The 54,725-nt window shown below is 62.4% G+C and carries 60 protein-coding genes (2 of these 60 only partly in view); 26 read left to right on the top strand and 34 right to left on the bottom strand.

Annotated features, from left to right (window positions below):
* The 5 genes from PFEN_RS24730 to PFEN_RS24710 all read right to left on the bottom strand — a co-directional run.
* Positions 1–399 carry the start of a GGDEF domain-containing protein gene (locus PFEN_RS24730; RefSeq protein WP_191489253.1) on the bottom strand. The gene continues 1,803 nt to the left of window position 1, outside the view, so the window shows 399 of its 2,202 coding nt (coding positions 1–399); its start codon is at positions 397–399; its stop codon lies off the left edge, out of view.
* A gap of 18 nt (positions 400–417) precedes the next feature.
* Entirely contained in the window at positions 418–1,275 is an 858-nt protein-coding gene (locus PFEN_RS24725) for an endonuclease/exonuclease/phosphatase family protein (RefSeq protein ID WP_412071490.1), read from the bottom strand.
* Between the two features lie 13 nt (positions 1,276–1,288).
* Positions 1,289–1,939, bottom strand: coding sequence for a thiol:disulfide interchange protein DsbA (gene dsbA / locus PFEN_RS24720; RefSeq protein ID WP_191489251.1), 651 nt, complete (start codon positions 1,937–1,939; stop codon positions 1,289–1,291).
* A gap of 209 nt (positions 1,940–2,148) precedes the next feature.
* On the bottom strand, positions 2,149–2,754 hold the full coding sequence (locus PFEN_RS24715) for a c-type cytochrome (RefSeq protein ID WP_191489250.1): 606 nt from the start codon (positions 2,752–2,754) through the stop codon (positions 2,149–2,151).
* Between the two features lie 45 nt (positions 2,755–2,799).
* A complete protein-coding gene (locus PFEN_RS24710) occupies positions 2,800–3,057 on the bottom strand; it encodes a c-type cytochrome (RefSeq protein WP_224771092.1) in 258 nt (85 codons plus the stop codon).
* Positions 3,058–3,279: 222 nt separating this feature from the next.
* On the opposite strand from PFEN_RS24710, the gene yihA reads away from it, so the two are divergent.
* On the top strand, positions 3,280–3,924 hold the full coding sequence (yihA, locus tag PFEN_RS24705) for a ribosome biogenesis GTP-binding protein YihA/YsxC (protein WP_191489249.1): 645 nt from the start codon (positions 3,280–3,282) through the stop codon (positions 3,922–3,924).
* A 548-nt stretch (positions 3,925–4,472) separates the two neighbouring features.
* Here the strand turns inward: yihA and polA are convergent.
* The gene (polA, locus tag PFEN_RS24700; protein ID WP_191489248.1) at positions 4,473–7,298 is read right to left on the bottom strand and encodes a DNA polymerase I; all 2,826 of its coding nucleotides are present in this window, start codon (positions 7,296–7,298) and stop codon (positions 4,473–4,475) included.
* A gap of 74 nt (positions 7,299–7,372) precedes the next feature.
* On the opposite strand from polA, the gene PFEN_RS24695 reads away from it, so the two are divergent.
* Both PFEN_RS24695 and PFEN_RS24690 read left to right on the top strand, forming a co-directional pair.
* Positions 7,373–7,663: a DUF2782 domain-containing protein gene (locus PFEN_RS24695; protein WP_191489247.1), complete on the top strand. Its 291-nt coding sequence runs from the start codon at positions 7,373–7,375 to the stop codon at positions 7,661–7,663.
* A gap of 58 nt (positions 7,664–7,721) precedes the next feature.
* Complete coding sequence (locus PFEN_RS24690; protein WP_191489246.1) at positions 7,722–8,672, top strand: homoserine kinase; 951 nt, start codon at positions 7,722–7,724, stop codon at positions 8,670–8,672.
* A 230-nt stretch (positions 8,673–8,902) separates the two neighbouring features.
* Here the strand turns inward: PFEN_RS24690 and PFEN_RS24685 are convergent, their stop codons facing one another.
* The gene (locus PFEN_RS24685) at positions 8,903–9,823 is read right to left on the bottom strand and encodes a zinc ABC transporter substrate-binding protein (protein WP_191489245.1); all 921 of its coding nucleotides are present in this window, start codon (positions 9,821–9,823) and stop codon (positions 8,903–8,905) included.
* A gap of 66 nt (positions 9,824–9,889) precedes the next feature.
* On the opposite strand from PFEN_RS24685, the gene zur reads away from it, so the two are divergent.
* From zur to PFEN_RS24650, 7 genes are all read left to right on the top strand, one after another.
* Positions 9,890–10,372 (top strand): zinc uptake transcriptional repressor Zur, encoded by a 483-nt coding sequence (gene zur, locus PFEN_RS24680; protein WP_191489244.1) that lies wholly within the window; start codon positions 9,890–9,892, stop codon positions 10,370–10,372.
* Positions 10,372–11,160, top strand: a complete 789-nt coding sequence (gene znuC, locus PFEN_RS24675; protein ID WP_191489243.1) for a zinc ABC transporter ATP-binding protein ZnuC — start codon at positions 10,372–10,374, stop codon at positions 11,158–11,160. The genes zur and znuC overlap by 1 nt, the downstream gene beginning before the upstream one ends.
* Positions 11,153–11,941, top strand: a complete 789-nt coding sequence (gene znuB, locus PFEN_RS24670) for a zinc ABC transporter permease subunit ZnuB (RefSeq protein WP_191489242.1) — start codon at positions 11,153–11,155, stop codon at positions 11,939–11,941. Before znuC ends, znuB begins: the two co-directional genes overlap by 8 nt.
* A 37-nt stretch (positions 11,942–11,978) precedes the next feature.
* Entirely contained in the window at positions 11,979–12,692 is a 714-nt protein-coding gene (locus PFEN_RS24665; protein ID WP_191489241.1) for a PA5502 family lipoprotein, read from the top strand.
* Between the two features lie 256 nt (positions 12,693–12,948).
* The gene (locus tag PFEN_RS24660) at positions 12,949–13,956 is read left to right on the top strand and encodes a methionine ABC transporter ATP-binding protein (RefSeq protein ID WP_191489240.1); all 1,008 of its coding nucleotides are present in this window, start codon (positions 12,949–12,951) and stop codon (positions 13,954–13,956) included.
* Positions 13,956–14,630: a methionine ABC transporter permease gene (locus tag PFEN_RS24655; protein ID WP_191489239.1), complete on the top strand. Its 675-nt coding sequence runs from the start codon at positions 13,956–13,958 to the stop codon at positions 14,628–14,630. Before PFEN_RS24660 ends, PFEN_RS24655 begins: the two co-directional genes overlap by 1 nt.
* A gap of 78 nt (positions 14,631–14,708) precedes the next feature.
* Positions 14,709–15,482 (top strand): MetQ/NlpA family ABC transporter substrate-binding protein, encoded by a 774-nt coding sequence (locus PFEN_RS24650; protein ID WP_191489238.1) that lies wholly within the window; start codon positions 14,709–14,711, stop codon positions 15,480–15,482.
* 265 nt (positions 15,483–15,747) lie between these two features.
* Here the strand turns inward: PFEN_RS24650 and PFEN_RS24645 are convergent, their stop codons facing one another.
* Positions 15,748–16,608, bottom strand: coding sequence for a LysR family transcriptional regulator (locus PFEN_RS24645; RefSeq protein ID WP_191489237.1), 861 nt, complete (start codon positions 16,606–16,608; stop codon positions 15,748–15,750).
* A gap of 107 nt (positions 16,609–16,715) precedes the next feature.
* Between PFEN_RS24645 and PFEN_RS24640 the strand changes: the two genes are divergently transcribed.
* Complete coding sequence (locus PFEN_RS24640; RefSeq protein WP_191489236.1) at positions 16,716–17,141, top strand: VOC family protein; 426 nt, start codon at positions 16,716–16,718, stop codon at positions 17,139–17,141.
* A 226-nt stretch (positions 17,142–17,367) separates the two neighbouring features.
* On the opposite strand, the gene PFEN_RS24635 is transcribed toward PFEN_RS24640, so the two are convergent.
* From PFEN_RS24635 to PFEN_RS24615, 5 genes are read right to left on the bottom strand one after another with little or no spacing between them, the layout of a single operon-like run.
* Complete coding sequence (locus tag PFEN_RS24635) at positions 17,368–18,003, bottom strand: SCO family protein (RefSeq protein WP_191489235.1); 636 nt, start codon at positions 18,001–18,003, stop codon at positions 17,368–17,370.
* A complete protein-coding gene (gene cyoE, locus PFEN_RS24630) occupies positions 18,000–18,899 on the bottom strand; it encodes a heme o synthase (RefSeq protein WP_191489234.1) in 900 nt (299 codons plus the stop codon). The genes PFEN_RS24635 and cyoE overlap by 4 nt, the downstream gene beginning before the upstream one ends.
* Positions 18,887–19,966, bottom strand: coding sequence for a COX15/CtaA family protein (locus PFEN_RS24625; protein WP_191489233.1), 1,080 nt, complete (start codon positions 19,964–19,966; stop codon positions 18,887–18,889). The genes cyoE and PFEN_RS24625 overlap by 13 nt, the downstream gene beginning before the upstream one ends.
* Positions 19,967–19,976: 10 nt before the next feature.
* Positions 19,977–20,570 (bottom strand): hypothetical protein, encoded by a 594-nt coding sequence (locus PFEN_RS24620; RefSeq protein WP_191489232.1) that lies wholly within the window; start codon positions 20,568–20,570, stop codon positions 19,977–19,979.
* Positions 20,536–21,282, bottom strand: coding sequence for an SURF1 family protein (locus PFEN_RS24615; protein WP_191489231.1), 747 nt, complete (start codon positions 21,280–21,282; stop codon positions 20,536–20,538). Before PFEN_RS24615 ends, PFEN_RS24620 begins: the two co-directional genes overlap by 35 nt.
* Positions 21,283–21,353: 71 nt before the next feature.
* On the opposite strand from PFEN_RS24615, the gene PFEN_RS24610 reads away from it, so the two are divergent.
* Positions 21,354–21,557 carry a twin transmembrane helix small protein gene (locus PFEN_RS24610; RefSeq protein WP_191489230.1) on the top strand — a complete coding sequence of 68 codons (204 nt, stop codon included), beginning with the start codon at positions 21,354–21,356 and terminating at the stop codon, positions 21,555–21,557.
* Positions 21,558–21,577: 20 nt separating this feature from the next.
* Here the strand turns inward: PFEN_RS24610 and PFEN_RS24605 are convergent, their stop codons facing one another.
* The 4 genes from PFEN_RS24605 to coxB form a co-directional block, all read right to left on the bottom strand.
* Entirely contained in the window at positions 21,578–22,471 is an 894-nt protein-coding gene (locus tag PFEN_RS24605) for a cytochrome c oxidase subunit 3 (RefSeq protein ID WP_191489229.1), read from the bottom strand.
* A gap of 33 nt (positions 22,472–22,504) precedes the next feature.
* Positions 22,505–23,053, bottom strand: a complete 549-nt coding sequence (locus PFEN_RS24600; RefSeq protein ID WP_191489228.1) for a cytochrome c oxidase assembly protein — start codon at positions 23,051–23,053, stop codon at positions 22,505–22,507.
* 3 nt (positions 23,054–23,056) lie between these two features.
* The gene (ctaD, locus tag PFEN_RS24595; protein WP_191489227.1) at positions 23,057–24,652 is read right to left on the bottom strand and encodes a cytochrome c oxidase subunit I; all 1,596 of its coding nucleotides are present in this window, start codon (positions 24,650–24,652) and stop codon (positions 23,057–23,059) included.
* Between the two features lie 97 nt (positions 24,653–24,749).
* Positions 24,750–25,877: a cytochrome c oxidase subunit II gene (gene coxB / locus PFEN_RS24590; RefSeq protein WP_191489226.1), complete on the bottom strand. Its 1,128-nt coding sequence runs from the start codon at positions 25,875–25,877 to the stop codon at positions 24,750–24,752.
* 372 nt (positions 25,878–26,249) lie between these two features.
* On the opposite strand from coxB, the gene PFEN_RS24585 reads away from it, so the two are divergent.
* On the top strand, positions 26,250–26,900 hold the full coding sequence (locus PFEN_RS24585) for a hypothetical protein (protein WP_191489225.1): 651 nt from the start codon (positions 26,250–26,252) through the stop codon (positions 26,898–26,900).
* 197 nt (positions 26,901–27,097) lie between these two features.
* On the opposite strand, the gene PFEN_RS24580 is transcribed toward PFEN_RS24585, so the two are convergent.
* The 6 genes from PFEN_RS24580 to PFEN_RS24555 all read right to left on the bottom strand — a co-directional run bounded on the left by PFEN_RS24580 (position 27,098) and on the right by PFEN_RS24555 (position 34,722).
* A complete protein-coding gene (locus tag PFEN_RS24580) occupies positions 27,098–28,633 on the bottom strand; it encodes a SulP family inorganic anion transporter (RefSeq protein ID WP_191489224.1) in 1,536 nt (511 codons plus the stop codon).
* A gap of 95 nt (positions 28,634–28,728) precedes the next feature.
* Entirely contained in the window at positions 28,729–29,460 is a 732-nt protein-coding gene (locus PFEN_RS24575; protein ID WP_191489223.1) for a carbonic anhydrase, read from the bottom strand.
* A gap of 257 nt (positions 29,461–29,717) precedes the next feature.
* On the bottom strand, positions 29,718–30,776 hold the full coding sequence (locus PFEN_RS24570; protein ID WP_191489222.1) for a PA0069 family radical SAM protein: 1,059 nt from the start codon (positions 30,774–30,776) through the stop codon (positions 29,718–29,720).
* Between the two features lie 131 nt (positions 30,777–30,907).
* Positions 30,908–32,182, bottom strand: a complete 1,275-nt coding sequence (locus tag PFEN_RS24565) for a cytochrome c (protein ID WP_191489221.1) — start codon at positions 32,180–32,182, stop codon at positions 30,908–30,910.
* Positions 32,183–32,194: 12 nt separating this feature from the next.
* Positions 32,195–33,979, bottom strand: a complete 1,785-nt coding sequence (locus PFEN_RS24560; RefSeq protein WP_191489220.1) for a GMC family oxidoreductase — start codon at positions 33,977–33,979, stop codon at positions 32,195–32,197.
* Positions 33,980–33,981: 2 nt separating this feature from the next.
* Positions 33,982–34,722, bottom strand: coding sequence for a gluconate 2-dehydrogenase subunit 3 family protein (locus PFEN_RS24555; protein WP_191489219.1), 741 nt, complete (start codon positions 34,720–34,722; stop codon positions 33,982–33,984).
* 302 nt (positions 34,723–35,024) lie between these two features.
* Between PFEN_RS24555 and PFEN_RS24550 the strand changes: the two genes are divergently transcribed.
* Positions 35,025–35,669, top strand: a complete 645-nt coding sequence (locus PFEN_RS24550; protein WP_191489218.1) for a dual specificity protein phosphatase family protein — start codon at positions 35,025–35,027, stop codon at positions 35,667–35,669.
* 54 nt (positions 35,670–35,723) lie between these two features.
* On the opposite strand, the gene PFEN_RS24545 is transcribed toward PFEN_RS24550, so the two are convergent.
* On the bottom strand, positions 35,724–36,011 hold the full coding sequence (locus PFEN_RS24545) for a YheV family putative zinc ribbon protein (RefSeq protein WP_191489217.1): 288 nt from the start codon (positions 36,009–36,011) through the stop codon (positions 35,724–35,726).
* Positions 36,008–38,086, bottom strand: coding sequence for an oligopeptidase A (gene prlC, locus PFEN_RS24540; protein WP_191489216.1), 2,079 nt, complete (start codon positions 38,084–38,086; stop codon positions 36,008–36,010). The genes PFEN_RS24545 and prlC overlap by 4 nt, the downstream gene beginning before the upstream one ends.
* A 63-nt stretch (positions 38,087–38,149) precedes the next feature.
* Here prlC and PFEN_RS24535 point away from each other — a divergent pair, with 63 nt between their 5' ends.
* Both PFEN_RS24535 and PFEN_RS24530 read left to right on the top strand, forming a co-directional pair.
* A complete protein-coding gene (locus PFEN_RS24535) occupies positions 38,150–38,698 on the top strand; it encodes a gamma carbonic anhydrase family protein (protein ID WP_191489215.1) in 549 nt (182 codons plus the stop codon).
* A 28-nt stretch (positions 38,699–38,726) separates the two neighbouring features.
* Positions 38,727–39,371 (top strand): HAD family hydrolase, encoded by a 645-nt coding sequence (locus tag PFEN_RS24530; protein WP_191489214.1) that lies wholly within the window; start codon positions 38,727–38,729, stop codon positions 39,369–39,371.
* 165 nt (positions 39,372–39,536) lie between these two features.
* Here the strand turns inward: PFEN_RS24530 and PFEN_RS24525 are convergent, their stop codons facing one another.
* The gene (locus PFEN_RS24525) at positions 39,537–40,586 is read right to left on the bottom strand and encodes an aminopeptidase (protein WP_191489213.1); all 1,050 of its coding nucleotides are present in this window, start codon (positions 40,584–40,586) and stop codon (positions 39,537–39,539) included.
* A gap of 182 nt (positions 40,587–40,768) precedes the next feature.
* Between PFEN_RS24525 and PFEN_RS24520 the strand changes: the two genes are divergently transcribed.
* The gene (locus PFEN_RS24520; protein ID WP_191489212.1) at positions 40,769–41,182 is read left to right on the top strand and encodes a hypothetical protein; all 414 of its coding nucleotides are present in this window, start codon (positions 40,769–40,771) and stop codon (positions 41,180–41,182) included.
* 7 nt (positions 41,183–41,189) lie between these two features.
* On the opposite strand, the gene PFEN_RS24515 is transcribed toward PFEN_RS24520, so the two are convergent.
* Together PFEN_RS24515 and PFEN_RS24510 are read right to left on the bottom strand one after the other, a co-directional pair.
* Positions 41,190–41,423, bottom strand: coding sequence for a DUF1161 domain-containing protein (locus PFEN_RS24515; RefSeq protein ID WP_191489211.1), 234 nt, complete (start codon positions 41,421–41,423; stop codon positions 41,190–41,192).
* A 128-nt stretch (positions 41,424–41,551) separates the two neighbouring features.
* Positions 41,552–41,983, bottom strand: a complete 432-nt coding sequence (locus PFEN_RS24510) for an OsmC family protein (protein WP_191489210.1) — start codon at positions 41,981–41,983, stop codon at positions 41,552–41,554.
* A 221-nt stretch (positions 41,984–42,204) separates the two neighbouring features.
* Here PFEN_RS24510 and PFEN_RS24505 point away from each other — a divergent pair, with 221 nt between their 5' ends.
* The gene (locus tag PFEN_RS24505) at positions 42,205–43,206 is read left to right on the top strand and encodes an LLM class flavin-dependent oxidoreductase (protein WP_191489209.1); all 1,002 of its coding nucleotides are present in this window, start codon (positions 42,205–42,207) and stop codon (positions 43,204–43,206) included.
* A 122-nt stretch (positions 43,207–43,328) separates the two neighbouring features.
* Here PFEN_RS24505 and PFEN_RS24500 read toward each other — a convergent pair whose 3' ends face one another.
* Positions 43,329–43,559, bottom strand: a complete 231-nt coding sequence (locus PFEN_RS24500; RefSeq protein ID WP_191489208.1) for a DUF1161 domain-containing protein — start codon at positions 43,557–43,559, stop codon at positions 43,329–43,331.
* Positions 43,560–43,694: 135 nt separating this feature from the next.
* Positions 43,695–43,910, bottom strand: a complete 216-nt coding sequence (locus PFEN_RS24495; RefSeq protein WP_100939968.1) for a dodecin — start codon at positions 43,908–43,910, stop codon at positions 43,695–43,697.
* 161 nt (positions 43,911–44,071) lie between these two features.
* Between PFEN_RS24495 and PFEN_RS24490 the strand changes: the two genes are divergently transcribed.
* A complete protein-coding gene (locus PFEN_RS24490) occupies positions 44,072–44,398 on the top strand; it encodes a DUF883 family protein (protein WP_191489207.1) in 327 nt (108 codons plus the stop codon).
* Between the two features lie 146 nt (positions 44,399–44,544).
* Here the strand turns inward: PFEN_RS24490 and PFEN_RS24485 are convergent, their stop codons facing one another.
* Positions 44,545–45,441, bottom strand: coding sequence for a LysR family transcriptional regulator (locus tag PFEN_RS24485; protein WP_191489206.1), 897 nt, complete (start codon positions 45,439–45,441; stop codon positions 44,545–44,547).
* 111 nt (positions 45,442–45,552) lie between these two features.
* On the opposite strand from PFEN_RS24485, the gene trpB reads away from it, so the two are divergent.
* From trpB to PFEN_RS24465, 4 genes are all read left to right on the top strand, one after another.
* Positions 45,553–46,773, top strand: coding sequence for a tryptophan synthase subunit beta (gene trpB / locus PFEN_RS24480; protein ID WP_191489205.1), 1,221 nt, complete (start codon positions 45,553–45,555; stop codon positions 46,771–46,773).
* Positions 46,773–47,579, top strand: coding sequence for a tryptophan synthase subunit alpha (gene trpA, locus PFEN_RS24475; RefSeq protein WP_191489204.1), 807 nt, complete (start codon positions 46,773–46,775; stop codon positions 47,577–47,579). The genes trpB and trpA overlap by 1 nt, the downstream gene beginning before the upstream one ends.
* A gap of 257 nt (positions 47,580–47,836) precedes the next feature.
* Positions 47,837–48,124, top strand: coding sequence for a hypothetical protein (locus PFEN_RS24470; RefSeq protein WP_191489203.1), 288 nt, complete (start codon positions 47,837–47,839; stop codon positions 48,122–48,124).
* Between the two features lie 142 nt (positions 48,125–48,266).
* On the top strand, positions 48,267–48,713 hold the full coding sequence (locus PFEN_RS24465; RefSeq protein ID WP_191489202.1) for an anti-virulence regulator CigR family protein: 447 nt from the start codon (positions 48,267–48,269) through the stop codon (positions 48,711–48,713).
* Positions 48,714–48,725: 12 nt separating this feature from the next.
* Here the strand turns inward: PFEN_RS24465 and PFEN_RS24460 are convergent, their stop codons facing one another.
* Positions 48,726–49,052 carry a DOPA 4,5-dioxygenase family protein gene (locus PFEN_RS24460; RefSeq protein ID WP_191489201.1) on the bottom strand — a complete coding sequence of 109 codons (327 nt, stop codon included), beginning with the start codon at positions 49,050–49,052 and terminating at the stop codon, positions 48,726–48,728.
* A 39-nt stretch (positions 49,053–49,091) separates the two neighbouring features.
* Entirely contained in the window at positions 49,092–50,042 is a 951-nt protein-coding gene (locus tag PFEN_RS24455) for a choline sulfate utilization transcriptional regulator (protein ID WP_191489200.1), read from the bottom strand.
* Positions 50,043–50,156: 114 nt separating this feature from the next.
* Here PFEN_RS24455 and betC point away from each other — a divergent pair, with 114 nt between their 5' ends.
* From betC to PFEN_RS24440, 3 genes are all read left to right on the top strand, one after another.
* Positions 50,157–51,671 (top strand): choline-sulfatase, encoded by a 1,515-nt coding sequence (gene betC / locus PFEN_RS24450; protein ID WP_191489199.1) that lies wholly within the window; start codon positions 50,157–50,159, stop codon positions 51,669–51,671.
* A gap of 19 nt (positions 51,672–51,690) precedes the next feature.
* A complete protein-coding gene (locus tag PFEN_RS24445) occupies positions 51,691–52,611 on the top strand; it encodes a choline ABC transporter substrate-binding protein (RefSeq protein WP_191489198.1) in 921 nt (306 codons plus the stop codon).
* 259 nt (positions 52,612–52,870) lie between these two features.
* Positions 52,871–54,439 (top strand): SulP family inorganic anion transporter, encoded by a 1,569-nt coding sequence (locus PFEN_RS24440; RefSeq protein WP_191489197.1) that lies wholly within the window; start codon positions 52,871–52,873, stop codon positions 54,437–54,439.
* Positions 54,440–54,577: 138 nt separating this feature from the next.
* Here the strand turns inward: PFEN_RS24440 and aroE are convergent, their stop codons facing one another.
* Positions 54,578–54,725, bottom strand: partial view of a shikimate dehydrogenase gene (gene aroE, locus PFEN_RS24435; RefSeq protein WP_191489196.1) — the final stretch only. 674 nt of this gene lie beyond the right edge of the window; only the last 148 of its 822 coding nucleotides appear in the window; the start codon falls outside the window, past its right edge; the stop codon is at positions 54,578–54,580.

The following is a 54,725-nucleotide window of genomic DNA, read 5'->3' as shown; positions in this document are numbered from 1 at the left end:
GCCGACACGCCCCTCAAGCTGCTTGGCGAAGTTCTTCAGCGGCCGCCTGACCTCACGGGGCAACGGCAGGGATTGCAACTGGGTCACCAGCGCGGTCAACGCCGTGCTCACCTGTTCGGCACGGGTCTCGCGGCGCTGTTCGGAGTCGAGCACGGCCTTTTCCAGCCGTGGCAACAGGGCCGCCAGGGCGCCGTCCATATCGTCGCTGCGCACGATATCGCGCATTTCCTTCATGCACAGGTCGACCGCGCGGTCGGTTCCTTCCGCCGCCAGGGTGCTGCGCACCAGCCCACGGCGAAGCAGGTCCAGACGAGCGTCCCAGCGACGCTCGAGCTTTTCCTGTTGTTCGATGCTCTTAAGGTATTTCTCTTTCCAGCGTTCGACTTCTTCGCTGCTCATGCCCGGCGTCCGCGAGATTTAGCTACTCAAGGCCGGCAACGTATCAGAACCGATGGAGCCTGGCAGGCGAATTTCGACGGCTACCGGCAAATGGTCGGAAATAGGTTGGGCCAGCACCTCGACCCGCTCCAGCGTCAGGCTGGGGCTAAGCAGGATATGGTCCAGGCAACGTTGCGGACGCCAACTGGGAAAGGTGGCTTCCACCTGCGGTGCGAGCAAGCCGAGGTCGCGTAAAGGCGAGTGTAGCAACAGGTCGCTGGCCTGGGTGTTCATGTCGCCCATCAGCACCAGGTGCCGAAAACCGCCGATCAACTCGCGGACATAGGCCAGTTGCCGGGTACGCGCACGCGCGCCCAGGGCCAGGTGCATCATGACCACCACCAACGCCTCCGGCCCCTCGCCAAAACGCACGAGAATCGCCCCGCGACCCGCCGGCCCCGGCAAGGGATGATCCTCGATCGCCGAGGGCCGCAAACGGCTCAACACACCATTGCTGTGCTGGGCCAGGCGCCCGAGGTTGCGATTGAGTTGCTGGTACCAGTAGGGAAAGGCCCCGAGCTGGGCCAGGTGCTCGACCTGATTGATGTAGCCCGAGCGCAGGCTGCCACCATCGGCTTCCTGAAGGGCGACCAGATCGAAATCGGCGAGCAGGCTGCCGATTCTCTGCAAGTTGTCCGCCCGCCCGGTGTGCGGCAACAGATGTTGCCAGCCACGGGTCAGGTAATGTCGGTAGCGCTGGGTGCTGATACCGACCTGGATATTGAAACTGAGCAGGCGCAGGCGATTGTCCGCAGGCAAGCCGGTGATTTCCAGGTGGTCCTCGTTGACCTTGGCCTCATGCAGGCCAACGATACGCTCCGCCCCCCAGCGCCCCATCACGGCGGCGGCCCTACTTGGTCGCCGTGCCCATGGCCGCTCGCTCCTTGGCAATCAGTTGATCGGCCACGTTCAGCGCGGCTTCAGGACCACCCGCGGTGCCGAGGTCAAAACGGTACTTGCCGTTGACGATCATGGTCGGTACGCCACTGACTTCATACTTCTTGGCCAGGTCCCTGGCTATGGCTATCTGGCCTTTTATTGCAAACGAGTCGAAGGTCGCCAGGAACTTGTCCTTGTCGACGCCCTGGGTGGACAGGAAATCCGCCATCTCCTGCTTATCGGTGAGCTTCTTGTGTTCTTTCTGAATGGCATTGAACACGGCCGCATGCACCTTGTGCTCCACGCCCATGGCTTCCAGGGTCAGGAACAACTGGCCGTGGGCATCCCAAGGACCACCGAACATGGCGGGAATACGCACGAAATTCACATCTTTAGGCAGTTTTTCAACCCAAGGGTTGATGGTTGGCTCAAACGCGTAGCAATGCGGGCAGCCATACCAGAACAACTCGACCACCTCGATTTTGCCCGGCTCGGCAACCGGTACCGGTTTACTCAGCTCCACGTAGGTCTTGCCTGCTTCGAGCGGCACATCGGCGGCCTGGGCCGTCATGCCGAACAGGCTGGCGGTGACGAGTGCGGCGCTGAGAATCAGATTACGCATGCTTTGCTCCTGGACATGGATATGTCGCCTCAGACACGACCTGCCACTTCAGACAGACCGGGATGGGCTCTAGTTCGATGATTAGTGTAACGGCAGCGGCCACAAAAAAGGGCGGCCAAGGCCACCCTTTTATCGTTGCAGCGTCGGATTAATCGATCATTAACATTGCCAAAGATGACAATCCCCCCGCGGCGCTGGCCGTCAGAGCCTCAGTGCAGGCCCTGGACGTAGCTGGACACGGCTTCGATATCCTTGTTGCTCAGCTTGGCGGCGATGCTCTGCATGATCTTGGTATCGCCGTCGTTGGTCCGGTTGCCTTCGCGGAAGTCGGTCAACTGCTTGGCGACGTACTGCGCATGCTGGCCGCCCAGGTGCGGGAAGCCGGCGGCGGCGTTGCCGGCGCCATTGGGCGAGTGGCAACCGGTGCAGGACGGCATGCCCTGGTCCAGCTTGCCACCGCGGAACAGTTCCTCGCCACGCGCCACAACCTTGGGATCGGCGGCACCGACGCTGCCTGACTGGCTGGAGAAGTAGGCGGCGATATCGGACAGGTCCTGATCACTCAGGTTGGTCAACAGGCCGGTCATTTCCAGCACGGTGCGCTTGCCCGACTTGATGTCCTGCATCTGCTTGGTCAGGTAGCGCTCACCCTGGCCCGCCAGTTTCGGAAAGTTGGGTGCCATGCTGTTGCCATCAGGGCCGTGGCAAGCGCCACAGACGGCGGCCTTGGCCTGACCAGCCTTGGCGTCGCCCGCGGCATGCGCCAGGCCTGTGATCCCCACGGTCAACAGCAGACTCACGATCAGTTTGTTCATCAGCTAATCCAACTACGGCTAAGGGTTAAGAGTTATGGACCGGGCTTACTCGCTCATCCACTGGATGATGCTTCGGTAATCCTCGGCACTGCAGTCCATGCACAAACCACGCGGCGGCATCGCCTTGAAACCCTGGGTCACGTGTTGCACCAGCGTCTCCATACCTTGCGCCAATCTTGGCTTCCAGGCCACCTGATCACCCTTTCGAGGGGCCATCGGCAGCTGTCCGGCATGGCAGGCACCACAAACACGGTTGTACACGGCTTCCGGTTCCTGTGTAGCCTGCGCGCCGTAAAGCGGCATCAAGAGTCCGGCGGCCAGCAGCCATCGGGCCGGCAACGACCTTCTCAGGGTTGGGAACGTACCGTGTTCTACTGCACGGTCTAGGTTTATCGCCCCCGTGAGCTTCATCCTACGTTGGGACAAAGCGCACACAAAATCTGCGGCATTATATACTGGCGCTACTGAAACGGAAACGACACTGCTGCCGCGTCCATCCCCGGCACCGCCCACATCGGAAATCCCATGCAACTCAAGAACCCCATTCTCGGCCTGTGCCAACAGTCCACCTTCATGCTCAGCGCGGCCAAAGTCGACCAGTGCCCGGACGACGAAGGCTTTGAAGTGGCCTTTGCCGGTCGTTCCAATGCCGGCAAATCCAGCGCCCTCAACACCCTGACCCATGCGAGCCTGGCCCGCACCTCGAAAACCCCGGGGCGCACACAGTTGTTGAACTTCTTCAAGCTAGACGATGATCGGCGTCTGGTCGACCTGCCGGGCTACGGTTATGCAAAAGTTCCGATTCCGCTCAAGCAACACTGGCAGCGTCACCTGGAAGCTTACCTGGGCAGCCGCGAGAGTCTGAAGGGCCTGATCCTGATGATGGACATTCGCCATCCGATGACCGACTTCGACCTGCTGATGCTCGATTGGGCGGTGGCCAGCGGCATGCCAATGCACATCCTGCTGACCAAGGCTGACAAGCTGACCTACGGCGCGGCGAAGAACACCCTGCTCAAGGTACAGGCGGAAATCCGCAAGGGTTGGGGCGACACCATCAGCATCCAGTTGTTCTCGGCGCCCAAGCGCATGGGCCTGGAAGAGGCCTACACGGTGCTGGCGGACTGGATGGAACTGGCGGACAAGGGCAGCGAAAGCGCGGCGGAATAAAGCTTTTTTGCTTTTTTTGAGGCCCGACAGACGTACACCGAACTGCCTGTGGGGCGCTCAGGCAAGGCAAAAGCGCGACGTGAAAGGCGAAGTTTACTGGCTGTAAATGAGTCTTTCACGTCGCGCTTTTAACGCAGCATGAGCGCACCACAGCCAGTTTGGAGGCAAAAAAAACCCCGGACTTCGTATGGGGAGGGGAAGTTCGGGGTCTAAGTTCCGAACCGCTAGGGCGGGGTCCGGAATATCTGCCAACACTTAACACAACATAGGAGCATCGAAGGGCTTCACCAGCCATTCAGTAACTCAGAGTGCCGTGTCGCCAATTTAGTTCCTGATTTTTTCAAAAACTATTTGGCATAAGTGAAACGCATTCCTGAACTAATGGCCTTTCACTGGTGTTTTGCCGCGACATCATGTCACGGCAAAACCCTGCTTGGGTCGGCGCGGGCTTGCCGGCGATGAGGCCCGCAAGCCATGCAGTGAGTGTCAGGCCGCCATCGCCAGCAAGCGGGCTCCCGCAAAGGGCCGTGGCGCGCTCAAGGTCCAGGCTAGTGCGCCTCATCCCAGTTGTCGCCCACGCCTACGTCCACCAGCAACGGCACGTCCAGCTGCGCCGCGCCACTCATATGGACGCGAATCTTCTCGCTGACTTCGTCCACCAGGTCCTCGCGCACCTCCAGCACCAGTTCGTCGTGCACCTGGAGAATGACCCGGGCATCCAGGCCGGATTCGCAGAGCCAGTTATCCACCGCCACCATGGCTTTCTTGATGATATCCGCGGCCGTCCCCTGCATCGGCGCGTTGATCGCCGTGCGTTCGGCGGCGGCGCGCTCCTGGGGCTTGTTGGAGTGGATGTCCGGCAGGTACAGGCGGCGTCCAAACAGGGTCTCTACATAGCCCTGCTCCGCGGCCTGGCCACGGGTGCGCTCCATATACTCGCGAACCCCCGGGTAGCGGGCGAAATACACATCGATATAAGCCTTGGCCGTCTTGGTGTCGACGCCGATGTCCTTGCCCAGCTTCTGCGCCCCCATGCCATAGATCAAGCCGAAGTTGATGGCCTTGGCGCTGCGGCGCTGATCGGAGGTGACCTCGCTCAACTGCGTCTTGAACACCTCCGCCGCCGTCGCCGTGTGCACGTCGAGGTTGTGGCGGAAGGCATTGAGCAAGCCCTCGTCCTTGGACAAGTGGGCCATGATCCGCAGTTCGATCTGCGAATAGTCCGCCGCCAACAGCTTGTAGCCCTTGGGTGCGATGAACGCCTGGCGGATCCGCCGCCCTTCGGCGGTGCGCACCGGGATATTCTGCAAGTTCGGATCGCTGGAGGACAGCCGCCCGGTGGCCGCCACCGCCTGATGATAGGAGGTGTGGATACGCCCGGTACGCGGGTTGATCTGCTCCGGCAGGCGATCGGTGTAGGTGCTTTTCAACTTGCTCATGGTGCGGTACTGCATCAGCACCCTGGGCAACGGATAGTCGTCCTCGGCCAGCTTGGCCAAGACCTCTTCAGCCGTGGACGCCTGGCCCTTGGCGGTTTTCTTCAGCACCGGCAGGCCGAGTTTTTCATAGAGGATCGCCCCCAGTTGCTTGGGCGAACCGAGATTGAACTCCTCACCGGCGATGGCGAACGCTTCGCGCTCCAGTGCTACCATCTTTTCGCCCAGCTCGATGCTCTGCACCCCGAGCAACGCCGCATCCACCAGCGCCCCCTGGCGCTCGATCCGCGCCAGCACCGGCACCAGAGGCATTTCGATATCGGTCAACACACCGAGCAGGCTCGGCACCGCCGCCAGTTGCGCATGCAAAGCCTGGTGCAGGCGCAAGGTCACGTCGGCGTCTTCGGCGGCATAAGGCCCGGCCTGCTCCAGGGCGATCTGGTCGAAGGTCAGTTGCTTGGCGCCCTTGCCGGCGATGTCCTGGAAGCTGACGGTGTCGTAGTCGAGGTACTTTTTCGCCAGGCTGTCCATGTCGTGGCGGGTGGCCGTGGCATTGAGCACGTAGGACTCGAGCATGGTGTCGAAAGCGATGCCGCGCACCGTGATGCCGCACGCCGGATCACCACCGATGGCGCAGTTGGCAAGGATATTCATGTCGAACTTGGCGTGCTGGCCGACCTTGAGCTTTTCCGGGTCCTCCAGCAGGGGCTGCAACGCCCGCAGCACGCTGTCGCGGTCCAGTTGCTCCGGAACGCCGATATAGGCGTGGGTCAGCGGTACATAGGCGGCTTCGTTGGCCTGTACGGCAAAGGACACCCCCACCAGTTGCGCCTGTTGCGCGTCGATCCCGGTGGTTTCGGTGTCGAAGGCGAAGAGTTTCGCCTCCTTGAGTTTCTTCAGCCAGACGTCGAAGCGAGCCTGATCGAGGATGGTTTCGTATTGCGCCTGGGCGGCAACCTCGGCGACTGGCGGGGCAGCCTCCGCGATCGCCGGCTGGGCGTCGAAGAGATTAGCGCTGTCCACCGCGGGGACCACGGCAGCCGCCTGCTCGATGCGCTTGGTTTCACGCTGCAGTTCGTCGATCCAGCTCTTGAACTCCAGCTGGGCGTACAGTTCGGCGAGTTTTTCCCGGTCCGGCTCGCCCAGGTGCAGATCGTCCAGGCCGATCTCCAGCGGCACATCGATCTTGATGGTCGCCAGTTGGTAGGACAGCAACGCCATTTCCTTGTGTTCCAGCAACTTGGCCGGCAAGGTCTTCGCCCCGCGAATCGGCAGATCCGGCACCCGGTCGAGCTGCTCGTACAGCTCTTTCAAGCCGCCGTTGACCCCCACCAGCAAGGCCACGGCGGTTTTCTCGCCGACGCCCTTGACCCCGGGAATGTTGTCGGACGAGTCGCCCATCAGCGCCAGTAGATCGATGATCTGTTCCGGAGCGACGCCAAACTTCGCCTTCACGCCGTCCACGTCCATCGAGGTTTCGGACATGGTATTGACCAGGGTAATGTGCCCGTCGACCAACTGCGCCATGTCCTTGTCGCCGGTGGAAATCACCACCGGGCGGTTGGCCGCCGCGCTGCTGCGGGCCAGGGTGCCGATCACGTCGTCGGCTTCCACGCCCTCCACGCACAACAGGGGAAAGCCCATGGCCCGGACACTGGCATGCAGCGGCTCGATCTGCACCCGCATATCGTCGGGCATGCTCGGGCGGTTGGCCTTGTAGTGGGCGTACATTTCATCGCGAAACGTCCCGCCCTTGGCGTCGAAGACTACCGCGAACGGGCTCTGCGGATACTGTTTGCGCAGGCTTCTGAGCATGTTCAGCACGCCCTTGACCGCCCCCGTGGGCAACCCCTTGGACGTGGTGAGCGGCGGCATCGCGTGGAAGGCGCGATACAGGTAGGAAGAACCGTCCACCAGGACGAGAGGAGCTTGGTTCATGAGTACGATCAACCTTTTCGGCGGGTGCGGCGCTAGAATAACCGGACCGTTGACGACAAAGGGACAAGGTTATCATGTGCAAACTCAATCGCCTGTTATTGGGCGGCCTGCTCGTACTGACGCCGTTGGCCGCCATGGCCGCGACGGACGCACCGGCAGCCGAACCTGAAGTGACGATTCACACGGAAGGTGACAAAACGATCCAGGAGTACCGGGTAAACGGCTTTCTGTACGCCATCAAGGTCACCCCCAAAGGTGGCAAGCCCTACTTTCTGGTCCGTGCCGATGGTACTGATGCAAACTATATCCGCTCGGACCAGCCGGATATGCTGATTCCGTCATGGAAGATCTTCGAGTGGAAGTAAGTCCTTAACTTTAATCGGCGCCGTCTTGTCGGCGGCGCCCGTACTGGCAGTTTTAACCATGTCTGTGTTCACCCCCCTGGCTCGGCCTGAGCTGGAAACCTTTCTCGCCCCTTACGGGCTCGGTCGTCTGCTCGACTTCCAGGGAATTGCCGCCGGCAGTGAAAACACCAACTTCTTCATCAGCCTGGAGAAGGGCGAGTATGTCCTGACCTTGGTTGAGCGCGGGCCGGTGCAGGAAATGCCATTTTTCATCGAACTGCTCGACGTGCTGCATGACGCCGACCTGCCGGTGCCCTATGCCTTGCGCACCACCGATGGCCAAGCCCTGCGCGAGCTGGCCGGCAAGCCGGCGTTGCTGCAACCGCGTCTCGCCGGCAAGCACATCAAGCAGGCCAATGCCCAGCACTGTGCGCAGGTCGGTGAGCTGCTCGGTCATCTGCACCTGGCAACCCGCGACAAGATCCTCGAACGCAAGACCGATCGCGGCCTGGACTGGATGCTCGAAGAGGGCGAGAAGCTGATGTCGCACCTGGGCGACGAGGCGCGCGACCTGCTGCAAACGGCGCTGCAAGAGATTGCTCGGCACAAGGCGCAGATCCTCGCGCTGCCCCGGGCCAACCTGCACGCCGACCTGTTCCGTGACAACGCGATGTTCGAAGGCACGCACCTGACCGGGCTGATCGACTTCTACAACGCCTGTTCCGGGCCGATGCTGTATGACGTGGCGATTGCCTTGAACGACTGGTGTTCGGATGACGCCGGGGTGCTCGACGGGCAACGGGCCCGGGCGCTGCTGGGGGCTTATGCCGGCCTGCGGCCGTTCACCGCGGGTGAAGCCGAGTTGTGGCCGACGATGTTGCGGGTGGCTTGTGTACGCTTCTGGCTGTCGCGCCTGATTGCCGCCGAGTCCTTTGCCGGACAGGACGTGTTGATTCACGACCCGATGGAATTCCAGCGGCGCCTGGCGCAGCGCCAGCAGGTCAGTTGCTCGTTGCCGTTCGCGCTCTAAAGCCAAAGCCGACCTCACCTTGTGGCGAGCGGGCTTGCCCGCGCTGGGCTGCGAAGCAGTCGCAAAATCGGTTGTCTCGGTCTGTCTGATAGGCCGAGTTCGCCGGTTTTAGGGCCGCTTCGCGCGGCGGTGCGGCGTTCCGACAAGCCCGCTCGCCACAAAACCTCGCTCGACTTCAAATTTCCTTAACTGTGCGGAATCAGGGTAAACCTGCTCGCCACAGGTGCTGCCTACAACGATTCCAGACACCCCGCCAGGTCATTGCCAAGCTTCTCCAGCACCTGCTCATAGCCATGCGCCGCCGCCGGCGTGTAGCCACCCAGGGCATCCAGCTCGGCCAGCTTCACCGGCAAGCCGCTGACCAGGGTTTCCGCCAGCCGTGGCCGCAGCGGCGGCTCGCTGAACACACAAGTCTTGCCCACTTCCTGCAAGCGCGTGCGCATCGCCGCCACATGCTGGGCTCCCGGCTGCACCTCGGCGGCCACGCTGAACACCCCGGCATGCTTGAGCCCGTAGGCATCCTCGAAGTAATCGAAGGCCTCATGGAAGACAAAGTAGGGCTTACCCGCCACAGCCGCCAAACGCGCCTTCAAGCGCGCATCCAGGGCATCGAGCCGGGCGTCGAAGGCCGTCACATTGCTCTGGTAGCGCACCGCGTTGGCAGGATCGGCCGCGCTCAGGTCCTGGGCCATGCGCGCGGCAATCACCCGGGCATTGACTGTCGACAGCCACAGATGCGCATCCAGCGTGCCCGGACGGTGATCATGGTCATGTTCGTCGGCATCTTCGGCATGGGAGTGGCTATCTTCGGCGAACCGACGCAACTTCATCCCCGGCAGGTCCTGCACCGCCACGCTCGGCAGGCTACGGCCCTTGAGCACCCGGGGCAGGAAGCTTTCCATATCCGGGCCGATCCAGTAGAGCAAGTCCACCGACTGCACCTTGCGCACGTCGGAAGGCCGCAATGCATAGTTGTGCGGCGAAGCACCCGGCGGCAGCAGGACCTCCGGCGTGTCGACGCCCTCTTGCACGGCGGCGGCAATCAACTGGAGGGGTTTGATGCTGGTCAGGACGCTGACTTGCGCCTGAACCGGGGAAATCACCAACAAGCTGGCACTGACAGCGACAAAAAAGGCAAAAAGACGGGGCACGATGAACACTCAAGGTGGCAGGAACAGGTAACATAATAACGTCTCTCTCAAACGCCGTCGCCGCTCATGCCTATCACCCCTCTCGCCAGCCGTCCCCACGACCACTCTCATTGCGTGCACAGCGCGCTGTCCGACGCCGACGCCCTCTGCGCGCGCCAGGGCCTGCGCCTGACCGCGCTGCGGCGACGGGTGCTGGAGTTGGTCTGGCAGAGCCACAAGCCGCTGGGCGCCTACGACATCCTCGCGGTATTGAGCGAACAGGACGGCCGCCGTGCCGCGCCCCCAACCGTCTACCGCGCCCTGGACTTCCTGCTGGACAACGGCCTGGTCCATCGCATCGCCTCGCTCAATGCCTTTGTCGGCTGCAATCACCCGGAACATGCCCACCAGGGCCAGTTCCTGATCTGCCGCAAGTGCCATGCCGCCATCGAACTGGAACAGAAGTCCATCAGCGACGCCATCGTCGCCAGTGCCCGGGATGTCGGCTTCGTCGTCGAGGCCCAGACCGTCGAAGTGATCGGGCTTTGCTCGGCTTGCCAGGGGGCCTGATGAGCACTGCGCTGATTCGCCTCGAACAGGTGGGTGTGACCTTTGCCGGACAGAATGTGCTCGACAACATTGACCTGAGCGTCGAACCCGGACAGATCGTCACCCTGATCGGCCCCAACGGCGCCGGCAAGACCACCCTGGTGCGCGCCGTGCTCGGGCTGCTCAAGCCGGATCGCGGCAGTGTCTGGCGCAAACCGAAGCTGCGGGTCGGCTATATGCCGCAAAAACTCCATGTCGACCCGACCTTGCCGCTGTCGGTGCTGCGTTTCCTGCGCCTGGTGCCGGGTGTCGACCGCGCGCGGGCCCAGGCGGCCCTGGCCGAGGTCGGTGCCGGACAGGTGATCGACAGCCCGGTGCAAAGCATCTCCGGTGGCGAAATGCAGCGCGTGCTGCTGGCCCGCGCGCTGTTGCGCGAACCGCAGTTGCTGGTGCTCGACGAGCCCGTGCAAGGCGTCGACGTCGCCGGCCAGGCCGAGCTCTACAGCCTGATCACGCGCCTGCGCGACCGTCACGGCTGCGGCGTGCTGATGGTCTCCCACGACCTGCACCTGGTGATGAGCACCACCGACCAGGTGGTCTGCCTCAATCGCCATGTCTGCTGCTCCGGTCATCCCGAACAGGTCAGCGGCGACCCGGCCTTTGTCGAGCTGTTCGGCCAGAACGCCCAGAGCCTGGCGATCTATCACCACCACCATGACCACGCCCATGACTTGCACGGCGCCGTGGTCAGCGAAGCGGCCCCGGCGGCCCACGCCCACGTTCACGGAGAAAGCTGCAAGCATGGCTGATTTTCTGCTCTACGCCTTGCTGGCAGGCCTGGCCCTGGCACTGGTGGCGGGTCCGCTGGGCTCGTTCGTGGTCTGGCGGCGCATGGCCTATTTCGGCGACACCTTGTCCCACGCGGCGCTGCTCGGCGTGGCTCTGGGCTTTGTGCTGGACGTCAGCCCGACCCTGGCGGTGACCGTCGGCTGCCTGCTCCTGGCGGTGCTGCTGGTGACCCTGCAACAACGCCAGCCGCTGGCCTCCGACACCCTGCTGGGCATTCTCGCGCCAAGCACTTTGTCCCTTGGCCTGGTGGTGCTGAGCTTCATGCATGAAGTGCGCATCGACCTGATGGGTTATCTGTTCGGCGACCTGCTGGCGATCAGCAGCAGTGACCTGTACTGGATCCTCGGCGGCAGCGCGGTGGTGCTGGTGCTGCTGATCAGCCTCTGGCGGCCCCTGCTGGCCATCACCGTGCATGAGGAACTGGCCACTGTCGAAGGCCTGCCAGTGACCTCCCTGCGCCTGGCCCTGATGCTGCTGATCGCCGTGGTGATCGCCGTGGCGATGAAGATTGTCGGCGTGTTGCTGATCACCTCCTTGCTGATCATCCCGGCCGCCGCCGCCCAGCGTCACGCCCGTTCGCCGGAGCAGATGGCCCTGGGCGCCAGCCTGCTCGGCATGCTCGCCGTGGGCGGCGGCTTGGCGCTATCATGGTTCAAGGACACCCCGGCGGGGCCGTCTATCGTGGTCACGGCCGCCGGCCTGTTTCTGCTGAGTTTTGTTCTGCCGCGCAGAGGGGTGTAGACTTGCTCGTTTTTTGCGCAATTAGAGAGTCGCAGGAATGAAGCCGTTCGCCTCCCGTTATCTGCTCGTTGTTGCATTTTCCCTGCTGCTGGGCGCCTGCCAAAGCACCCCGCCGGACGCCACGGTGCCCGACGCCCGGGTTGCGGCCATCGCCGCGCTGGAACAGAGCATCAACGGCAATGAACTGGCCACCGCCGAGGACCAACTGGGTACCTTGCAGGCACAGTCGCCGGATGATCCCCAGTGGCTGAGCTACCAGCGGCAACTGGCCGAAGCCTATCTGCAACGCAGCCAGATCGTGCTGCAAAAGGGCGATGTCAACGCCGCCGCCACGGCCCTGAGCCGCGCCCGGGCGCTGATGCCCAAGGCGCCGGCCCTGACCGGCGGGGTCAACGGGGCGATTGCCCAGGCGCGCAAGGCCGAGCTGGAAAAGGCCGAGGCCGCGCTCAAGGCTGCCGAAGCCAGGCCAACGGCGCGGTTGATCGATCCGAGTGCCGAGAGCAGCACAATTGCCCTGAACATCCAGGACCTTGCGCAACTGCGCAAACAGATGGATGCACTGGCGGCGGACGTGGTGAACTACCAGTGCGCGGTGACCTTCCAGGTGCCGCGCACCCAGGATTACCCGTGGCTGGCGACCTTGCTGGAAAAGCGCGTGAAAAAGCTTGATGCGGGCTTCGAACTGAAGATCGACAAGCAGATTGACCGGCAGGTACAGGCCCAAGTGGTATTGACTCCGAGCAAGCCGTGAAGTCAACGCGCTTCTGCAGGCGCCGGCTTTCCAGCGATGGGGCCAGCAAGTCGCGCATCGAACTTGCGGACCTCATCGTCGCAACGCCGCCCGCAGCAAGCCGACTGCCACGGATGGGCGTCCGACCGTCGATCGGCTTATTTCCGATTGAAAGGTTATCCGCGAAACAAATGCTAAAAACCTCTATACGGACAGGCTAAAATGCGCGCCGGCTAACCGCTGACCTTTTTCCATTGCGCCCCACAAGGTTCGCTACGTGATCGAGTTTCATAACGTCCATAAAACCTACCGGGTCGCCGGTAAGGATATTCCCGCCCTGCACCCCACCAGCCTGCGGGTTGAGAACGGCCAGGTGTTTGGCCTGATCGGTCATTCCGGCGCGGGAAAAAGTACCCTGCTGCGTCTGATCAATCGCCTGGAAGCCCCCAGCGGCGGCAAGATCATAGTCGACGACGAAGAGGTCACGGCGCTTGACGCCAATGGCCTGCGGCGTTTCCGTCAACAGGTTGGAATGATCTTCCAGCACTTCAACCTGCTGGCCTCCAAGACCGTCGCCGATAACGTCGCGCTGCCCCTGACCCTGGCCGGCGAGCTGTCGCGGCGCGAAATCGACCAGCGCGTCGCCGAGCTCTTGCAGCGCGTCGGCCTGAGCGACCACGCGAAGAAATATCCGGCCCAGTTGTCCGGCGGCCAGAAGCAGCGCGTCGGCATCGCCCGCGCCCTGGCAACCAAGCCGAAGATCCTGCTGTGTGACGAAGCCACCAGCGCCCTCGACCCGCAAACCACCGCGTCGGTCCTGCAACTGCTGGCCGAGATCAATCGCGAGCTGAAGCTGACCATCGTGCTGATCACCCATGAAATGGACGTGATCCGCCGGGTCTGCGACGTGGTCGGGGTCATGGATGCCGGCGTGATCGTCGAGCAAGGTCCGGTGGCCGAGGTGTTCCTGCACCCCAAGCACCCGACCACCCGCCGTTTCGTGCAGGAAGACGAACAGATCGACGAAAGCGAGCAGCGCGACGACTTCGCCCATGTACCGGGCCGTATCGTCCGTCTGACCTTTCAGGGCGAAGCCACCTACGCACCGCTGCTGGGCACCATCGCCCGTGAAACCGGGGTCGACTACAGCATCCTTGCCGGACGTATCGATCGCATCAAGGACACCCCGTATGGGCAACTGACGCTCGCCATCACTGGCGGCGACATGGACGCCGCCTTCGCCCGCTTCGACGCCGCGGACGTTCATATGGAGGTACTGCGCTGATGGACCTGTTTCTGAATTTCTTCGCCCACATCGACTGGGCGGACATCTGGGAAGCCACTGGCGACACGATGCTGATGCTCGGCACCTCGCTGGTGTTCACCATACTGCTGGGCCTGCCGCTGGGGATCCTGCTGTTCCTGTGCAGCCCGCGCCAGTTGCTGGAGCAGAAGGCCACCTACTCGATCCTGGCTTTCGTGGTGAACGTGGTGCGCTCGCTGCCATTCATCATCCTGCTGATCGTGATGATTCCCTTCACCGTGCTCCTCACCGGCACCTCCCTGGGCGTGGCCGGAGCCATTCCGCCGCTGGTGGTGGGTGCCGCGCCGTTCTTTGCGCGCCTGGTGGAAACCGCGCTGCGCGAGGTCGACCGGGGCATTATCGAGGCCACCCAGGCGATGGGCGCGACCACCCGCCAGATCATCCTCAATGCACTGTTGCCCGAAGCCCGTCCGGGTATTCTCGCGGCGATTACCGTGACCGCGATTACCCTGGTGAGCTATACCGCCATGGCCGGCGTGGTGGGTGCCGGCGGCCTCGGCGACCTGGCGATCCGCTATGGTTACCAGCGCTTCCAGACCGATGTGATGGTGGTCACGGTGGTCATGCTGATCGTCTTGGTCCAGGTGCTGCAGAGCATCGGTGACCGGCTGGTGGTGCACTTTTCCCGCAAATAAGTATCGCTTTTACAACTGAATCAGCCGGCCCCAGGCCGGCAGGCGCCGGAACCGGCGCCCCTCACATGGAGTCGTTCGATGAAAAAACTGATCGCTGCCTTTGCCGCCGTTGCGGCCTTCTCGGCCCACGCCGCAGAAACCCTGACCGTGGCTGCCACCCCGGTTCCCCATGCGGAAATCCTCGAGTTCGTCAAACCGGTCCTGGCCAAGGAAGGGGTTGACCTGAAGGTCAAGGTCTTCACCGACTACGTGCAGCCGAACGTGCAAGTGGCCGAGAAGCGCCTGGACGCCAACTTCTTCCAGCACCAGCCGTACCTGGATGAGTTCAACAAGGCCAAGGGCACCCACCTGGTCAGCGTTGCCGGCGTGCACGTGGAGCCGTTGGGCGCCTACTCCAGCAAGTACAAGAAACTCGCGGACCTGCCAGGCGGCGCCGCCGTAGTGATCCCGAACGATGCCACCAACGGTGGCCGGGCCTTGTTGCTGCTGCAGAAAGCCGGCCTGATCAAGTTGAAGGATGCTACCAACATCCTGTCGACGCCCAAGGACATTGTCGAGAACATCAAGGACCTGAAGATCCGCGAACTGGAAGCCGCCACCCTGCCGCGCGTGCTGACCCAGGTCGACCTGGCGCTGATCAACACCAACTACGCCCTGGAAGCCAAGCTGGACCCGTCCAAGGATGCACTGATCATCGAGGGCAAGGACTCGCCTTACGTGAATATCCTGGTGGCCCGCGAGGACGACAAGGATTCGGACGCCATGAAGAAGCTGGTCGCGGCGCTGCACAGCCCTGAAGTCAAAGCCTTCATTCTCGAGAAATACAAGGGCGCGATCGTTCCGGCGTTCTAAGCCACACGCCAATACCCGTCAGTTAAGGAGATCCGGGGCTGAGCACGGCCTTGTGGCGAGCGGGCTTGCCCGCGCGGGGCTGCGGAGCAGCCCTAAAACCAGTGATCGCGATGTGTCAGGTAGAACAGGGTGATCGGTTTTGCGACGGCTTCGCAGTCGGACACGGCGGTGCGGCGTTCCGACAAGCCCGCTCGCCACAAATACCGACCAGGCTTGAGATTGTCCTTAGCTGGCTGGCGTTAAACCGCGCGCGATCTGCGATCCGTTACCCCGGCTGACGCAGACACTCCAGCAGGCAATCCAGCGCCGGCTGCCTCTGGGCGCGGCGCAACACCGCGATCAACCGCCGCTCGAAGGTCAGTTCGCCCAGCTCGATCACCCGCAACCGATCCGCCCGCTGCAACCACAGCCCCGCCCGGGGCACCAGCGACACCCCCAATCCGCACTCCACCATCCGCGCAATCGCTTCGAGCTCATCCAGCTCCAGCGCATCGTGGACCTGTATCCGCTGCTCACGTAAAAACTGACTGACCAGGCGCCCGCCGAACGATGCCCGGTCGTAGCGCACGAATGGCTGCTCAGCGAGCAATTGCAGCGGATCATCCCCTGGCAGATGCAGCGGCGCGATCAGCACAAAGGCCTCACTGGCCAAAGGAATCTCCAGCAACTCCTTGGGCAGTTCGAACGGTGGCTTGATCAACAGCGCCAGATCCAGCTCACCGGCATCCACCTGACTCAGCAGATTGAGAGAGACGCCGGGCACCAGCTTCAACTCGACCCGTGGCGCCGCCTGGCGAAAGCGCGGTAGAGCCTGCGGCAACAGCCCGGTCTGCACCGTGGCAATGGCGCCGATGCGCAACTCACCCTGCCACTCGGCGGCCGTCGTCGACAGGGCCATCTGCCCGTACAAGGCGAGGATCTGTTCGGCCAGCGGCAACGCATGGCGGCCGGCGGCATTCAGCACGGCGGCCCGCCCACTGCGGTCGAACAGGCGCAGCCCCAGGTTCTGCTCCAGCACGCGCATTTGCGCGCTGACCGCCGACTGGGTCAGCCCCACCTGTTGGCCGGCGGCGACAAAGGTGCCTTCGCGGGCTACACGGATAAAGGTCTTGAGTTCACGCAGCATCGGGCTCACCTAGCAAAAATAGTCGGGCTCGGAAGCAAGAATATGCGCTTTTAAGCAAAATAATCATCGCTACACTGGAGTCTTCTTTCCCAAGCCTGGTATCCGACATGGCGCTTTCACCGTTTCACCTGGCAATCCCGGTCCATGACTTGGCGGCGGCCCGACATTTCTACGGCGACGTTTTTGCCTGCCCGGAGGGACGCAGCAGCGATCACTGGGTGGACTTCGACTTCTTTGGCCACCAGTTGGTGATTCACTATCAGGCCAAGAGCGCGGCCCAGGAACAGGCGCTGAGCAACCCGGTGGATGGCCACGACGTGCCAGTGCCGCATTTCGGCGTGGTGTTGGAATGGGCGGCGTGGGAAGCGCTGGCTGAACGCCTGAAGCAGAGGGGCACCCGCTTCGTGATCGAACCCTACGTGCGCTTCAAGGGCCAGGTCGGCGAACAGGCGACCATGTTCCTGTTCGACCCGTGCGGCAATGCCCTGGAGTTCAAGGCCTTCAAGGATATCGGGCAGATGTTCGCCAAGTAACCTCCGTCATTGTGGAGCTGGCTGGCCCTAATCCCGTTCAGTTAAGGAAATTTGAATCGGAGTGCTGTCTTGTGGCGAGCGGGCTTGCCCGCGCTGGGCCGCGAAGCGGCCCTAAAACCGGCGAACCCAGTGCAGCAGGTAAATCGAGGTAGCCGGTTTTGCAACTGCCGCACAGCCGAGCGCGGCGCTGCGGCGTTCCGACAAGCCCGCTCGCCACGGAAGTCGGTTATTTGCGCTTGAGCAAATCCGGCAACTGCGCCACCAGCTTCTGGTTGTTCAACGGCGCGCGGATAAAACCGCGCTGGGTACCGTCCGGCCCGACGATCGCCAGGTTGCCGCTATGGTCGACGGTGTAGTTGGGCTTGCTGGTGTCCGCCGGAATGAACGGAATACTCACCGCGTTGGCGAGCTTCTGCAGGTCGTCGATCGAACCCGCCGTCAGCCCCCGGAAGTCGGGATCGAAATAACCCAGGTACTGCTTGAGCTGCGCCGGCGTATCGCGGTTCGGGTCCACGCTCACCAGGATCACCTGCAACTGACCGAGCACGTCCTTGGGCAACTCACTCTTGATCTGGCGCAGTTGGGCGAGGGTGGTCGGGCAGATGTCCGGGCAAAAGGTGTAGCCGAAGAACAGCAGGGTCCATTTACCCTTGAGTTCGTCGATCGGCACCGACTGGCCGTTCTGATCGATCATCTTCACCCCTGGCAGCGAGCGGCTCTGGGGCAGCAGGATAATCCCCGCATCGATCATCGCCGCAGGTTCGCCCTGACGCTGGTTATGGAGCACTTTGTTGACCGTCAAGCCCAGGACCAGGGCCACCACGGCGACGAGAATGAAAACGGTTTTCTGAACTCGAGTCATAGATTCAACAATAGATAGTGATCGACAAGCAGCGCGATAAACAGCAGGAACAAGTAGTAGATAGAGTACTTGAAGGTGTTGATCGCCGCATGCGGCTGACTGCCACGGTACAGCACCCACGCCCAGCGCAGGAAGCGTGCCCCCAGCAGCGTGGCGCAGACCAGGTAGAGCAGGCCGCTCATATGGATCACGAACGGCAGCAGACTGACCGCCAGCAGGACACAGGTGTAGAGCAGGATATGCACCTTGGTGTAATGCTCGCCATGGGTCACCGGCAGCATCGGGATATCCGCCTTGGCGTATTCCTCCTTGCGGTGGATGGCCAGGGCCCAGAAGTGCGGCGGGGTCCAGGCGAAGATGATCAGCACCAGCAACAGCGGTTCGGCGCTGACATGGCCGGTGGCCGCGACCCAGCCGAGCAACGGCGGCGCCGCCCCGGCCAGACCGCCGATCACGATATTCTGCGGCGTGGCGCGCTTGAGAAAGCCGGTGTAGATCACCGCGTAACCGAGCAGCGAGGCCAGGGTCAGCCAGGCCGTCAGCGGGTTGGTGAAGGCCAGCAACGTAGCCTGTCCGAGTACCGCGAGCAGCAGCGCGAAACTCAGCGCCGCCACGGGCGATACCCGTCCCTGGGCCAGCGGCCGCTTGTGGGTACGGGCCATTAGCGCATCGATGCGCCGATCCACCACATGGTTGACCACCGCCGCGCCGCCGGCACACAGGCCGATGCCGAGGTTGCCGAACACCAGTACGGTCCAGGGCACGCCGGCGCGGGTCGCGAGAAACATGCCCACCAGCGAGGTGATGAGCATCAGCACCACCACCTTGGGTTTGGTCAGTTCCAGGTAGTCGCGCCAGAGGGCCTGGGCCTGACGCTCGCCAATTACAGTCGCCACGGCATCTCTCCTTTGATCGTGATGGGCGCGTGGACCGCTTTACGCGGACTCAGGCGCCAACGTGCCGGCGCTTGCGCCCGCACCCGGACCAGCGCGGTGCGCGCGTGGTAGTTGATCAGCACCAGCGTCAGCAGCAAGGCGGCGCCGCCGGCATTGTGCGCCACGGCCACCGGCAGCGGCAGATGAAAGTACACGTTGCTCAGGCCCAGGCTGATCTGCGCCGCCAGCGCCAGCAACAGCAGCCCCGCGAGCCGGGTCATGCCCACCGCCCGCAGTTGCCAGGCCAGCCCCAGCAGCACCAGGGTCACCAGCAGGGCGCCGATGCGGTGGGTCAGGTGAATCGCCGTGCGCGCCTCGCTGTCGAGCTGGCCGCCCAGATAGTTGGGGCCGATATGCTGGGTCAAGTGAAAACCGTTGGCGAAATCCGCGTTCGGCCACCATTGCCCGTGACAGGTCGGCAGGTCGATGCAGGCCACCGCCGCATAATTGGAGCTGACCCAGCCGCCGAGGGCGATCTGCAGGATCACCAGCAACAGCCCGGCCGTGGCCCAGCGCTGCAAGCGCCGCGGCACCGCCAGCGCCGGCAGCACGCCGGACAGGCGCAAGGTCAACAGGAACAGCAGGCTCAAGGTGGCAAAGCCGCCGAGCAGATGCGCCGTCACTACCTGGGGCCAGAGTTTGAGCGTCACCGTCCACATGCCGAAGGCCGCCTGGGCGAAAACCACCCCCAACAGGAACAGCGGCAGTTTCAGCGGTTGCCCGTCACGTCGACGCTCATGCCAGGAGCGCGCGGCCAACAGCACGATCAGCAGCCCCAACGTCCCGGCGAAGTAGCGGTGGACCATCTCGTTCCAGCCCTTGTGGGCTTGCACCGGGGCATCGGGGAAATGCAGCTCGGCATGGGCCAGCTGGGCTTCACTGTTGGGCACGCTGATAAAGCCGTAGCAGCCCGGCCAGTCGGGGCAGCCCAGGCCGGCGTGGGTCAGCCGGGTGTAGGCGCCCAGCAGGACGACGAGCAGCGCCAGCAGCGTGGCAAACAACGCGAGGCGAAATCCAGGCTTGGCCATGACGATGCCCTCATCCGATATTCGACAGTTTCAGCAGTTGCACCAGGTCGTTGAGCAGGTCCTTGCCCTTGACCCGGGCGTCGTAGCGCAGCACCAGGTTGCCGTGCGGATCGATGATCCACAGTTGCGCCGCGTCGCTGCCCTTGGCCTCCCGCTCATAGGCCGCAAGATCCAGCGAGTAGCGTTGCAACTGCGGATATTCGCGCTTGAGCTTGGCGTCGTACATCACCTCCAGGGGTTGCGCCGTCGCCAGGGCATGGCTGGCCCGAGAGGCTTCGCGCCCGAGGGCGATCTGGATCTGCCGCGCCAGGTAGACCAGTTGCTGGCAGTCCAGCGCACAGTCCCGCGGCGCCGTCACCAGCATCTGCCAGCGCTGTTCGTCGGCCTGCACCCCAAGGTCGACGCGGCTTTCCCCGTTGCCGATCAATTCGCCGTGATAGCTGCGGCTCTCCGGCACCCAGAACTGCAGCTTGTACATGCCGGTGGCGAGCACCATCGGTCCGACCACCACCAGCAGGATCAGGATCAGTTGCCAGCGCCCCCGGCCGCGCCGTGGCGGGTTCGGGGCTTCAGCTGTGTTCAGTGGATTCATGGCCGCTCCCATGGTGTTTCTCCCTTGCGTTATGCCATCCGAGGTAGAGATAAAGGCCGAACAACGCCAGTGCCATGGCGAACCACTGCACGGCATAGGCCACGTGTTTTTCCGGCCCCATGCCTTCGGACACCACCGGCCAGTCGGTCTGATAGGCCGCCGGGCCGGACTCCTGGCGCAGCTCATAGCTGAAGCCGCTTCGCCCCAGCTCCGCCCAGAGCTTGTCCGGCTCGATAAGGGTCACCAGGCGCGGCCAGCTCGCATTGGCCGGGTCGCTGCCCAACTGGAAAGTCGCGCCGGGCGAGACATACACCCAGGCACCGAGCTCCAGCCGTTGCGTGGGGGTACTGAACCGCGGCGGCGTGCGCCGATCCGGCCAGGGCAACCAACCTCGATTGACCAGCAGCCACAGGCCACTGGCCTCGTCGTGGAACGGTTGCAACAGCTCCACGCCGACCCGGTCGTCACGCATGCGGTTATCCAGCAGGTAGCTGTGTTCGGCGTCAAACTGACCGCTCAGCCGTACCCGCCGGAACGCCGGATCGGGCAAGGCTTTCAACTGGTCGCCGGCCACCGGCTCGGCGGTACGGCGCTGGGCATGGTTTTCCAGCAGTACGCGTTTCTGCTCGCCGCGACTCAACTGCCAGAACCCCAGGCAGACCAGCAACGGCAACAGCACGAGCACCACCAACGTCGGTGCGATGCCGGGATAAAAGCGCTTCATGGCCGCCCCCCGGCGACAACTATGCGACTCGCTATACTCAATTGCATGCGCATCTCCCCCGGAGTCTCACCATGTTGAAAGCGGCGATAGTCCTGATGCTGTTGGCCACGGTGGCCAGCCTGTTCAGCGGCCTGTTCTTCCTGGTGAAGGACGGCGCGCATTCCAAGCGCCTGGTCAATGCCCTCACCGTCCGGGTCGGGTTTGCAGTGATCACCCTGGCCTTGATCAGTTGGGGCTTCTTCAGCGGCCAACTGGTGTCCTCGGCGCCCTGGTAAGCCCCAGGGCCCGGCAAGGCTCAGAGGACATAGACGAAGACGAACAGGCCGATCCAGACCACGTCGACGAAGTGCCAATACCAACTGGCCGCTTCAAAGCCGAATTGATGTTCGGCATTGAAATGCCCGCGCATGACCCGCATCAGCATCACGAACAGGATCAGGGTGCCAATGGTCACGTGGGCACCGTGGAAACCGGTGAGCATGAAGAAGGTCGCGCCATAGATGCCCGAACCCAGGGTCAGCCCCAGTTCGTGATAGGCATGCATGTATTCCTTGGCCTGGAAGGTCAGGAACGCCAACCCCAGCAGCACGGTGATCGCCAGCCAGAGTTTCAGGGCGCCGCGATGGCCGTTCTTCAGCGCATGGTGGGCGATGGTCACGGTGACGCTCGAACTGACCAGCAGTACCGTATTGAGCAGCGGCAAACCCCAGGGACTGATGGTTTCCTTCGGTCCCGGAAAGAGTTTCGGGTCGGGGTTGTGCAGCAACGGCCAGGCGTTCTGGAAGTCGGGCCACAACGCGTGGGTGATGAGCCCCTTCGCACCACCGTCGCCAGCCAGCCAGGGTACGGACAGATTGCGCACGTAGAACAGCGCGCCGAAGAAGGCGATGAAGAACATCACTTCGGAAAAGATGAACCAGCTCATGCCCCAGCGGAACGAACGGTCCATCTGGGCGCTGTAGAGCCCGGCGCGACTTTCCTTGATCACCGTGCCGAACCAGCCGAAAAGCATATAGGCCAGCAGCAGTCCGCCGACGAAGAAAATCAACGGGCCGTGGGAATCCGGGCGCGCCGCCTTCAGGTCGTTGAACCAGGTACCCAGGCCGAACATCGTGACCAGCATGCCGAGCGTGGCAATGATCGGCCACTTGCTCTGGGCCGGTACGTAGTAGTGCTCATGAATCGCCATTTATTGTTCTCCTTATCGGGCACGCCAAATGTCCTAGCCGCCGGTACGCGCCACGGGCGGGTTGCGGGCGGTGATGTCGAACAGCGTGTAAGCCAGCGTCAGGTGCTTCACATCCCTGGGCATGTCGCGGTCAACGATGAAACGTACCGGCATCTCGATGCGCTGCCCGGGCTGCAGGGTCTGCTGGGTGAAGCAGAAGCATTCGGTCTTGTGGAAGTACACCGCCACATTCGCCGGGGCAATACTCGGGATGGCCTGGGCCTTCATCACCTGGTCGGTGGGGTTGTAGGCCACGAACAACATCTCGTTGACCGCGCCGGGATGCACGCTCAACTGGTCGGCCTTGGGATAGAACTCCCAGACCATGTCGGCGGCATTGGTCGAAAGGAACTGCACGCCGATCTGCCGCGACAGGTCGACCACCTGCTCGCCTTCATACTGCCCGGCAGTCTTGCCGTTGATCCCGAAGGCCTTGCACATCACGTCGTACAGCGGCACCAGGGCAAAGCCGAAGGCGAACATCGCTACCACCACCAGCAACAGGCGTGTGACCAGGCGTTTGAGCGAGATCGAGTCGGCCATGGCTTATTTCACTTCCGGCGGCGTGGTGAAGGTGTGATACGGCGCCGGTGACGGAATGCTCCACTCCAGGCCCTCCGCGCCATCCCAGGGCTTGGCCGGAGCCGGTGGCCCGCTGCGAATGCACTTGATGACGATGAACAGGAACAGCAGTTGCGTCACCCCGAACATGAAGCCGCCGATCGACGACACCATGTTGAAGTTGGCGAACTGCAGGTTGTAGTCCGGTACCCGCCGCGGCATCCCCGCCAGGCCGACGAAATGCATCGGGAAGAAGGTCAGGTTCATGCCGACGAACGACAGCCAGAAGTGCAGCTTGCCAAGGGTTTCGTCGTACATGTGGCCAGTCCACTTCGGCAGCCAGTAATAGGCGGAGGCGAAGATCCCGAAGATCGCCCCCGGCACCAGCACATAGTGGAAATGCGCCACCACGAAATAGGTGCCGTGGTACTGGAAGTCCGCCGGCGCCATCGCCAGCATCAGCCCGGAGAAACCGCCGATGCTGAACAGGATGACGAAGGCCACCGCGAACAACATTGGTGTCTCGAAGGTCAGCGACCCTTGCCACATCGTGCTGACCCAGTTGAACACCTTCACCCCGGTCGGCACCGCGATCAGCATGGTCGCGTACATGTAGAACAGCTCGCCGACCAGCGGGATGCCGACCACGAACATGTGGTGCCCCCAGACGATGAACGAGAGGAAGGCGATGCTCGCCGTGGCATAGACCATCGAGGTGTAGCCGAACAGCGGCTTGCGGGAAAACGCCGGGATGATCGCACTGACCGCGCCGAACGCCGGCAGGATCATGATGTACACCTCGGGATGACCGAAGAACCAGAACACGTGCTGGAACAGCACCGGATCACCGCCACCGGCGGCGCTGAAGAAACTGGTGCCGAAGTGGATGTCCATCAGCATCATGGTCACGCACCCCGCCAGCACCGGCATCACGGCGATCAGCAGGAACGCGGTGATCAGCCAGGTCCAGACGAACAGCGGCATCTTCATCAGGGTCATGCCCGGCGCGCGCAGGTTGAGGATGGTCGAGATCACGTTGATCGCGCCCATGATCGAACTGATGCCCATCATGTGAATGGCGAAGATGAAGAAGGTCACGCTCTCCGGGCCGTAGGTGGTCGACAGCGGCGCATAGAAGGTCCAGCCGAAGTTCGGCCCGCCGCCGGGCATGAACAGGGTCGAGACCATCAGCGCGAACGCCGCCGGCAACAACCAGAAGCTGAAGTTGTTCATGCGCGGCAAGGCCATGTCCGGCGCGCCGATCATCAGCGGGATCATCCAGTTGGCCAGGCCGACGAAGGCCGGCATCACCGCACCGAAGACCATCACCAGGCCGTGCATGGTGGTCATCTGGTTGAAGAACGCCGGTTCGACGATGTGCAGCCCCGGCTGGAACAGCTCGGCGCGGATCACCATGGCGAAGGAACCGCCGAGCAGGAACATGGCGAAGCTGAACCACAGGTACAGCGTGCCGATATCCTTGTGGTTGGTGGTCAACACCCAGCGCATCAGGCCCTTGGCCGGACCGTGGGCGTGTTCATCATGACCGGCATGGCCATGGTCATCGATCACTGCACTCATGTCCTGTCTCCTGCAAACGGGGGAACGGCTTGGCCCGGGAAGCTGGGCCCCGACCGATTCAGCGAACATGCAACGGCGCTGTTCATTTGGGAGCTGTTCATTTGCCCTCCGTCTGCTTCAGTGCCAGGACTTCCTTGGGCGTGACCATATCGCCCTTGTTGTTGCCCCAGGCATTACGTTCATAGGTCACGACAGCGGCGATATCGACTTCCGACAGCTGTTTGCCGAAGGCTGCCATGGCGGTGCCCGGCTTGCCGAAGAACACCCGGTGCAAATGGTCTTCTTTCGGCCCGGTGGCGATCTTCGAGCCCTTCAGTGCCGGGAACATCGGCGGCAAGCCCTGACCCTCGGCCTGGTGACAGGCCACGCAGGTGGTGTGGTAGATCTTGTCGCCGCGCTCCTTGAGCTCGTCGAGGGTCCACTCCTTGCTGGTCAGCTCCTTGAGCTTGGCGGATTCGGCCTTGCGTTCGGCCAACCAGCTGTCGTAGTCGGCCTTGGGGCGGACATCGACCACCACCGGCATGAAGCCGTGGTCCTTGCCGCACAGTTCGGAGCATTGCCCACGGTAGATGCCAGGCTTGTCGACCCGGGTCCAGGCTTCATTGAAGAACCCCGGGATGGCATCGCGCTTGACGGCGAAGGCCGGCACCCACCAGGAATGGATCACGTCGGCGGAGGTCACCAGGAAACGGACCTTGGCGCCCACCGGCAACACCAACGGCTGATCGACTTCCAGCAGATAGTTTTCCCCCTTGGGGGCCTGGTTATGCATCTGTTCGGCGGGGGTGGACAGGTTGCTGAAGAACTCGACATCCTGGCCCAGGTATTTGTAGTGCCATTTCCATTGATAGCCGGTGATCTGGATATCGACATCCGACTCGCTGGTGTCGTACATCTTGATCAACGTGGCGGTGGCGGGAACCGCCATCCCCACCAGGATCAGGAGCGGCACGATGGTCCAGAGGATTTCCACTGTGGTGCTTTCGTGGAACTTGGCCGCCACCTGGCCGGTGGAGCGTCGGTGCATGATCATCGACCAGAACATGGCACCGAACACGATGATACCGATCACCACACAGATCCAGAAAATGGTCATGTGCAGATCGAAGATCTCGTGACTGACTTCCGTCGCTCCAGGCGCCATATTCACGGTCCAGGCAGCCTGCGCCTGACTGAATATCGACCACAACAGGAGGCCCATCCAGACTCGTGGATGTCGCATCATTGCGGGTTCCCCTTATCGTTCTTGTTATCCCGCCGGCTTTCACCCGCGGCCAAGGGAATGGTCGTACTGCGTAAGCGGACCATTCGGCCTGACCTGCACATGCAGCCGGGCGTCATCAGCTAACTCCATACCAAATCGAGTATAGACAGCGACCGGGAGCGCGCCATGCGATAAGGGAAATGAACTGAAACGCGACTTTGAACCGGGCTGGAGGCCACGAATTACCTGAGTTCGAGCAGAAGCAGTGGCAAATCGATATAACCCAGGCACATAAGCATGAAATAATTATTACAAATGCGTCTGAGCATCTTTTATAACCCAGCTACTTTGTACTCTCCCTATTTTCCCTTTGTCGTACCCCCTGGAGTTTTCATGAACACCGCCGCATTGCGCGAGCAGATTCAACGTGCCCACCAACACGAGGCCAGTAGCGGCCAGTTGACCCGTCAACTCGCGGTTCAATTGCCACATCTTCATCCTGCGATCCAACTGCCGGACGTCGACGCCAAAGGTGTGCTGACACGGTTTGTCAAAGCCTACATTGACCTGGTTCCCGACTTGCTGGATGCGGCCAACGAGGTGGCGCACGAAGCCGGAATCGAATCGCAGATCACGCCGGTGCTGAGCATCGCCGAGCAGTTTTTCCTGCAACCCCCGCCGATTCTCGAAGGTCATGTCGGACTCGACGGCCTGCTGGATGAGGCCTATCTGGCACACCGTCTGGTGGAAGAGGTCAACGATCTCTATATCAAGCATTTCGGCCAGCCACTGATTCCCTCGGACATCACCGTGGCCAACTTGATCGCCCACCAGTTGATCGGCGAGACCTTCGCCAACCAATTGGACGAAGCGGTGCATCACGCGGTCGATGAGATGCTCAACGAAGAAAGCTTTGCCCTGGAGTCGGTGGAAGCCTATCGCGAGCGTCTCCACAGCCCGGATACCGAGGCGGCGTGGAAGCGTTGGCCGTGCCTGTCGCGCCAGTTGGGCGTGGAGCTGGAGCTCGAGCAGCCCGGCGCTTGAACCCACGGCGCAGTTGATCGTGACCTGATGCGCTCCCCTGCAGGAGCCGAGCTTGCTCGCGATCGGCTGCGCAGCGGCCGTAATCCGGCTGACTCGGTGTGCCAGATGCACCGCATGCGCAGGTTTTACGACTGCTGCGCAGCCGATCGCGAGCAAGCTCGGCTCCTACAAGGTTTGTGGCGTTTTCCAGACCATCATCAGGCCGCTGCGGAACCGATGCCCGCGGTGGTCCGCAGCCGCCCTTCCAGGCGCCGCTTCAACCCATGGGACTCGATCACCAACCGCGCCCCCTTGGCCGCGTTGGCCCGGCCCCACTCCTCCAGCAGCTCCAGGCAGGCGTGGTCGATATAGCTCAGATTGCCCAGCGGCACATGTACCACCGTGTCCGACGGGATCGTCGACAGCACCCGGGTCAGCGCCGGCACCTTGAGGAACGTCGCCGCCCCCAGCAGCCGCAGCTCCATCTCCCCCTCGGCGGGCAAGTCCACCAGGCTGATTTTCAACCGCGAGGCTTTCCAGGCCAGCTTCGCCAGGGTCAGGCCGAAACCGATCAACACCCCCGTCAACAGGTCAGTGAAAACAATGGCCAAGGCCGTGGCCACATAGGTCAGCATCGGCATGCGTCCATAGCGTCCCAGGCCGCGAAAGGCCTTGAGGTCCACCAGCTTGATGCCCGTATACACCAGCACACCCGCCAGGCTCGCCACCGGAATGCTCTGCAGCACACTGGACAGCAACAACACAAAGGCCAGCAGCCACACACCATGGAATATGGCCGACAGACGGGTCCGGGCACCGGCCTGGACATTGGCCGAGCTGCGCACAATCACCCCAGTCATGGGCAGTGCCCCGAGCAGGCCGCAAAGCATATTGCCCACGCCCTGCGCCGACAGTTCGCGGTCGAAGTCCGAGCGTTGACCGTCGTGCATGCGGTCCACCGCCGCGGCCGACAGCAAGGTTTCGGCGCTGGCGATAAAGGCCACGGCAAAGGCCGCGATCAGCAGGTTGGGATCGGCCAGGTTGAGCAGGTCGGCCGGCCGCAGCCAGTCGATGGCTTCGGCCAGATTGGCCGGGACCTCCACCCGCTTGACCGATAGTGCCAGCACCAGGCTCGCCAGGGTTGTCAGGCCGACACCGAGCAGCGCTCCCGGAACAAAGCGCAAGGCCTGGGGTTTGCGCTTGTCCCATAGCCACATCACCAGGATCGTCGTCAGGCCCAACGCACCCGCCTGCCAGCCCGTGCCTTCGCCGGACAGCGCCTGGCCCAGGGCCGCCGGAAAGCCCAGCAGGTTGTCCAGCCCCGAGGGCAGGGGCGAGCCGTCGAGCATCACATGAACCTGGGACAATACGATCAACACGCCAATACCGGCGAGCATCCCGTAGACCACCGCCGGGGCGGTCACCCGGAACCAGCAGCCCAAGCGCAGGCGCCCGGCCAGCAATTGCAGCAGGCCGGCCAGCAACAGGATCGGCCCGAGCATGGCCATGCCGTGCTGACGTACCAGTTCGAACACCAGCACCGCCAGGCCCGCGGCCGGACCGCTGACCTGCAACGGCGAACCCGCCAGCCAACCGACCACCAACCCACCGATAATGCCGGTGATCAGCCCCTTGGCCGGCGGCATGCCGGACGCAATGGCGATCCCCATGCACAGGGGCAGGGCCACCAGGAACACCACCACGGAAGCCAGCAGCTCCCGTGGCAAAATCGCTTTCAATTGCGCAGCACGCATGATGAATCTCCTGAGGATTTCTTCAGGCATGGCAAAGCCCGACCGTTCGAACGCCGGTCGTGGCTGAACCTAATGGATTGAGGAGGCCTCAGGCGCTAGAAGCGGGCTTTGGGCGTCGCACTCGGGATCGGATGAGTACCATCGAGGGGTAGGAAGCAGGCCCGATCAGCATCGTAGGCTTTGATTTCGCTGGTTTCGATGTTGTAGACCCAACCGTGGATAAACAAATGGCCGTTGGCCATGCGCGAAGCCACCGAGGGATGCGTGCGCAAGTGCTGCAACTGAGCGATGACGTTTTCCTCGGTGAGCACGTGCATGCTTTCGCTTTCGTTGGCGCAGTCGCAGTTTTCATGAACCATGGTCTTCGCCACTTCCGCATGACGCAGCCAGGCTTTGACCGTGGGCATCTTTTCCAGGCTATCGGGGTTGAGCACCGCGCGCATGGCACCACAATCCGAATGCCCACAGATAATGATGTGCTGCACACCGAGGGCCAGCACCGCATACTCGATGGCGGTCGAGACACCGCCGTTCATCTGCCCGTAGGGTGGCACCACGTTGCCGACATTACGGGTCACGAACAGGTCGCCGGGGGCACTCTGGGTAATGAGCTCGGGCACGATGCGCGAGTCGGCGCAGGCAATGAACATCGCCCGTGGGTTCTGCGCCGTGGCGAGCTTCTTGAACAGTTGTTTCTGTTGCGGAAAGACTTCATGGTGAAAATGCAGGAAGCCATCGACAATATGTTGCAGCGCCACATCGGCACTCTCGGAGCCGGGAAGCCCCGAAGCCGACGCATCTGATAGCCGTTTATCCTTGTCACTCATGATTCATCCTCTTTTCTGACGGATTGAAGGGGATTTTCCAGATTTGGCTTGCTCGCGGCCAGCACTCATCGGATCAACGCGCTCGACTCCTTGAGCGCCACCTGTACGAAACAGACAGCCTCACCATAGCTGCGAAAACTTAACTCAAGCTGAATCAGAGGCTCTAGGACGGACGTTCCAGAAGTTTCCCAGGTTTGCGCTCAAAGAGTATAGGCGCGGACTAAACACCGCCAGGCCACCTTCGTCCGGGTCATGGCTCAGAGTAACGACATCTGCCCGCCGGGGGAGCAGAACGCCGTGCAATCCAGATTGAACCCTTCGCGGCGGTTCAGCCCCAGACGTTTGATCGCCTTGGCAAAGCGCTGCGCCAACAGGTCGGCAAACGGCCCTTCGCCGCGCATCCGCGCACCGAACCTGCTGTCGTAGAGTTCACCACCGCGGCTCTGGCGAATCAGGCTCAATACGTGGGTCGCCCGCTGCGGATAATGGGCGGCCAGCCACTCCTCGAACAACGGCGCGACCTCCAACGGCAGGCGCAGCATCATGTAGGCGGCGCTCTGGGCACCGGCGTCGCGGGCCTCGGTGAGCAGGCTTTCCAGTTCGCCGTCGTTGATCATCGGAATCATCGGCGAGCACAACACTCCCACCGGAATGCCCGCTTCACGCATCACCCGGATGGCCCGCAAGCGCGCCTTGGGCGCCGCCGCGCGAGGCTCGAGGATGCGCTTGAGTTCGTCGTCGAGGCTGGTCAGGCTGATCATCACCGCCACCAGCCGCTGCCGCGCCAGTTCCGTCAGCAGGTCGAGGTCACGCAGGATCAGCGAGCCCTTGGTGACGATGGTGACCGGGTGCCGATAGCGTAGCAATACCTCGAGAGTCCGCCGGGTGAGCTGATACTCACGCTCGATCGGCTGGTAGGGATCGGTGTTGGAGCCCAGGTTGATCGGCGCGACGCGATAGCCCGGCTTGGACAATTGCTGCTCCAGCACCGCGGCCGCGTTGGTCTTGGCGATCAGTTTGGTTTCGAAATCCAGCCCCGGCGACAGATCCCAGTAAGCATGGCTGGGGCGTGCGTAGCAGTAGATGCAGCCATGCTCGCAACCGCGATAGGGGTTGATGGAGCGGTCGAAGGGCAGGTCCGGCGAGCTGTTACGGGTGATGATGGATTTGGCCGTCTCGATGCGCACCTCGGTGCCCTGGGTCAGCGGAGCCTCCTGGTACCAACCATCATCCTCGGCCACCGAACGATTGGGCGCGAAGCGGTTGTGCGGGTTGGTCGCGGTGCCACGGCCACGGGGTGGGAGGGGGGTGAACATCGGAGACGGCTCCATTACTGTATTTATATACAGTAATGGAGCCAAGCCGATCTGCCTAGCACCGTCTGGCAGACACCGCCACGATGGCGACGCCGGACACAGACCTTGTAGGAGCAGGGCTTGTCGGGGCTTTATGGCTTGGCCGGCATATCTTCCTTGCGCAACGTCGCCACATCACTGGCCTTCACCGCGCCGCCCTGGTTACCCCAGCTGCCGCGAATGAAACCGACCACATCCGCCACTTCCTGGTCCGATAGTCGCCAGGCAAACGCCGGCATGGTGAAGCTGGAAGGCGCGCTATGGGTCGCTGGCAAGGTACCGCCCTTGAGCACGATATGGATCAACGAGGTCGGGTCCGCCGATTGCACCACCGGATTACCGGCCAACGCCGGGAACACCCGGGTGTAGCCATGACCATCGGTACGGTGGCAGGCCGCGCAGTTGTCGATGTAGACCGATGCTCCCGCCTTGCGGTCATCGCCTTTCCACAGTGCCTGTGCGACTTGTGGCTCATAGGCGTGAGGCGTGTCCTGAGGGTCCGTCGGCGGCAAGCTCTTGAGGTAGCGGGCAATAGCGTTCAGGTCGTCATCGCTCATGTATTGCATGCTGTGCACCACCACGTCGCTCATGCCACCGAATACCGCGCTGCGCTCACTGCGACCGGTCTTGAGGAACTGCACCAGTTGCGCTTCGCTCCAACTGCCAAGGCCATCCTTGTGATCGCCGCGCAGGCTTTTCGCGATCCAGCCTTCCAGCGGCGCGCCACCGGCCAGGAATGCACTGCCGTCATTGGCGCTCAGGGCTTTTTCCTGCAGGGTCAGGGCCCGTGGCGTATGGCAGGCCCCGCAATGGCCCAGGCCCTCCACCAGATAAGCGCCGCGGTTCACTACCGGGTCCGCGCCGACAGCGGCCGGGGGTTCGCTCACCTTCGGCGCGAACGCCCAGCGCCAGCCCGCCAACGGCCAGCGCATGCTCAGCGGCCAGGGGATATCGACGGCCTTGTTGTCCTGGACCACCGGCGCCACGCCCTTCATGAAGTAGGCGTACAGCGCCTGCATATCGCCGTCACTGACCCGGGCGTAGGACGGGTAGGGCATGGCCGGGTAAAGGCTGCCGCCGTTCTTTGCCACACCATGCCGGACCGCCTGGTCGAAGTCTTCGAAACTGTAGGCCCCGATCCCGCTTTTGTCCGGCGTGATATTGCTCGAGTAGATCGTGCCGATGGGCGTCTGCATCGGCAGCCCGCCAGCGAACGGCTGGCCGCCCTTGGCCGTGTGACAGGCGACGCAATCCCCGGCCCGCGCCAGGTATTCACCCTGCTTGATCAGGGCCGACGGATCGGCTTCGGCGGCGCTGACCGCGCCATTGCCCAACAACGCCAGGGTGGCGATAACCAATGCTTTCATGTTCATCGCTCCTTAAGCCTGAACCAGCGGGCCGGGATTTTTCAGGTACTGCTCGCGGATCGCCCGGGCCGACCAGTAGGTCAGCGCCGCCACCAGGCCGGTGGGGTTGTACCCCAGGCCCTGGGGGAAAGCCGATGCGCCGGGGACGAAGACGTTGTGCACATCCCAGGATTGCAGGTAGCGGTTCAGGGCGCTGGTCTTCGGGTTGGTGCCCATGATCGCGCCGCCGTTGAGGTGGGTGGTCTGGTAGGACGCGGTGTTGAAATGCTCGCCCACCTGCTTGCCCAGCAGGGCAATCGACTTGGGGTTCATGGCTTCGGCGACCTTGCTCATTTTCCCGACCATGAAGCGGTTCATCTTGATGTCGTTTTCCTGCCAGTCGAAGGTCATCCGCAGCAGCGGCAAGCCGTAGGCATCACGGTAAACCGGGTCGAGATCCAGGTAGTTGCCCCGGTAGGACTGATGTGCACCGTGGGCATCCATCGACACCTGGTGGGTGTAGTAATCCGCCGTGGCGCGTTTCCAGGCACTGCCCCAGGCCGGCGTACCCGGCGGGTTCGAGGTCCCGGCAATCGGTCGGCTGCCCGCCTGGTTGACCCACATCGGCGAACCGCCGACAAAGCCGTGGGGGCCGTGGTCGAAGTTGTCGGCGTTGAAATCGTCCATTGCCACGCCGTTGCCGCCGGCGCCGATAAAGTTGTTGGTGTGCACGTCCTTGTCGAAGAAAGCCTTGATGGTGGCCATGTTCTGGTAGGCGAAGTTCTTGCCCACCACGCCTTCGCCGGTGAGCGGGTCGTAGGGTTTGCCGATGCCGGACAGCAGCATCAGCCGCACGTTATGGAACTGGAAAGCGCCGAGAATCACCAGGTCGGCCTGTTGCTCCACCTCGCGGCCCTGGGCGTCGATGTAGGTCACCCCGGTGGCCTTGCGCTTGCTGCTGTCGAGATTGACCCGCAGCACGTGGGAATTGGGTCGCAGTTCGAAGTTCGCCACTTGCCGCAGCGCCGGCAGAATGTTCACGTTCGGCGACGCCTTGGAATACATGTAGCAGACATAACCACTGCAGAAACCGCAGAAATTGCACGGCCCCATCTGTGCACCGTAAGGGTTGGTGTAGGGCCCGGAGGTATTGGCCGACGGCAGGTTGTAGGGCTTGTAGCCGACCTCGCTCGCGGCTTTCTGGAACAGCTGCGCGGAATAGGTGTTCTTCTGCGCTTCCAGCGGAAAGGGATTGGAGCGATCCGGGGCGTAGGGGTTGCCGCCCTTGCCTGCGCCCACCACCTGCCCCTTGACGGTCCAGGCCTGACCCGAGGTGCCGAAGACCTTTTCCGCGTAGTCGAAGAACGGCTCCAGCTCTTCGTAGCTCACGCCGAAGTCCTGGATGGTCATGTCCTTGGGAATGAAGTGCTTGCCGTAACGCTCTTCGTAATGACTGCGAATGCGCAGCTCGATGGGATCGACCCGGAAGTGCACGCCCGACCAGTGCAGGCCGGCGCCACCCACGCCGTTGCCCGGCAGGAACGCGCCGAGCTGACGGTTCGGCAGGGCTATGTCATTGACGCTATGGCGAATGGTGACGGTTTCCTTGGAGATGTCCTGGAAGAGTTTCTTGCGCACGCTGTAGGTGAGCTCGTCGATCACCTGTGGGTAATTGCCATCGGGGTAGGTGTCCTGCATCGGCCCCCGCTCCAGGGCCACGACGTTGAGTCCGGCTTCGGTCAGCTCCTTGGCCATGATTGCCCCGGTCCAGCCGAAACCAACGATCACCGCGTCGACCTTGTTCATTTGAATCGCCATGCTCACGCCCTCTCGCCGCGAATGGATACAGCCGGGAAGGGGTACTGCTCGTTGCGTTCAACCCAATCCATGAAGTCGGCGCGGGCGCCGGGGAAGCCGATCAGGGTCCAGCCCACCAGGCCTTTGTTGCCACCATGGATCGGGTCGCAGAAGAACCCTTCCTTGGTGTTTTGCAGCAGAAAACTGAAGAAAATCTTCGGCGGAACGCTGTCGAAAGGCGCGTCGCCGGCCTCCAGTTGCTTGAGCAAGGCGTCCTGGGTAGCGCTGTCTTGCCCAGCAAAGGTTGAGCCATGCAGCTTTTTGCACCAGGCCTCCGTGGCGGCGATACCCAGGCGATAGATCTCCCGGGGCACCAGTTTGCTTTGCCAGCCCATCTCGGGCGCCGCGTCGGCGGCGAAGGGGCCCTGCATGAACCACAGGGCACCACTGGCATAGGGCGTGTTCATTTGCCGATCGATGTATTCCGGGACACCGGCTTCCAGGGCGCCCGGGCCTTGGGCGTCGGCCGGAATCAGGCGGGCCACGGCGGCATTGAGAAAGGCCCATTCCTCGGCGGTAAAGAAGGTCGGTTCATAATGCCCGGCGTTGACCGGCGCCTTGTCGGGGGTAGCGGGCGTCGCTTGCGATGCGGCCTGCAGGACACTGCTGCCCAGCGCGGTGCTCGCCACGGTCACCACCGGGATCAAGGTCAGGGTTTTGCGCAAAAACTCACGCCGCGGGTTATCTCGATCTTGATCAGACATGGCGCTACCTCACTCATCATGTACGCAGGGAATAATCGGCCACTTCAATTGAGCAACCTGTCTTTTTCGGGTCGCGGTTTCTATCGAGGCACCTCAGATAGAGCACATCACAGCAACCTTTAGTTACAAATGATAGCAGCCTAAGCATCAAGATGAACCGATTCAGCTTAAAATCCCGGGCTTTATCCAACACCTGTTCCGTCCCTCTCACGAATCTTTGACACTCGACTCACAGGCTTTTGATCCGGGAAAATCAATGCTATAGGGCAATGTCGAGTTCTCTCTTTCCGGGCGCCGTCCATATGTCGATCGTTCGTTTCCTTTCCGCCCTGGGCCTGATCTGCTTCACCGGCTTGCTGTTGCCCGTGGCCCAGGCAGACGACAGCAGCGGCCAACGCCCGGCACAATGGGCAACCCCGGTGGGCAACCAATACAACCTCAACCAGATGACCCCGACGCTCTACCGCAGCACCTTGCCGGACCGCAACGCCGTGCCGATCCTGGCCAAGCTGAACATCACCACCGTGATCAACTTCCAGCCGGACGCCGATTCCAGCTGGTTATCGGACCCTGGCATCAAACAGGTGCAGCTGCCTTACCGGACCGGCCATGTCGACGACGCCGATGTGTTGACGATTCTGCGGGCGATCAGGGACGCCGAGAACAAGGGTTCGGTGTTGATCCACGATAAACAGGGCTCGGAACGCACCGGCCTGATGGCGGCGATGTACCGTGTGGTGATCCAGGGCTGGAGCAAGGAGGAGGCCCTGAGCGAGATGATCATGGGCGGGTTCGGCGACAGCCCCCACTTCAAGGACAGCATCCGCTACATGATGCAGGCGCATATCGACAAGCTGCGCGAAGCCCTGGCCAGCGGCGCCTGCAGCACCAATCCTTATGCCACCTGCGCGGTGAAAAGCTGGCTCAAGTCCGCAACTGTCGAGTGATTGCCGGGGGGATGAGCCGGGCGTGACCCGGCTCGGCAGACAGCACTTCGGCGTTTACTGGCCGTCCGGCTTCTTCAGCTTGGGATTGGGGAAGAACTGCACGGTCTGGACCTTGCTGTCCTGCGCCGGCTTGACCGCCACGGTGTTGACCCGCGTGCCCAACTCCTTGGGCACTGACAAGCCTTGCTCGTTCAGGGTATCGGCATAACCGCAGGCCACGCACTCACGGTGTGGAACGTCGTTTTCGCTCCACATCATCAATTTGTCCGGCTCGCTGCACGCCGGGCAGACCGCCCCGGCGATAAAGCGCTTCTTGGTCTTGATCACGGGTACCTCGCTCATGCCGCGGCATCCTCGCTCAGGCCGCTGTGACGCAAGAGTGCGTCAATCGACGGCTCGCGACCACGGAAGTCGACGAACAGCAGCATCGGCTCCTGGGAACCGCCACGCGCCAGGATTGCTTCACGGAAAGCCCGCCCGGTCTGCTCATTCAGTACCCCCTCTTCCTCGAACCTGGAGAACGCGTCGGCCGAGAGTACTTCCGCCCACTTGTAGCTGTAGTAACCCGCCGCGTAACCGCCGGCGAAAATATGCGCAAAGCTGTTGGGGAAACGGTTGTAGGCCGGCGGACGCATCACCGAGACCTCGTCGCGCACACCTTCGAGGACCTGCGCCACGCTGCGGCCGTCGCCATGGGTGGCATGCAGTTCGAAGTCGAACAGCGAGAATTCCAGTTGGCGAACCATCATCAACCCAGACTGGAAGTTCTTCGCCGCGAGCATTTTCTCCAACAGGTCCTGGGGCAGTGGCTCGCCGGTTTCGTAGTGACCGGAGATCAGCGACAAGCCTTCGGGCTCCCAGCACCAGTTTTCCATGAACTGGCTCGGCAACTCCACGGCATCCCAGGCCACGCCGTTGATGCCGGACACACCGGCATGCTCGATACGGGTCAGCAGATGATGCAGGCCATGGCCGAATTCATGGAACAGGGTGGTGACTTCATCATGGGTCAGCAACGCGGGCTTGCCGCTATCGGCCGGGGCGAAGTTGCACACCAGGTTGGCCACCGGGTTCTGCAGGACGCCATCGATGGTACGCCGACGGTCGCGGGCACCGTCCATCCAGGCACCGCCACGCTTGTTGGCACGGGCGTAGAGGTCAAAGAAGAAACGCCCGACGTGCTCGCCGTTCTCCTTGATTTCGAACAGGCGGACATCCGGGTGCCAACTGTCGAAACCGCTCTGCTCGGCAATCTCGATACCGTACAGGCGCTGGACAATGGCGAACAGCCCGCCCAGCACCTTGTCGATCGGAAAGTAGGCACGCAGGGCTTCCTGGGAAACGCTGTAGCGTTGCTCACGCAGCTTCTCGCCGTAGTACCCGCTGTCCCAGCTCTGCAGTTGCGCGCAGCCTTGCTCGGCGGCATAAGCCTTGAGCTGTTGCAGGTCCTGGGCGGCGAACGGCTTGCTGCGCTTGGCCAGGTCGCGCAGGAAGGTCAGCACCTGATCGCCGGAATTGGCCATCTTGGTCGCCAGGCTCAATTCGGCGAAGTTGGCGAAGCCCAGCAATTGCGCCAGTTCCTGGCGCAGGTCGAGGATCTCTTCCATCACCGGACCGTTGTCGTACTGGCCGGCGTTCGGGCCCTGGTCCGAGGCGCGGGTGCAGTAGGCGGCGTATACCTCTTCGCGCAGCGCACGGTCCTGGGCGTAGGTCATCACCGCGTAGTAGCTGGGGAATTCCAGGGTGATCAACCAGCCGTCCAAGCCCTTGGCCTGGGCCGCGGCGGCCATCTGCGCCCGGGAGGACTCGCTCAATCCGGCAAGACCGGCCTCATCGGTAATGTGCCGGGTCCAGGCCTGGGTCGCGTCGAGCAACTGGTTGGAAAAACGACTGCCCAGTTCGGAAAGCTTGCTCTGCACCTCGGCGTAGCGCTTCTGCTGCTCGGGCGGCAGGTCGATACCCGACAGGCGGAAGTCGCGCAGGGAGTGTTCGAGAATGGTTTTCTGGCCCACGTCGAAACTGCTGGCCTCGGGACTGTTCGCCAGGGCTTCGAAGGCCTGGAACAGTTCACGGTTCTGGCCCAGTTCGGTGGAGTAGGCGCTCAAGGCGGGCAGGCAGGCCTCATAGGCTTCGCGCAGTTCGGCGCTGTTGCACACCGCATTGAGGTGGCTGACCGGGCTCCAGGCGGCGCCCAGGCGATCATTGAGTTCATCCATCGCCAGGACCAATCCGGCCCAGGTAGGCTGCTGGCCTTGGCTTGCCAGAATAGCAGCGATGGCCGCACGGTTGTCCGCCAGGATCTGTTCGATGGCCGGCAGCACGTGTTCGGCGCGGATCGCCGAGAACGGCGGCAGGTCGTAGGACTGCAGAAGAGGGTTGTTCACGCTCACGGTTGGCACCTTGGCTGGAAGAAACATCTGCCCATCTTAATTACAATCGACGTCGACCGCAGCTATCAACCACTAAAGAGAGCGTCTATCGTGACCCTTCGTACCTATCAGAACCACACGCCGGCACTGGGTGAACGGGCCTTTGTCGACCGTTCGGCGGTGGTGATCGGCGACGTCGAAATCGGCGCCGACAGCTCCATCTGGCCACTGACCGTGATCCGCGGCGACATGCACCGCATCCGCATCGGCCAGCGCACCAGCGTGCAGGACGGCTGCGTGCTGCACATCACCCACGCCGGGCCCTTCAACCCCGAGGGGTTCCCGCTGCTGATCGGCGACGACGTGACCATCGCCCACAAGGTCATGCTGCATGGCTGCACGGTGGGCAACCGGATCCTGATCGGCATGGGCAGCATCGTCATGGACGGCGCGGTCATCGAGGACGAGGTGATCGTCGGTGCCGGCAGCCTGGTGCCACCGGGCAAGCGCCTGGAAAGCGGCTTTCTCTACGTCGGCAGCCCGGTCAAGCAGGCCCGCGCGCTGACGGACAAGGAACGGGCGTTTTTCACCTACAGTGCGGCGAACTACGTGAAACTCAAGGATCAGCACATGGCCGAAGGTTACCATCAGGTCGGTTGATCATTCTTTGCACAGTCCAGGACACCCCATGCATTACCAGACGATTCTGTTCGACCTCGACGGCACCCTGACCGATCCACGCGAGGGCATCACCCGTTCGATCCAGTATGCGCTGGGCAAACTGGGGATCGAGGAGCCGGACCTCGGCAAGCTCGAACACTTTATCGGGCCGCCGCTGTTGCAGGCCTTCATGCAGTTCTACGGTTTTGACGAGGCCAGGGCCTGGGAAGCAGTGGACTTCTACCGTGAGCGCTTCAAGGTCACCGGGCTGTATGAAAACCGCGTATTCGAGGGGGTTACACCACTACTGGAGCTGTTGGGCGGGCAAGGGCGCACACTGTATATCGCCACGTCCAAGCCCTCGGTGTTTGCCCGGGAGATCGCCCGACATTTCGATTTTGCCCGGCACTTCAAGGTGATCTACGGCAGTGAGCTGGACGGAACGCGAGCCGACAAGGTCGAGCTGATTGCCCACCTGATCGCCGAAGAAGGGTTGGAGCCGCGCAATACGCTGATGATCGGCGACCGCAAGCACGACCTGATCGGCGCGCAACGCAATGGCCTGGACGCCGCGGCGGTGGGGTATGGGTTTGGCAGTTTCGAGGAGTTGAGTGCGCAGCAACCGGCTCATCATTTCCAGACGCTGGCACAGCTGCATCAGGCGTTTATGTAAGACGTCGGACTGGGCGCCGACCATCAATTGTGGCGAGCGGGCTTGCCCGCGTTCGGCTGCGAAGCAGTCGTAAACCTGCCAACCCGATTTACCTGATACATCGAGTTTGCAGGTTTTAGGGGCGCTTCGCCCCCCAGCGCGGGCAAGCCCGCTCGCCACACATCCTCAGCCAGGCATCAACTTACGCAACGCCACCTTGCGTTCGTCAACCGGCAAGCCCCCGAGCTTTTCCACCGCACTGAAAAACGCCGGCCAGTCACCATTGACTTGCTTGAACAGCGCCGCAAACGCCGGCACCCACTGGTCATACAAGCCAAAGGGCAGCAGCTTGGCGTTATTCAGCGGAGTATTGATCCAGGCGTCATAACGCTTGTCGCCTGCCCACTGCGTTGCCTGCACCCGGCGGTACTCCTGACGCAGACGTTCAAACTCCGCCGCCTTGCGCTCACGCATCTGTTCGGCCGGCAAAGGCTGGGCATAGAGCGCCTGCAGACGTTCACGGGTCTGCAGCACCAGCTCGATAAACTGATCCTTCTGTGCCACTTCATTGACCTTGGCCGGCGGCAAGCCCCGCGCCGCCCGCCACTGCCGCGTGCCTTCCTGCTCGACGAAGTTGGCATAGGACTCGTTGAACTCGGTGTCGTCCTTCACATAAAAGCGCTGGTGCGCCAGCTCGTGAAAGATCAGCGTTGCCAGGCGCTCGTCGCCCCAGGTCATCATCGAGCTGATAATCGGATCGTCGAACCAGCCCAGCGTCGAGTAAGCCTCGACCCCGCCGATGTACACGTCCATGCCCCGCTGTTTCTGCAGCGCCGCCTCGCCGCGCGCCGCGCCCTGGTTGTAATAGCCGCGATACGCCACGCAGCCGGCAATCGGAAAACAATGCTGCTGTGGGATCAGGGAAAATTCCGGCGTCGAGAAAACATTCCAGACCACATAAGGGCGTTTGATGTCCGCATACAATCGGTAACTGCGGTTGTCGGGCAGGTGCAACTGCGCGCTGGCGAACGTCCGCGCCTGCTGGGACTGGGCCAGGTGCTCGCGCAGCTTGGGCTCGCGGCTCGGATCGGCGATCACCTCGACCACCGGCTCCCGGGCGCGCAACAGGCTCAACTGCCCACCGGCCAGTTGGCTGTAATAACCGAGGCCGCTGCAACCACCGAGCAACAGCAGCACGGCGCCTATCGAACCGCGTAGCACGGGTCTTAACATCATGAAAATCATCCGGCAAAAAGCTGGCGCAAGACTATCGCGCGGACCGAATACTTTTCCATGAATGATTCTTGAGGTTCAGGTGTTCACTGAAATGAGACCACCCCGCCACCAGGCTGACGTCCGGAACATCCCGGGGCCTCTGAACGCAGGTATGCTTATCTTCTGACAGAGTGGAAACCATCATGCGCAAACTTCTCCCTGTACTCGCCCTCGCCAGCCTCGGCGGCTGTATCAGCCCGTTACCGGCAGTGAACCCACAAATGGCCTGGGTCGACCTGGACACCCACACCGGCAAGCTGATCATGGCCGAAAGCCTGGACAAGCAGCGTCTGCGCGACGGACGCTTTTTCCAGGTCACCCCGGGCAGCCACGAACTCGTGGCGCGCTTCGATTTCGAGGTCTATGCCGGCGGTATGGCGATGAACCTCGATCCCTCGGAGCGCCTGTGCTACCTGAGCGTGCACTATGACCACTTCGAAGCCGGCCGACGTTACCGCCTGGAGGGCATTTCCCTGGGCTTCAACGCCAGCGCACGCTTGTACAACGACAGGGGTGAAGTGGTGGCCGAAGAAAACAAGGTGTTCTGCATTCCGTAGCCAGGCTTCAGCGGTCGTTCTTCTGATAGATGATTTTCTTGCTGCCGCCGTCGCAACTGCCGACGACCATGTTCTGGTCGTGGACTTCATCGTTGGCGACGATTTCCAGGGTGTAGGAACTGACGCCAGCGGCCTGGATCTTGGTTTCGATCTCAGCCTTGAGCTCGTCACACGGCTTGACCGCGGCCAAGGCCGAGCTGGCCAGCACGCAACAGAAAATCCCCAGGGCAATACGTTTCATGGTCGAACTCCTTGACTACGGCAGCGCGTCGCAAGGGCTTACGCAGAAGCTGCCACTATGTGTTCGACCACAACTACGTCGACCAAGTTCTGACACACCTCACCTCCCGGGTGCCTGCAGGAGCCGGATCAGGGCACCAAGGTTCCGTCCAGGCTGATCTTGGCGTTCAACACCTTGGACACCGGGCAACCCTCCTTGGCTTTTTTGCTCAACTCATCGAACTGCTGCTGGCTGGCGCCGGGGATTTTCGCCGTGAGCGTCAGGTGCACCGCCGTGATCGCAAAACCACCGTCGACCTGATCCAGCGTCACTTCGGCCTGGGTCTCGATGCTGTCAGCCTTGAGACCGGCATCGCCGAGAATCATCGAAAAGGCCATGGAGAAACACCCCGCGTGAGCGGTGCCGATCAGTTCTTCCGGGTTGGTGCCCTTGCCGCCCTCGAAACGTGCCTTGAAGCCGTAAGGCGCCTCGCGCAACACCCCGGTTTCCGTGGAGATGGAGCCGATGCCGGTTTTCAGGTCGCCCGCCCAATGAGCCGATGCTTTTTTCTTGATACTCATAGCTGCCTCCTCAAAAGCCGACGCGAAGGGTTCACGTCGGGGTCAAGATTCTGAGGATAGACGCTGGCGCAAAGTTCACTTTGTAAGACTGATCTGAAAAAAATACAGGTTAAAAACAGCTCAGCCCTTGAAACTCGGGTATATGCCCACATTCCCTGGAGACCGGCAGGTTTTTCGACACCCGATGAAGCCTGCGTCCCCTCACATGGAGTAGCAGGCTCATGAAGCGACTGTCCGATACCCGGTTTTCCACCCTGGACCTGGTGCCCGTGCGCCAGGACGGCAGCCCGGCGCAATCGCTGCGCAATTCGCTGGATCTGGCCCGCCATGTGGAGAAGTTCGGCTATCACCGCTTCTGGGTCGCCGAGCATCACAACATGGACGGTATCGCCAGTTCGGCCACTTCGGTCCTGTTGGGTTACCTGGCGGGCGGCACTTCGACCATTCGCGTCGGTTCCGGTGGCGTGATGCTGCCCAACCATGCGCCACTGGTGATCGCCGAACAGTTCGGCACCCTGGAAAGTCTCTACCCTGGCCGTATCGATCTGGGCCTGGGCCGCGCGCCGGGCTCCGATCAGATGACCGCCCGGGCCTTGCGCCGCGAGCGCTTGGGCAGCGCCGACGACTTCCCCGAGGATGTCACCGAGCTGATGGGCTACCTGGGCCCGCGTACCCCCGAACAACGGGTGATCGCCATGCCGGGCACTGGCACCCAGGTGCCGATCTGGTTGTTGGGGTCGAGCCTGTTCAGTGCACAGCTTGCCGGGGAGAGGGGTTTACCCTACGCCTTCGCCTCACATTTCGCGCCGCGCTACATGCATGAGGCAATTCGCGTCTATCGCAACCACTTCAAGCCTTCGGCGGTGCTCGACAAGCCCTATGTGATGCTCGGCGTGCCGCTGGTGGCCGCGGATACCGATGAACAGGCCGACTACCTGGCGACCTCGGTGTACCAGCGCATCCTCGCCCTGATACGTGGCCAGAGCCTGGTGCAACGGCCTCCGGTACAGAGCATGGATGGCCTGTGGCTGCCGCATGAGAAAGAGGCGGTGGCGAGTTTCCTCGGCCTGGCGATGGTCGGCAGCCCGGCGAAAATCCGCGCCAAGCTGGAAGTGCTGATCGAGCAGACCCAGGCCGATGAGCTGATCTTCACCTGTGACCTGTATGAACATGCCGACCGGTTGCATTCCTTCGAGCTGCTGGCGCAGGTCATGAAGGGCTGACAGCCTGCGTCCATCGCGGACAGGCTGGTTCTTGCGGGAACAGCCGGTCGACGGCTCGCGATGGGTTTCGGCAGCGATAAAAAAAGCCGGCGCATGACGCCGGTCTTAATAGCTACTCAGGCTTATTTGCGCTTGTAGACGATTTCCTTTTTGCCCGCCGCGCAGCTGCCAATGGTCTTGCCATCAGCGCCGGTATTGCCGGCCTTGTCGACGATCTGCAGCGAATAGCCATGCACACCCTTGGCTTCAAGCTTGTCCTTGATCTCCTTCTCCACCACGTCGCACGGCTTGCCCGCCGCCAGGGCGGTTCCCGCCAGACTCAACAAACCTACAGCCAGCAAAAGCTTTTTCATCGATCACATTCCCTGGTCAGATCAAAAAAAGTGCGGCGGCTATTGGCCGACGCACCTTGGGGCTATTCAGCGCCCTCTATATAACAATCAATATGGCAGTCGGCCAGCCTATAAGTTCAAAAGGCCAGTATTTGTTCAGCTATTGGCGATCCTGAACCCGACTTTCAAGGTCACCTGGAAGTGCGCGGCCTTGTTGTCCTTGATATGCCCACGGGTGTCGAGCACCTCGAACCACTCCAGGTGCTTGATGCTTTTTCCGGCTTCGGCCAGGGCGTTGTTGATGGCGTCTTCTATGCTGGTGGGGGAAGAACCTACCAGTTCGATTTTCTTGTAGGTGTGATGGTCGCTCATGCTGTTCTCCTAAGTCCCAAGGGCTGTCCAGAGAGCCTAGCAGTGATTTCTTCCACAGCTCGCATCGAGTCACCCCATGACGCCATGCAGACTTTCTGCACTTTCACACAGCGCGGGAGTCCCAACCTAAACACGCCACTCAACTGCGGGAGAGCGCCGATATGGCCAGCAATTCACTACGTAAAGCCTCATTGCAAAGCATGGAAGCCGAGATCGAACACCTGCTCAAGTCCCTCGAAAGCCTCAAGGACGATGCCTCGGACGAGTCGCGCAAGACCCTCAAGGCGCTGCGCGGCAATGCCGAGAACGCGCTGAGACATTCGCGCCACCTGCTCAGCGATGCCTATGAAGAGGTCAAGGTCAAAACCCGCGAAACCGGAATCGCGACCCGCGATTATGCCCAGGAGCATCCGTGGACGACCGCCGGTATCGCGGTGGGTGCGTTGGGGCTGTTGGCAGCCTACCTGCTGTGCACACGCAGGGATTGAGGAACATCACTCGCTGACGGGAACAACACGAACTTGCAGGAGCAGGGCTTGCCGGATCGCCGCGAAGCTTTTGGCGGTCTCGGGGCCTCTTCGCGGGCAAGCCCAGCGCCTACAAGGGCTTGTGTTATCAACAAGGGTCTGTGTGATCAAGTGATACCGCGTTCAAGCTCGGTCTTGAGCCATTGCGCCAACTGTTGGGCGCGTCCATCGGCGGCACGCCGGGGTAGCCATAATGCCAGCCGCCCCGGGGTCTCGTTGAAGCCCCAGGGCGCCACCAGCCGACCGGCACGCAAATCATCCGCCACCAGCGGCTGCGGCGCGATCGCCACGCCCAATCCGGCCACCGCGGCTTCGAGCAGGTAGTACAGATGTTCGAAACCCTGGCCGTACTTCAATGCCGCCGGATCGATACCGTTCTGCCGGGCCCAGCTGGGCCAGGCCTGCGGTCGCGAGGTGGTGTGCAACAGCGCTTCGCCCACCAGCCCACGAGCCGGTGCCCGCAGCAACGACTCGTAACGGGCAAAATGCGGGCTCAAGACCGGCCCGATCCGTTCGCTCGCCAGCTCAACGACCTGCATATCCGCCGGCCACGGTGGTTCGGCGAACAGCAGCAGGGCATCGAGTCCCGGCTTGCGCGGATCGAGATCGCCTTCACCCGCCGACAGGTGCAGGCGCAAGTCGGGCAAGTCGGCATTCAGCCGCCCCAATCGCGGAATAAACCAGCGCGCCAGCAGGCTCCCGGAACAACCCAGTACAAACGGCGCATCCGCCGTGCTCTGGACCAGTTCGGCGCAGACACCACGCAGCCGTTCGAACGCCTCGAAACTGGCGTCGCGCAGGCGTATTCCCGCATCTGTGAGTTTCAGGCCGCGCCCGTCCTTGACGAACAGGCTCAGCCCCAGGTGTTCCTCGAGCACTTTCAATTGCCGGCTGACCGCCCCATGGGTCACATGCAGCTGCTCGGCCGCCTGACTGACGCTGTTCAAGCGGGCGGTGGCCTCGAAGGCGCGCAAGGCATTGAGCGGGGGAAGGTCGCGGCTCATGGTATCTGTGAGTTTTCCTGACAGGTTTCGGCGATCTTATCGGTTTTCATCCGCGCCTGTCATGGTTAGAGTGAACCCATTGCCCATTCAATCGTCCACCTGGAGCCTCCCATGACCCAGTCCAACCTGCGCAACGGCCCCGATGCCAACGGCCTGTTCGGCACATTCGGCGGCCGCTACGTGGCCGAAACCCTGATGCCGCTGATCCTCGACCTGAACCGCGAATACGAAGCCGCCAAGATCGATCCGGCCTTCATCAAGGAACTGGCCTACTTCCAGCGCGACTACGTCGGTCGCCCAAGCCCGCTGTATTTCGCCGAACGCCTGACCGAACACTGCGGCGGCGCGAAGATCTACCTCAAGCGCGAAGAGCTGAATCACACCGGCGCCCACAAGATCAACAACTGCATCGGCCAGATCCTGCTGGCGCGGCGCATGGGCAAGAAACGCATCATCGCCGAGACCGGCGCCGGCATGCACGGCGTGGCCACCGCCACCGTGGCCGCGCGCTTCGGCCTGGACTGCGTGATCTACATGGGCACCACCGACATCGAGCGCCAGCAGGCCAACGTGTTCCGCATGAAGCTGCTGGGCGCCGAAGTGATTCCGGTGGTCGCCGGTACCGGCACCCTGAAAGACGCGATGAACGAAGCCTTGCGTGACTGGGTGACCAACGTCGACAGCACCTTCTACCTGATCGGCACCGTCGCCGGCCCACACCCATACCCGGCCATGGTCCGCGACTTCCAGTCGGTGATCGGCAAGGAAACCCGCGAGCAGTTGCAGGCCCAGGAAGGGCGCCTGCCCGACAGCCTGGTGGCGTGCATCGGTGGCGGCTCCAACGCCATGGGCCTGTTCCATCCGTTCCTCGATGACACCAGCGTCGAAATCATCGGCGTCGAAGCGGCCGGCCACGGCATCGAAACCGGCAAGCATGCCGCCAGCCTGAACGGCGGCGTGCCCGGTGTGCTGCACGGCAACCGGACCTTCCTGCTGCAGGACGACGACGGCCAGATCATCGACGCCCACTCGATTTCCGCCGGCCTCGACTATCCCGGCATCGGCCCGGAACACGCCTGGTTGCACGACATCGGTCGCGTCCAGTACACCTCGATCACCGATCATGAAGCCCTGGCCGCATTCCACCAGTGCTGCCGCCTCGAAGGCATCATTCCGGCCCTGGAAAGTGCCCACGCTCTGGCCGAAGTGTTCAAGCGCGCGCCGACCCTGCCCAAGGATCACCTGATGGTGGTCAACCTGTCCGGTCGCGGCGACAAGGACATGCAAACCGTCATGCACCATATGCAACAGTCCCAGCAGGAGAAACACTGATGAGCCGCCTGCAAACCCGCTTTGCCGAGCTGAAACAACAGAACCGCGCCGCCCTGGTGACCTTTGTCACCGCCGGCGACCCGGGTTATGACACTTCCCTGGCGATCCTCAAAGGGCTGCCCAAGGCCGGTGCCGACGTGATCGAGCTGGGCATGCCCTTCACCGATCCGATGGCCGATGGCCCGGCGATCCAGCTGGCGAACATCCGTGCCCTGGCCGCCAAGCAGAATCTGGCGAAAACCCTGCAGATGGTTCGCGAGTTCCGCGCCGAGAACAACGAAACCCCACTGGTGCTGATGGGTTACTTCAACCCGATCCACCACTATGGCGTGCCGCGCTTTATCGCCGATGCCAAGGCGGCTGGCGTCGACGGCCTGATCGTGGTCGACCTGCCACCGGAACATAACGGCGAGCTGTGCGATCCGGCCCAGGCCGCCGGCCTGGACTTTATCCGTCTGACCACTCCGACCACCGACGACGCCCGCCTGCCCACCGTGCTCAACGGCAGCTCCGGCTTCGTCTACTACGTGTCGGTGGCCGGTGTGACCGGTGCCGGCTCGGCGACCCTGGAACACGTCGAAGAGGCGGTGGCCCGCCTGCGGCGCCACACCGACCTGCCGATCAGCATCGGTTTCGGTATTCGCACACCGGAGCAGGCCGCGGCCATCGCCCGGCTGGCGGACGGCGTGGTGGTCGGCTCGGCGCTGATCGATCACATCGCCAACGCCACCACCGACGAGCAGGCTGTCGATGGCGTGCTGAGCCTCTGCGCGGCCCTCGCCGAGGGCGTGCGTACAGCACGCTGAAGCACTCGGCACGACCCGGAGGGATCCAGGACCACCGTCTTGGGTCCCTTTTTCATGGGCGCCGGTTGACCCCGATGACAGGCTTGTCGGAGCCCTCCGCGGGCCCAACGAGCATGAGCGTTTATTGACAGAACCGCGCTGTCAAAGGGGGCAATCATTTCATTCTCTTTCCGCAAGCTTCGGCAGTACCGGGCAATACCGGCGAGAGACGGCCGCGCAGGAGCGCTGGATCGTTACCAATGAGAAATGGATGCCCTATGACCCTCGCTATCGCCTGTACCTTCGATCAATTATCCGCCCCTGAAACCCCTCGCCCCAAGCGGGTCAGGTCGGTGACGCCCACCCCACGCGAAACGCCGCCGCCAAGACAGGACCTGTCCAGCCTGTTCGCGTTCGAACCCCTGGCTCCCAGCGCCCCGGGCCTGGCCTCAGACACCCGGGCTCCGGCGGGAACAGCTGGCGCATCAATGAACAACATCCGCGTGCGCGACTGTCTCGAAAACCTGAGCCAGCGGCTGGGCGAACAACATGATCGCTGGCGATGACGCCGGTACCCGCCAAAGGTAAAGTTCCTGATACAAAGGAATCTAAACCTCGCCACACACACTAATAGAACAAGACCCGGGGGTTTGAAGCCATGCCTTCACCCCTTTCGTTGTATTGCCTGTGTGGTGAGGAATGCCCCCGATGAAAATGCCCAAACGCCTGATGACCGGCCTTGGTCTGCTGATACTCAGCGCCAGCCCTCTGCTGCACGCCGAGGACCAGTGGCACGGTGAAGATCATGATCGAGGTGGCTATGACCAACGGGACCGGGGTGGTGACAGAGGACCTGGGCGGGAGCATGACGAGCGTAATTGGCACCGCCCGCCCCAGGACTTCGGCCCGATCCGACAGATCATTCATGAGGACCGCGAACATTTCGGCCGCGGTGCGCCACCGCCACCGGGCTACCGCCTGGTGCGCGGCCAACCGCTGCCACGCGGTTACGAAGGCGAGCGCCTGGACGGCCGGGCGCTCGGCCGCTTGCCGGAGTATGAGGGTTACGAGTGGCGGCGCATGGGCAATGACGTGGTCCTGATCGCCATCGGCACCGGGATCGTCTACGAGATTCTCGACGGCGTGCTGAACTGACCGTTCGAGACACTAGAACAGCGACAGATCCAATGGCCTGACCGCTCCCATCCAGATCCCATGATCGCGATGGTCGGCCAGGTCATCGCCGGTCAGGGGATGCAGGAACACCACCAATCCCTTGCGGTTCAGCGCCAGCCACGGCAATACCACACCGATGTATTGCGCATCGAATGCCAACTGGCAACTCCAGTCCGGATGCGGTCCCACCGGGCGCTGGTGCAGCCGTCCCATCTTCAACGGCAAGGTCGCTGCCGCCAGTTCACACAGCTCACGGGCCTGCTCCAGGGTTGAAGCGTCGAAATAGATATGGGCGTGGTAGCCCTGGATACGTTGCATGCCGCTCTCGTTCGCCCAGTATCGGATAGTGGCTTGACGCTACACCGCAATCGAGGGCAAGCCCAGCCCCACCAGCGATTGCGCACTGTCGGCCTGCTCGGCCATCAACCAGTCGAAGAAACGCTGGATCAGTGCTCCGCGCCGTTTACGCTGGGGCAACACCACGTAGTAGCCAAAGGAGGAAATCGCCGTCTGGCTGATCGGCCGACATAACAAGCCTTGCTCCAACAGGTTATCCACCAGGTGTCGCCAACCAATGGCCACGCCCTGGCCACCGATCGCCGCCTGGATCAGCAAGGTGTAGTTGTCGAAACGCAATTGCCCCGGTGCCGGTGCCACGGTGAGTCCCAATTCGCGAAAAACCCCGCTCCAGTCGAACCAGTGACTGCTGTTTTCGCCCTTGAGATGCAGCAATGGAAACTCCAGCAAGGCCCGCGGCGGCAATGGCAGCTCGCGCTCCTTGAGCAATCGCGGGCTGCACACCGGAAACACTTCCTCGCTGAACAACCAGTGACTCTCGCCTTGCTTGAAACGCCCCTTGCCGAACAACACCGCCACATCGATATCGGTGCGCAACATGTTGTGACTGCGCTCACTGGTCACCAGGCTGACATCGACCTGGGGATTGGCCGCGTGAAAGCGATGCAGGCGCGGCATCAGCCAATAGGCGGCAAAGGCAAAGTCGGTGGCGACCTGCAACACCTCGTGCTGACGCTGGGCGGTGACCGCGCTCAAGCCACTGTCGATACTCTGCAAACCAACCTGCACCTGCTCGAACAGCATCGAACCGGCTTCGGTCAGCTCGATGCCCCGATAGATGCGGTCGAACAGGCGGGTGCTCAGTTGTTCTTCCAAGCGTTTGATCTGCTGGCTGATGGCCGGTTGCGTGGTGCCCAGCTCCACCGCCGCGGCGGTAAAACTGTGATGACGGGCCGCCGCTTCGAAGGCCCGGAGCAGGTCGAGGGACAGGTCACCCAGCGCTTCATACATAAGCTGTACTTATCCTAGTCATTGTCTGGCAGGGGCTTTACCACTGAATCCATGGGCCACATGCTGGCTCTCAGCACTATCGCATAACAATTCACTATGGAATGCCGCGATTACATGAAGCGCAAGAACATTCTCTTCATCATGGCCGATCAAATGGCCGCGCCGCTGTTGCCGCTCTATGGTGCATCGCCCATCAAGCTTCCGAACCTGAGCCGCCTGGCCGCCCAAGGCGTGGTCTTCGATGCCGCCTACTGCAACAGCCCACTCTGTGCGCCGTCGCGCTTTACCCTGGTGAGCGGCCAACTGCCGAGCAAGATCGGCGCCTACGACAATGCCGCCGATTTCCCCGCCGACGTGCCGACCTATGCCCATTATCTGCGGCGCCTGGGCTACCGCACCGCGCTGTCGGGCAAGATGCACTTCTGTGGGCCGGACCAACTGCATGGCTATGAAGAGCGTCTGACCAGCGACATCTACCCGGCGGACTACGGCTGGGCGGTGAACTGGGACGAGCCCGACGTGCGCCCCAGCTGGTACCACAACATGTCCTCGGTACTACAGGCCGGCCCCTGTGTGCGCACCAACCAGCTGGACTTCGATGAAGAGGTGGTCTTCAAGGCGCGACAGTACCTGTTCGATCATGTGCGCGAAGACGGCGACCAGCCGTTCTGCCTGACCGTGTCCATGACCCACCCGCACGATCCCTACACCATTCCCAAGGCCTTCTGGGACCTGTATCGCGACGAAGACATTCCGCTGCCACGGACCCCGGCCCAGGACAGCCTCGACCCGCATTCCCAACGCTTGCTCAAGGTCTACGACCTGTGGGACAAGCCGCTGCCTGTGGATAAGATCCGCGATGCGCGCCGGGCCTATTTCGGAGCCTGCAGCTATATCGACAGCAACATCGGCAAACTCCTGCAAACCCTCGAGGAAACCGGCCTGGCCGAGAACACGTTGATCGTATTCTCCGGCGACCACGGTGACATGCTCGGCGAGCGTGGCCTCTGGTACAAAATGCACTGGTTCGAAATGTCCGCCCGGGTGCCGCTGCTGATCAGCGCGCCGGGACAATTTGCCGCCGGGCGGGTCAGTTCCGCCGTCTCCACCGCCGACCTGCTGCCGACCCTGGTGGAACTGGCCGGCGGTACGCTACAGGCCGAGTTGCCGCTGGACGGGCGCTCACTGGTCCCGCACCTCACGGGCACGGGCGGGCATGACGAAGTATTCGGCGAATACATGGCCGAAGGCACGATCAGTCCGCTGATGATGATTCGTCGCGGCGCCTACAAATTCATCTACAGCGAAGACGACCCCTGTCTGCTCTTCGATATCCACAACGACCCCTTTGAGGAGGAGGAACTCAGCCAATCAGCGCCGCATCAAGCACTCTTCAACGACTTCCTGGCCGAAGCCCGGGCGAAATGGAACATCCCGGCGATCCACCAACAGGTGCTCGCCAGCCAGCGGCGGCGGCGTTTCGTCGCCGGCGCGCTGGCCCAAGGAAAGCTGAAGAGCTGGGATCACCAGCCACTGGTCGACGCCAGTCAGCAATACATGCGCAACCATATCGACCTCGATGACCTGGAACGCAAAGCACGTTATCCACAACCCTGCCAAAACCAATAACGAACGTAAGGGGAAGCCGATGAAGAAGTTATCCACAGCACTGACGGCGGGCGTCCTGGCCATGAGCTGCCTGAGTGCCCATGCCGAGCAAAGCTGCGACACGGTGAAAATGGCCGATCCGGGCTGGAGCGATATCGCCGCAACCAACGCCATTACCAGCCTGCTGCTGGATGGCCTGGGCTACAAGGCCAAGGTCGACACCCTGGCGGTACCGATCACCTATGGCGGTCTCAAGGACGGCCAGGTGGATGTGTTCCTCGGCAACTGGATGCCGGCGCAGCAGGGTTTCCACGACAAGTTCGTGGCCAATGGCGAGGTCACGCAACTGACGAAGAATCTGGATGGCACCGAATTCACCCTGGCGGTCCCGGATTATGTCTGGGATGCGGGTGTGCATAACTTTGCCGACCTGAACAAGTACGCCGACAAGTTCGACAAGAAGCTCTATGGCATCGGTTCCGGGGCGCCGGCCAATGCCTCGCTGGCGGAGATCATCAAGAAGAACGAGTTCGACCTCGGCCAGTGGAAATTGGTGGAGTCCAGCGAACAGGCGATGTTGGCCGAAGTGGCTCGCTCGGTGAAGAAACAGAAGTTCGTGGTGTTCCTCGGCTGGACCCCGCACCCGATGAACGTGCAGATGAAAATGCATTATCTCAAGGGTGGCGAGAAGTACTTCGGCGATACCGGCAGCGTCTATACCCTGACCCGCAAGGGTTATGCACAGGCCTGCCCGAACGTTGGCAAGTTGCTGAGCAATCTGAGCTTCACCCAGGACATGGAAAACAGCATCATGGCCGAGGTGGCGAACAAGAAGCTGAGCAATGCCGAGGCGGCCAAGGCCTGGATCAAGGCCAATCCGGCGGTGCTGGACAAATGGCTGGACGGGGTCAAGACCGTGGATGGCCAGGATGCCTTGCCGGCGGTGAAGGCCAAGCTCTGATCCTCGCGCAACCTGTGAGATCCGACATGACCTGTTGAAATGCGCCATAACCTGTGGCGAGCGGGCTTGCCCGCGCTCGGCTGCGCAGCAGTCGTAAAACCAGTGTCTCAGTTATGTCTGACACGCAGTGATCACAAGTTTTAGGGGCGCTTCGCGCCCCAGCGCGGGCAAGCCCGCTCGCCACAAGACCGCGTTCGGCTGCTTGCACCTGTCACCACAACCCCTCACTCCGACGCCGACTCACCCAACCGAGAGACCCATGGGCTGGACCAACCGCCACAAACTCCTGCCATTTCTCAGCTGGCTGCCGCGCCAGACCCGCGCCAGCGTCAGCCGTGACCTGATCGTCGGCCTGAGCGGGGCCATCCTCGCACTGCCACAATCGGTCGCCTACGCCCTGATCGCCGGCCTGCCCCCCGAATACGGCCTCTACGCGGCCATCGTCCCGGTGTTGATCGCCTGTCTCTGGGGCTCGTCCTGGCACCTGATCTGCGGGCCCACGGCCGCCATCTCAATTGTTCTGTTCGCCAGTGTCAGCCCGCTCGCGGTGCCCGGCAGCCAGGACTACATCACCCTGATCCTGCTGCTGACCTGCATCGCCGGGATCTTCCAGTGGCTGCTGGGCATGCTGCGCTTCGGCGCCCTGGTGAATTTCGTCTCGCATTCGGTGGTGCTGGGGTTCACCCTGGGCGCCGCCGTGGTCATCGCCCTCGGGCAGTTGCCGAATCTGCTGGGGCTCGACATCCCCAACCAGGCGACCGCGCTGAACAGCCTGCTGCAACTGAGCCAACGCCTCGGCGAACTGGACAAGCCCTCGCTGCTGCTGGGGCTAGGTACCCTGATCCTCGGCGTCAGCCTCAGATCCCTGCTGCCACGCTGGCCGACCCTGTTGCTCACCCTGGTACTGGCCAGTGCGCTGGTCTGGCTGTTCCCGGGCCTGTTCGGGCAGGTGCGTCTGGTCAAGGGTTTCATTGGCCAGTTGCCCCCATTCAGCCCCTTGCCACTGGACCTGGAAACCATTCTGCGGCTGCTGCCCAGCGCCGTCGCGGTGGGCATGCTCGGGCTGGTGACCAGCCTGTCGATTGCCCGTTCGATCTCGGCGCGTTCGCAACAACTGCTCGACGCCAATCAGGAAGTTCGTGCCCAGGGTCTGTCGAACATGCTCGGCAGCCTGTTTTCCGGCTATCTGTCAGCCGGCTCGTTCACCCGCGCCGCGCTGAGCTACGAGGCCGGCGCCCATTCCCCCCTGGCCGGGGTGTTTTCCGCGCTCTGGGTGGCGTTGTTCGCCGTGACCGGCTCGGCATTGATCGCGCATATTCCAATCCCGGCGATGGCCGGCAGTATCCTGATGATCAGTTGGGGCCTGGTGGACCGCAGGGGCATCCGCGCATTGTGGCGGGTCAGTCACGCCGAGTTCGCGGTGATGGCCCTGACCTGCGTGGCGACCCTGCTGCTGGAGTTGCAGACGGCAATTTATGCCGGGGTGCTGGCTTCGCTGTTTTTCTATCTCAAGCGCACCTCACAGCCGCGGGTCCAGCATTGGCGCGATGGCGACGAGGATGTATTGCGGGTTGGTGGCTCGATCTTTTTCGGCGCCAGCCATTACCTGCAAGTGCGCTTGCAACAGTTACACGGGGCGAAGGTGGTAATCGAGGCGCAGCAAATCAACTTCATCGATTACTCGGGGGTGGAGATGCTGCACCAGGAGGCCCGGCGCCTGGCGCGAGAAGGCCGCAGCCTGACCCTGAGGCGGGCGCGGGCGCCGGTGGTGGAAGAGTTGGTCAAGCTGGAGGGCGTGGATAAGTGCCCGATCCTGTTTGAGGACTGAGCACACGACACGATCTTGTGGTCATCGCGGTCCCTTGTGAGCCTGGCTTGCCAGCGAATGGACCATCAAAGTCGCCAAAAGCTTCGCGGCGGTGCCGCGAAGAGGCCCTGACAGACGACGCAAGACTCAAATGGCCTCCTACAAGGCCAACAACCGCCGCAACTCCGCCAGCACCGGAGCGGTATCCGGCCGCACACCGCGCCACAGAAAGAATGCTTCCGCCGCCTGTTCGGCCAACATGCCCAGCCCAGCCATCGACACCGCCGCGCCGTGCTCGCTCGCCCAG

The sequence above is a fragment of the Pseudomonas sp. FEN genome (assembly GCF_904067045.1).
Classification (GTDB): domain Bacteria; phylum Pseudomonadota; class Gammaproteobacteria; order Pseudomonadales; family Pseudomonadaceae; genus Aquipseudomonas.
This window is presented reverse-complemented; position numbering and strand designations above follow the sequence as displayed.

Coding starts and splice junctions, on each gene's coding strand:
- PFEN_RS24725 (WP_412071490.1), bottom strand. CDS start 1,275: ATGGGGCGCTGGGGGGCGGAGCGTATCGTTGGCCTGCATGAGGCCAAG.
- dsbA (WP_191489251.1), bottom strand. CDS start 1,939: ATGCGTAATCTGATTCTCAGCGCCGCACTCGTCACCGCCAGCCTGTTC.
- PFEN_RS24715 (WP_191489250.1), bottom strand. CDS start 2,754: ATGAACAAACTGATCGTGAGTCTGCTGTTGACCGTGGGGATCACAGGC.
- PFEN_RS24710 (WP_224771092.1), bottom strand. CDS start 3,057: ATGCCGCTTTACGGCGCGCAGGCTACACAGGAACCGGAAGCCGTGTAC.
- yihA (WP_191489249.1), top strand. CDS start 3,280: ATGCAACTCAAGAACCCCATTCTCGGCCTGTGCCAACAGTCCACCTTC.
- polA (WP_191489248.1), bottom strand. CDS start 7,298: ATGAACCAAGCTCCTCTCGTCCTGGTGGACGGTTCTTCCTACCTGTAT.
- PFEN_RS24695 (WP_191489247.1), top strand. CDS start 7,373: ATGTGCAAACTCAATCGCCTGTTATTGGGCGGCCTGCTCGTACTGACG.
- PFEN_RS24690 (WP_191489246.1), top strand. CDS start 7,722: ATGTCTGTGTTCACCCCCCTGGCTCGGCCTGAGCTGGAAACCTTTCTC.
- zur (WP_191489244.1), top strand. CDS start 9,890: ATGCCTATCACCCCTCTCGCCAGCCGTCCCCACGACCACTCTCATTGC.
- znuC (WP_191489243.1), top strand. CDS start 10,372: ATGAGCACTGCGCTGATTCGCCTCGAACAGGTGGGTGTGACCTTTGCC.
- znuB (WP_191489242.1), top strand. CDS start 11,153: ATGGCTGATTTTCTGCTCTACGCCTTGCTGGCAGGCCTGGCCCTGGCA.
- PFEN_RS24665 (WP_191489241.1), top strand. CDS start 11,979: ATGAAGCCGTTCGCCTCCCGTTATCTGCTCGTTGTTGCATTTTCCCTG.
- PFEN_RS24655 (WP_191489239.1), top strand. CDS start 13,956: ATGGACCTGTTTCTGAATTTCTTCGCCCACATCGACTGGGCGGACATC.
- PFEN_RS24650 (WP_191489238.1), top strand. CDS start 14,709: ATGAAAAAACTGATCGCTGCCTTTGCCGCCGTTGCGGCCTTCTCGGCC.
- PFEN_RS24645 (WP_191489237.1), bottom strand. CDS start 16,608: ATGCTGCGTGAACTCAAGACCTTTATCCGTGTAGCCCGCGAAGGCACC.
- PFEN_RS24640 (WP_191489236.1), top strand. CDS start 16,716: ATGGCGCTTTCACCGTTTCACCTGGCAATCCCGGTCCATGACTTGGCG.
- PFEN_RS24635 (WP_191489235.1), bottom strand. CDS start 18,003: ATGACTCGAGTTCAGAAAACCGTTTTCATTCTCGTCGCCGTGGTGGCC.
- PFEN_RS24625 (WP_191489233.1), bottom strand. CDS start 19,966: ATGGCCAAGCCTGGATTTCGCCTCGCGTTGTTTGCCACGCTGCTGGCG.
- PFEN_RS24620 (WP_191489232.1), bottom strand. CDS start 20,570: ATGGGAGCGGCCATGAATCCACTGAACACAGCTGAAGCCCCGAACCCG.
- PFEN_RS24615 (WP_191489231.1), bottom strand. CDS start 21,282: ATGAAGCGCTTTTATCCCGGCATCGCACCGACGTTGGTGGTGCTCGTG.
- PFEN_RS24610 (WP_191489230.1), top strand. CDS start 21,354: ATGTTGAAAGCGGCGATAGTCCTGATGCTGTTGGCCACGGTGGCCAGC.
- PFEN_RS24605 (WP_191489229.1), bottom strand. CDS start 22,471: ATGGCGATTCATGAGCACTACTACGTACCGGCCCAGAGCAAGTGGCCG.
- PFEN_RS24600 (WP_191489228.1), bottom strand. CDS start 23,053: ATGGCCGACTCGATCTCGCTCAAACGCCTGGTCACACGCCTGTTGCTG.
- ctaD (WP_191489227.1), bottom strand. CDS start 24,652: ATGAGTGCAGTGATCGATGACCATGGCCATGCCGGTCATGATGAACAC.
- coxB (WP_191489226.1), bottom strand. CDS start 25,877: ATGATGCGACATCCACGAGTCTGGATGGGCCTCCTGTTGTGGTCGATA.
- PFEN_RS24585 (WP_191489225.1), top strand. CDS start 26,250: ATGAACACCGCCGCATTGCGCGAGCAGATTCAACGTGCCCACCAACAC.
- PFEN_RS24580 (WP_191489224.1), bottom strand. CDS start 28,633: ATGCGTGCTGCGCAATTGAAAGCGATTTTGCCACGGGAGCTGCTGGCT.
- PFEN_RS24575 (WP_191489223.1), bottom strand. CDS start 29,460: ATGAGTGACAAGGATAAACGGCTATCAGATGCGTCGGCTTCGGGGCTT.
- PFEN_RS24570 (WP_191489222.1), bottom strand. CDS start 30,776: ATGTTCACCCCCCTCCCACCCCGTGGCCGTGGCACCGCGACCAACCCG.
- PFEN_RS24565 (WP_191489221.1), bottom strand. CDS start 32,182: ATGAAAGCATTGGTTATCGCCACCCTGGCGTTGTTGGGCAATGGCGCG.
- PFEN_RS24560 (WP_191489220.1), bottom strand. CDS start 33,979: ATGGCGATTCAAATGAACAAGGTCGACGCGGTGATCGTTGGTTTCGGC.
- PFEN_RS24555 (WP_191489219.1), bottom strand. CDS start 34,722: ATGTCTGATCAAGATCGAGATAACCCGCGGCGTGAGTTTTTGCGCAAA.
- PFEN_RS24550 (WP_191489218.1), top strand. CDS start 35,025: ATGTCGATCGTTCGTTTCCTTTCCGCCCTGGGCCTGATCTGCTTCACC.
- PFEN_RS24545 (WP_191489217.1), bottom strand. CDS start 36,011: ATGAGCGAGGTACCCGTGATCAAGACCAAGAAGCGCTTTATCGCCGGG.
- prlC (WP_191489216.1), bottom strand. CDS start 38,086: ATGTTTCTTCCAGCCAAGGTGCCAACCGTGAGCGTGAACAACCCTCTT.
- PFEN_RS24530 (WP_191489214.1), top strand. CDS start 38,727: ATGCATTACCAGACGATTCTGTTCGACCTCGACGGCACCCTGACCGAT.
- PFEN_RS24525 (WP_191489213.1), bottom strand. CDS start 40,586: ATGATGTTAAGACCCGTGCTACGCGGTTCGATAGGCGCCGTGCTGCTG.
- PFEN_RS24520 (WP_191489212.1), top strand. CDS start 40,769: ATGCGCAAACTTCTCCCTGTACTCGCCCTCGCCAGCCTCGGCGGCTGT.
- PFEN_RS24515 (WP_191489211.1), bottom strand. CDS start 41,423: ATGAAACGTATTGCCCTGGGGATTTTCTGTTGCGTGCTGGCCAGCTCG.
- PFEN_RS24510 (WP_191489210.1), bottom strand. CDS start 41,983: ATGAGTATCAAGAAAAAAGCATCGGCTCATTGGGCGGGCGACCTGAAA.
- PFEN_RS24505 (WP_191489209.1), top strand. CDS start 42,205: ATGAAGCGACTGTCCGATACCCGGTTTTCCACCCTGGACCTGGTGCCC.
- PFEN_RS24500 (WP_191489208.1), bottom strand. CDS start 43,559: ATGAAAAAGCTTTTGCTGGCTGTAGGTTTGTTGAGTCTGGCGGGAACC.
- PFEN_RS24495 (WP_100939968.1), bottom strand. CDS start 43,910: ATGAGCGACCATCACACCTACAAGAAAATCGAACTGGTAGGTTCTTCC.
- PFEN_RS24490 (WP_191489207.1), top strand. CDS start 44,072: ATGGCCAGCAATTCACTACGTAAAGCCTCATTGCAAAGCATGGAAGCC.
- PFEN_RS24485 (WP_191489206.1), bottom strand. CDS start 45,441: ATGAGCCGCGACCTTCCCCCGCTCAATGCCTTGCGCGCCTTCGAGGCC.
- trpB (WP_191489205.1), top strand. CDS start 45,553: ATGACCCAGTCCAACCTGCGCAACGGCCCCGATGCCAACGGCCTGTTC.
- trpA (WP_191489204.1), top strand. CDS start 46,773: ATGAGCCGCCTGCAAACCCGCTTTGCCGAGCTGAAACAACAGAACCGC.
- PFEN_RS24470 (WP_191489203.1), top strand. CDS start 47,837: ATGACCCTCGCTATCGCCTGTACCTTCGATCAATTATCCGCCCCTGAA.
- PFEN_RS24465 (WP_191489202.1), top strand. CDS start 48,267: ATGAAAATGCCCAAACGCCTGATGACCGGCCTTGGTCTGCTGATACTC.
- PFEN_RS24460 (WP_191489201.1), bottom strand. CDS start 49,052: ATGCAACGTATCCAGGGCTACCACGCCCATATCTATTTCGACGCTTCA.
- PFEN_RS24455 (WP_191489200.1), bottom strand. CDS start 50,042: ATGTATGAAGCGCTGGGTGACCTGTCCCTCGACCTGCTCCGGGCCTTC.
- betC (WP_191489199.1), top strand. CDS start 50,157: ATGAAGCGCAAGAACATTCTCTTCATCATGGCCGATCAAATGGCCGCG.
- PFEN_RS24445 (WP_191489198.1), top strand. CDS start 51,691: ATGAAGAAGTTATCCACAGCACTGACGGCGGGCGTCCTGGCCATGAGC.
- PFEN_RS24440 (WP_191489197.1), top strand. CDS start 52,871: ATGGGCTGGACCAACCGCCACAAACTCCTGCCATTTCTCAGCTGGCTG.